Source organism: Taibaiella chishuiensis (assembly GCF_003014535.1).
GTDB classification, from domain to species: domain Bacteria; phylum Bacteroidota; class Bacteroidia; order Chitinophagales; family Chitinophagaceae; genus Taibaiella; species Taibaiella chishuiensis.
This window is the reverse complement of record NZ_PYGD01000010.1, coordinates 57,672-113,626: the sequence shown is the minus strand read 5'-3', so window position 1 is coordinate 113,626 and position 55,955 is coordinate 57,672. Positions and strand designations below refer to the sequence as shown.

The following is a 55,955-nucleotide window of genomic DNA, read 5'->3' as shown; positions in this document are numbered from 1 at the left end:
TAAAAGTGCATTGCGGCACTTTGTCTACTATTATACCAACGGTACGCTACCCTATGTTATCGGCGACGATAACCTGCTGAAAGGTATCGATTACCGGGAAATGCTGAAAGATGAAGCCAGTCTGGTAGAAATGGCCTACACCATTTTTATAAACAACATAACAATGGATGCAACCGGTAAAGTATTGAACCATACGCATGCGATGAAACGGGCGGCCCAGTTGATCAGGGCGGTATGCTGCGAAGAAGGGGAAGAGTATACCGTCGTTCCAGGGTTTGAAGAATGGGAGACCCGCCTCTACTAATGCATTATAAATGCCACAACCCCACCTCTGTTTCGACAAAATGCATGTTGCATTTTTGGGGAACCAGGTCCGGCTTTTACAATAAAGCCTACATTTGACAAAAATTACAATCATGCGCCATGCGACCAGGACCTTGCTCCTCTTCGTGCTCCTGTTACCGATCTTTCATCCCGTATGGGCGCAACCGGCCAGGGCCGGGCAGGTTGTGGAGGCCTGTGCGAAAAACGACAACTTCAACGGTGTTGTACTTATAGCCCGCAAAGGCAAGATCGACTACCTGAAATATATCGGTATCGCCAATCGTCATTATGATATCCCCTACTCCGAACAGACGGTTTTTCATATCTTCTCCCTGACCAAGACATTTACAACCGTATTGATCTTGCAGTTGTACGAACAGGGCAAAATCAGCCTGGATTCGGTTATCGCCGCTTATTACCCCGAATACAAAGGGGAAGCCGCCCGCAAGGTAACCATCCGGAACCTGCTGACCTATAGCAGCGGCCGTGCCAATAAGGATATCAGTTCGCCCGAATTGATCCACCAGGCCTATGATAATACGATATGGGATCTCGACAGTTTTATCACCACCTTTTTATCCGAACCTCTTATCGATACGCCGGGAACAAAGTTCAATTACAACAACGGCGACTTTATATTGCTGGGTAAGATCATCGAAAAAATTTACGGTAAACCTTATGAAAAAGTACTGGACGAGCAGATCCTAAAGCCCTTGCAATTGCAGCATACCGGCTTCCTGCACCACGAGGATATTATAAAAAATATCGACGAAGGGTATAGTGAAAGGGACCCGCCAGGAAAGGGAGTATACATGCCCACCAATGTCTATATCGATAACCTGTACGCCGCAGGGGCCATGTATGCCACGCCCCGCGACCTGTTACGCTTCGACCAGGCCCTGTTCGGACATAAAATATTAAAGCAGGCCACGGTAGACACGATGCTGACTGCCTACCCGCAATTGGGCGATGTCGCCCTGGGCTTCTGGGTATATCCTAAAACATTTGGCAAGATCAATACACGTTTTGCCGAACGCCAGGGCGATGGTTACGGCCATAGCGCCAACTGGGTACACCTCGTCGATAAGGATATCGCCTTGTTTATTTTATCCAATACCAAAAGCCTTGAATACCTGAACACCATGCGGGAAAAGGTGCTCAGCGCCTACCTGGGACAATAATCCCGGGTTATATCATGAACTGAAAAATACTTTACTATGCTGCAAACCGTACATCCCAAATTGCCTATGCGCGACAAGGCGGCAACCCTGGCCTTCTACCGCGACCGCCTCGGGTTCAACGAAGTGGGGCCCAACAGTTACGAAGGCTATTTAATGTTGGAAAGAGAAGGCGTACAGTTACACTTTTTCGGGTTCAAAGCCCTGGATCCGGCCGAAAACTATGGCCAGGTCTATATCCGGACAGATGATATCGAAAAAATATACCGCGAGCTGTCGGAGCAAAACATCGTACATCCTGCCGGGCACCTGCATACCAAACCCTGGGGACAAAGGGAATGCGCTGCACTGGACCCGGATAATAACCTGCTGACCTTTGGCCAAAGTATGTGATTACCGGTTGAGACCGAATGAGAACCGTTTATAGATGTCGTATTGTTTACGGTCGGGATTAAACCGGCGCAGCACCAGGTCTTCGCAGGTAAAACGGATATCGGCGGCCGGGATCAGCGTCTTCGCTATAGCCAGTTGCCCGGCATCAAGCCCCCTGCCGATAGTCATGTGCGGTGTCGTTATGGTAACCGATGCCCGCTCCGGGGCCCGGGCATGAAAATCCTTCATCATCGCGATCAATACCGATTCCGAAGCTGCATCGGGCGCCAGGTAAAAGGCGCCGTTGGCAAACGAGCCCGTACTACCGAAGCGTAAGTACAGGGTATGTTGCATAGCTGTAAATGCTGCCAGGTAAGCCTTCCATACGGCCAGCCGTTCTTCCCCGGCTTTGAATTCATTAAAGGTGATATGCGCCAGGGCATTCACACTTTTGTACCAGCAGCCTATAGCGGCACGCAAACTTCGCTTCCATTGTTTGACCTGCTCCAATACCGGTTCCGGTGGTGACAGAACTATAGAATATTGCTGCATCATGGTATTTTCCGTTTAGAGGCCCTGCACAAAGGTTTAACGGCAATTATAACTTTAAATCCCGAAATTTGTTGAGGTCATCCAGTACCATAAATGATCCCGGCATGCAACAGGAATTCGATTATCCCAGGGTATACCTCTACCGGCGTGTCGTACAGGCCAAACTCTTTATCGACAATCATTACGCCGATAAGATCGACCTGGACAATATTGCCGACGAGGCCTATTTTTCGAAATTCCATTTTATACGGCTCTTCAAATCAGTTTATGGCAAAACACCGCATCAATACCTTAAAGCAGTGCGTATTGAGAAGGCCAAACAATTGCTGAAAGCCGGTAAGACCGTATCCGATGCCTGTTTCTTGGTGGGTTTCGATAGCCTGAGTTCGTTCAGTGGCTTATTCCGGCGTATGGTGGGCCAACCGGCATCTGCTTATGCCGAAGCGCACCAGGAGCAGCAGCAACAGATAGCACATAAACCGCTGGCATTTGTACCGGGTTGTTATGCCTACCAGCATGGCTGGCTGGAAAATAGCAATTTTGAAGAAACAGACCGGTAAAGCATTTGGTAATTTTACTTCCGTAACCAAAAAACGAAAGATCATGATTACCCGAATGACCGTTACCAATATCCATGTGATCGACCAGGACAGCGCCTACGATTTCTACATCAACAAACTTGGCTTTACCCTGGTAGACGATATTCCTATGGGTCCCGAAACCCGCTGGCTTACCGTTTCCCCACCCGAACAACCTGATCTGCAGCTGGTGCTTTTCCCGGTAAAAGTGAGCAAAATGTTTCCTAAAGAAACGGCTGAGGCCTTGATCGCGCTGATCCGCCAGGGTGTATTCGGTTGCGGCGTGCTTACCTGCAACGATATATTCGCCACCTACGAGGAGCTGAAGGCCAAAGGCGTCGAGTTTATCAAACCGCCTACCAAAGAGTTTTATGGCACCGAAGCCTTATTCAAGGATGATTCCGGTAATTATTTCTCCCTCCAACCCTTAAATAATTTCAGCCATGAAAACGGTGTTTGATCCCGGTCCCCGGCAGGAGCTCGCAGCCAGGGTCGCTTTGCTGTCGGCAGATAGCAAAGCGCGTTGGGGCAAGATGAACGCCTACCGCATGCTGCGCCATTGCAATACCTGGAGCGAGTGGGTACTGGGCATCGGCGCTCCAACTTATAGGCAAACCTTGCTGGGTAAAATTTTTGGTAAAATGGCCCTGCGCAGCAATACCAAAGACGACCGGCCTATCGGCCGCAATATGCCCGCGGGTAAGGCTTTCCTGGCAACAGAACGGGAAGGCGATGTGGCAGCAGAACAAACAAAGTGGCTGCAGCATATCGACGGCTTCAGGCATTTTGCCAACGAGCGTTTTATACATGACTTTTTTGGCAAAATGTCGAAAGAGCAGATCGGGATTTTTGTTTATAAACACTTCGATCATCATTTAAGGCAATTCGGGGTATAGCGGGAGATGTGGGTGGTAGCACGCTAATAAAGCCGGCTAACTAGTGAGCTCCTTCGCTTCGCTCAGGATGACGACGGTCCTCTAATACGATCACTCCAATAAAGCCAGCTATGGGATGAGATCCTTCGCTATGCTCAGGATGACATCTAACATCTAACATCTAACATCTAACACCTCCCCCTCAAATATTCATTTCCCCGGTTCAGATTTAATACCAATAGCCGCGGATATCAATTATCCGGCGCAGCTCCCGTCTGTATAACGTTCTTTTGTATGGATCTATCTTCGGCCCATGAAACTGTTGTACCGGGTATGCGCTGCATAAGGACGATGATGAAGACGAAGACAGGATCATCCTTGCAAGGCACCTTTAACCCAGTATAAACCACAAACCACTATGCCTCCTGTACCTGTTCTCGTTATCATTGCCGTACTCTTCGGCGGCTCCTTCGTTTACATCTATTTCATGAACAGAAAGCGGAAAGAATCGATGGGCAAATACAACGATCCGCACATATATAACCAGGCGCCCCAATTCATGACCGAATTACTTTCGGGCAGGTTTGCCGCCATCGACAAACAAATGCAGGGCGCGCCCGTACACGCTATTACACAATGTGCGTATATCACTTCGTTGTCCGACAAAGCCAAAGCCGCAGCGGGTACAGCCGTTAAGACGCTGGCCTGGGCAGCTGTAGGGGTTAAGGCCAGGTACAGCGAGGCCGATCATGCCGCCTACCTCGTATTGAGTGGCGAAGACCTGCATTATATCTTTTTCGAGGAAGGTCAGGTCAAAGAGCACCTGGTATTCGACCGTGGCCGCCTGATGACCGCAGCAGTCGGAAGCCTGAGCCATACAGAAAAAGTAGCCCGTATGGGTTCTGTAGCCGGCCGTAATACCCATAAGCTAAACCTCGACATCGAGGGTAAAAAGGTTGATCTGATCTATTTCGACACCCTGGAACGTTATCCCGATTCCGTACTGGCCTATGAAAAAAATGCCATGGATACCATGGGTAAATTCAAACTGATGGGCAGTTATTTTAAGGACAAGTTGTACGCGGCCTACCCGCACCTGAGCAATTAACCGGGAACAGCAACACCGGATGGAAGTATAACCGGCAGATCGCCTTATTGATCTGCCGGTATTTTTTTATAGCAGGCTCCAGATAACGGTTTGAAAGGTTTTGCCACTTCAGGAAGGCCTTATTACATTTGCATGATGGAAATCAATATAAGGCAGGAAACTGCGGCCAATTACCAGGCCGTTTCTGAGCTTATCCGCCAGGCCTTTGCGGAAGAAGTAATGAGCGATCATCGCGAACAATTCCTGGTAGAACGTTTGCGGCAGACGGAAGCTTTTGTGCCGGAACTGTCGCTCGTTGCAGCAACCGGTCAACAAATAACCGGTTATATTCTCCTGACGCCGATCCACATCAGCAACGGCGATACCCTTACCGGCTCGTTAGCCTTGGCGCCCGTAGCGGTTTTGCCGGCCTTCCAGGGTAAAGGCATCGGCGCTGCGCTGATACAGGAAGCACACCGTATTGCCCGGGAGCTGGGATATAGCTCCATCGTTTTATTGGGGCATGAAACCTATTATCCCCGTTTCGGTTATGAAAGAGCCAGCACGTATAACATCAGGTTACCCTTCGAGGCGCCGGATGAAAACTGCATGATACTTGCCCTGCAACCCGGAGTCCTGGACGGGGTAAGTGGTATGGTAGTATACCCCGAAGCCTTTTTTCAGTAGGATTTGAAAGCCATGAGGGCGTTTGGGGGGAAGAAAACACACCCGCTTTACTTACATCATTTCGGAACCCTTGGCCCTGCCCTCTACCGACCTGGTCGCATGTTCGAGATGAATGGGGTCGAGTATGTGCACCACCGCCTCTTTATCTGCATCTTGTACCCCTTCTAGTAGTACCCGGCGCACCGAAGCATTTTTCTTAAAGGCCTCCTGCAGGGCCTTTTCGCCTTTGGGCGTAATCCGTAACAGGCGGCTGCGCTTATCGCCAGGATCGATACGTTCGTGTACAAAACGCTGTGCTACCAGGCGGTTCAGGATCACGATGCCGGTCGAAAATTCCATCATGGCATAATGAATAATAGCGCTCTTCCGGCTTTCCCCCTGTACACGCAAGGCCGCCAGCAGGGTAAAATGCTCGAGACTCTTTATGGTGGTATCTTTTAAGGCGGTACGCATATAGGTCCAGGCGCTCATAGCCGTGCGCGTTACGGCCCGCATAAAACGGCTATCGAGATCGGGAGGACCGGCTTGATCCCCGCCGGACGATACGGGTACCGGTTTGGCCTTTGTATGATGCGCCAGGTAATCCCGGCAAAAATCATCGGCTTTGGCATCGGGATGCGATGCCGCATACTCCGTCCAGTGACTTACCAATTTTACAAGTTCATGCATATACCGCGGTCTTTACCGTAAAGATAACCACGTTTACCGAATTTACTATATTTATATAGTTTATTGGATGAATAATACTATAATTTTACAATATTGTATAACAGGCTCAGGCCATAAAAAATCATACCATGCAAAAATCAATCCTCTGGTATTGCAGCCTGGTGCTGGTTATGCTGGTTACCGGCGTATTCTGGGGCACCTGGTTTACCCTTACCCGTAGTCTCGACACTTTCCCTGCCGATCATTTTATCCGTATCGGGCAAACCATTATCCACAACGTAGCTGGCCCCATGCGCGTCCTGATGCCCCTTACCTTAGTCATGCAGCTTTTACTTTGTATTGCCTACCGCAAACAAGGGCGGGTCTTTTATGCACTGCTGGCCGCTTTCGGCCTTATGATCGTTACCCTGCTGATTACTTTACTGGTCGAGGTGCCCATCGATAACCAGATCCGTACCTGGACGAGCGACCGTATCCCGGCAGACTGGCGGGAGTTGCGGGCCACCTGGAAACAGTTCCATGCTTACCGTACCCTGACCAGTATCCTGAGTTTCGCCTTATTAAGTGTCCCGGCTTTGTTGATACACCGGAAGCGATAAGTTTCACCCGGCCCCTCCTCCTCTATCCGTTAAAAAGGTTATAAAAAATGTATCCGCGGCTGCAGCCTTTACAGCGCTATCCGTACCGGAATCGCGTATAACCGCGATAGGCGGGCCTCCCGGGGCCGGGTATACCGCTGTACTGCTTCGGTATCAACAAGAAGTACGGGTACATATACCTTATATTTGCGGCTTAAATCCCAATACGATGAATACTCTGAAAATGCGATCGATCCTTCCTCTTTTTGCACTGACCTGCATGACTTCTGTTGCTATGGCCCAACAGGACGACAGTAAAAATATCATTACGGTGTCGGGAGAAATGTCGAACGAAGAAATGGTGGCCTGGAAAAAGACCTTGCCTACAGATGGCTGGATACTGGTCCGTTTCAATAAAGAACATGCTGACCACCTGCTCAATCTTTCGCATAAAGACTATATGATGCACCTGTGGCTCAATTGCGAAGGCAAAGGCGCGCCCGGGTTCCTGGTCGAATACAGCGATAACTACAGGGACGGTGATTTCGGCGGTATCGACTTCGTGGGTTCCAGGAACGACGATGGCCGTATCCTGCAATTCCTGCTCGACGGAAAAGACTATGGCAACCCTTTTGAAAAAGGCAATAAGCAACCGCTTCCTGAATTCAGTGCCGCGCTGAAAAAAGCATCCAAGCTTACCCTTTCGGTATATGATATGGAGATGAATCCCGAAACCGGTAAGGACGAGAAAAAGCTGAACCGCAGTATCGATTTCAAACTGGCGCACAGCGCCCTGCTGGACCGCCCGGTAACCTGCGGCCTCTAAATATAAAAGCGCATGCACAACCTGGTTGAAGCCATTATTGCCAAACACCGCGATTATGGTATCGAAGTATTCGCCGCGGTCACACCCGCGGCGATACAGGCATTTGAAGCACGCATCGGTTTTGTCTTGCCGGAGGATTTTCGGACGTTTTACCGTTATTGCAATGGCTTTGGCTGTACCGAAGATATTTTCAATATGTCTGCACTTGAAGAGATTGCCCAATATCCCGATAATTACGGAGACCGGTGGTGCATCTTCGCGGAATATATGATCTACAGCGAAGGCTGGGCGCTACGGCTGTCCGATACCGGGCAATACGAGATCTTTAATACCCATTATCCCGATATTGTCCTGACCAATTCCTTATCTGTTTTCTTGGAACATTTCCTTTCCGGTGGTGTATTTCAACCCGGCGGATTATATACTTTACAGGAAGAACGGGGTCTTGTCTGAATGTACCGCGATATCCGGACCTGAAAACCTCCGGTTACTACCATCATTACTATTTGCCTAATTAAATTATGCATAGCGAAAACATAGCAATGATAAAAAACTGGTCGATGCTATAACGGATAAACATTGTGCGGAAGGAATAACCGTATACCCGGCGGCCAAACCCACTGCGATACTGGCCTTTGAAGCACGTATCGGCTTCCCCTTACCGGATGATTTCAGGGCATTTTACGAATATTGCAATGGTTTTTGCTGCGAAGAAGATTGGTTTATCATGACCGAACTGGAGGAAATTACTCAGTTTAAGCACGGCATGGGCGATAACTGTTTTATCTTTTCGGAATACCTGACTTATTGTGACGGTTGGGGTTTGCGCCGTACGGATGCCGGGCAATACGAGATCTTCAACATGAGTTACCCGGAAATAACGATGACCCATTCCCTGGTTACCTTCCTCGAATACTTCCTTGCCGGTAACGTATTCGACCCGGGCGGGCTGTATGATTGGCAGGAAACACTGGGTATCCCCTAGCAATGCGGCCTATCCCATTTAAGATCCCGGGATCACGGCTGAGGTATACGGGCAATATACCCGCCAGTCCATGCTTTCGTACAGGAGACGGCCTTCGGCTGTCGCCACCAGGATATGCCTGCGGATACCCTGCTCCAGGGCTATTTGCTGTAAGGCCAGCATAAGCTGTGTAGCCAGTCCCTTACGGCGATGCCCGGCCGTGGTACTGATCCGGTCGAATATCGCCATATCTTCCACCTGCACTACCCTGCCGCTTGCGGCTACTTCAAGGGTATTACGACAAATAATATCGAGTTTGTGGGTGCCCGGATATACTTCCGTTTCCCAGGTATAACCCTCAGGCAGTTGTATGCAGGCCGCTTGCTGCTTACCCTCACACGACATCATATAAGCCTGGGGCTGAATGGTCCAGCGGGCGGGCAAAAGCGTCCCGAGGTCGGTGGGTGCATTACAGATTTTAAGAAAGATGTGCGGGTCGGAAATGTCCGTGGCCAATGCCCGGACATCGGCATTAAAAGCAGGAAATACATAACGTTCCTGCTGATCGGCATAACCTACCGTCACTTTGAAGCCCGACTTGTAAGGAACCGGTAAGGGCAGGCGCCTGGACAAAGACCAGCCCCGCAACCATTTTTCGACCAGTTGTTGTTCGACATGCTGTCGCATAAGCCCTGAACAGATGGTGATGTACAAAGTTACGGAATGTAACATAAGCTGTGCAGCCGGGCAAAAGGCGATATTTTCGTAACACTTGTCACGTTTTTGCCCGTAAGTTTGTCTTCAGCAAAAAACAGCAATGGAGCAGACGTATAAAAAATTGTTGACCTATGCCTATAACATTACCGGCTGTTACGAGGATGCGAAAGATATGGTGCAGGATACCATGGAAAAGTTTATAACCCTGGATAAAAGCCATATCGGCAATGAAAGCAGTTACCTGCTGAAATCGGTGATCAATACGGCCATCAACTTCAGGAAGCGGCAGCAACGCCAGCAACCCTATGGTGTATGGTTACCCGATCCGATAGCGACCGACAACCCGGAATGCAAACTGATCCGGGAGCAGACGGCCGGTTATACACTACTGGTACTGATGGAGCAATTAAATCCGCGGGAGCGGGCCGTCTTTATCCTGAAAGAAGGATTCGATTACCTGCATGAAGAGATTGCAGCACTGCTGGATATCAGTACGGAGCATTCCCGCCAATTGCTTACCCGTGCCCGGAAAGCCTTAAAGAACAGGCCATTCAACACTTCTGTTCCTGCACCGCAGCCGGTACTCGACCGTTATATCCATACGCTTACCGAAGCCGATATCGACGGGTTGCAACAACTATTGCTCGACGATATTCAACTGATGGCCGATGGCGGTCGGAAGGTAAAGGTGATCAAAGACATAATGATCGGGAGGCAAGCTACAGCCAGCCTGTTGCAATATGTGTTTGCCCTGTTTTTGCATACTACACGATGGGCATACACTACGGTTAATCATCAACCTGCGCTTTGCTTTTATAAACAGGACCGGTTGTATGCCTGCCAGATCATGGACCTCGATGCCGAAGGCCGGATCTGTAATATCTATTCCATGATCGACCCGGAAAAATTGCGTGGCCTGGAATTACCGGCCTGATCCTGTCACGTTTACCCGGCCTTGTTTGTCTTCCTGGCAAAACATTTTTGTTATGGAGCAGACATTATTGCGTATCGATGCCAGTATTAGATACCAGGGATCGTATACCCGGGAACTTGGCGATTATTTTGAACAACGCTGGCTGGAAGCCAACCCGGGAGCGCATATTATCCGGCGGGACCTCAATGCCGATCCCCTGCCACATTTAAACGGGCCATTGGCACAGGCCTACTTCGCGGGTAACCGTGAAGCGGAGATACTGGAAACATCAAACCTGCTTTGCGAAGAATTGCAGCATTGCACGCACCTGTTGCTTACCTGTCCCATGTATAATTTCGGTATTCCATCTACCCTGAAAACCTACCTGGACCATATCGTAAGGGTACAGGAGACCTTTAAACCCCTTGCCGGCGGCGGTTATACCGGCCTGCTGCAGGACAAGCAGTGCTGGCTGATCACGGCCAGGGGCGGTAGTAAGGCCTATGTGCCTTTCGATGCCTTCGGGAGTTATCTCTCCGGTATACTGGCCTTTATGGGTATTACAGAACCCGGTATTATCGCTATGGAAAATACCCAACAGGAGCACTTTGCCGGCGACTGGCCTTTTACTTACCGGCAACAGGTAGACCAGATGCTGGCCGCGGCGTTACGGACAACGCATTAAGCCCGTTCTGCATTAAAGAAAAGATACCCTGCCCCGACGACTGCACTTTCCATGTGTACCGGTCCGGCAGGGTATCTCTTTATGATACATAGCCCGTACAAATTGGCTACCTTTACGCGAAGCAATATGATACGGAGTATTCCCATAGAAGACTGGATACAGCAACCTGATGCGCCTTTGCTGGTCGATGTGCGCACCCCTGCCGAGTTTGCGCAGGGCCACGTGCCCGGTGCAGTAAATGTGCCCATTTTCAGTAACGAGGAACGCGTACAGGTTGGCACCACGTATAAACAAGCTGGCCGCGAACCCGCTATCCTATTGGGTTTCGACCTGGTAGGTCCTAAATGGTCGGGTTTTATACGGCAATGCCTGGCGTTGGCGCCCGATAAACGCATTGCCGTGCATTGCTGGCGGGGCGGTATGCGCAGCGGCGCTATGGCCTGGGCCCTGAATATGTACGGCTTCGAGGTTTGCCAGGTACGCGGTGGTTATAAAGCCTTTCGCGGCTGGTGCCGGTACCAGTTCGAACGCGTTTACAACCTGGTGGTACTGGGCGGCATGACGGGGTCGGGCAAAACCCGCCTGTTGCGCCATATGGCCCGGGAGGGCGACCAGGTGATCGACCTTGAGGCCCTGGCCCGGCACCAGGGATCGGCCTATGGGTCTATGAACAGGATGGTACAACCCAGCCAGGAGCAATTCGAAAATAACCTGGCCTGGCAACTGAAAGATATCAACCCGGACCAGCGGTTGTGGCTCGAAGACGAGTCGCAAAAGATAGGCCGTTGTATTATTCCACTGCCTTTATGGGGCCGCATGCGGACCGCAACGTTGGTAGATTTGCAGGTGCCGCCGGAACAAAGAGTGGCGGCGCTGGCGGCGGAATATGGGGTGCTGGATGCCGGTTTCCTGGCGGAACGGACCCAGCAGATCCATAAACGCCTGGGACCCGAGCAAACCAAACACGCCATTGCCGCAATACAGGAAGGCCGTATCGCCGACTTTATCCGTATTGTGCTGGTGTACTACGATAAAACCTATCACAGGGGACTGGGTACCCGCGACAAGGCAGCCGTATTCCCGCTTGCCATTACGGGTAGTGATACGGAGGCCGATAGCATAACACTGCACGATTTTATACAAAGCTGGCCCGCCCGGACAAAGAAGCAAGGACTAAAACAGCAGAGCAAGGCATCCACTGATTACCAGGATCACTGATTTCAAACAATAAGCCCATGCCCTACGATACCCATCTGGCCGACCGTGTGCGGCACTACCTGCAGCAACAACCGGATCTGCAGATCGAAGAAAAGGCCATGTTCAGCGGACTGGCTTTCCTGGTCCGGGGAAAGATGTGCGTCAATATCAGCGGCGACAACCTGATGTGCCGTTTCGATCCGTCCCTGGAAGAAATGCTCGCAGAGCAGCCCGGGTATATGCCCATGATCATGAAAGGCAAGGTATTGAAGGGCTATTGTTATGTAACACCCGAGGTGCTGGGTACCGCCAAAGCCCTGGCCTGGTGGATCGGGCATTGCCTGGCTTTTAATACCGAAGCCAAAGTAGCAAAGAAGAAAAAGAAAAAATAATCCGTGTAACCGGTAAAGCGCCCGCTTTACTTGTTTTGAAAATAGTATTACCGATCGCCGTATGAGTAACCTGGAACAATTATACCGGACCCTGGATGAACGCAAAAGACCGGAAGATGTCGCAGAAATGATCGTCGTGTTACTGGGAGATGGCTTAACCGTTAACGAAAAGAAAAACCTGGAACGGGTAGCCCAGGGATCTTTGAGCAAAAAGATCGGTGGTTATACCTCCATGCTTCAGACCTTTGCCAGCGCAAAGGGTGCGGGGCAGCAGATCGAAAAAGCCATTGAGCTCTTTCAACTCGATACGCATGTACAAAGCGATTATAACCGGGCAGACGACATCGAAGCCTTTATCGGGCTGGCCTCATCCATCATTCACAAACCCGTAGGACAAAATGACTTTACAGCCGACCGGCTCAATAAAGTGCAGCGTGCAGCAAACAACCTGGACCTTTCCAAACGCAATTACAATAAAAAGTGGCGGCTGCTGAAACGCATCGAAAAGAAACTGCAGACCTTTATAAGGGAAAGCAGGAAAATCAGTTTTCAGAAGGCCGGTAAACATGGTCTCGCCGGTATGATAAGCCTGGAGGACTTTTCGGCAGATCCTGATACCGCTTGTTTTATTGCCTATTATAACGCGCGCTGTAATTTAAGAAGCGTTTTTACCAACCAGAGCCAGGACCGGCCCTACGACGAAATATGCGACCTGCTGCTGAACCGTTGCCGCAGGCAACCGGATCGTACCAATTGGTGGGCAATAGCCCACCTGTACACCAGTGCCGAAGTATTGTCGCGATTATCAGAGGGGCAAAAGGGCCAGTTGCTGGGTAAGTGGACCTCCTTATTAGAGGACATAGCCGCCCTACTTGACGAAGTATGGCAAAGCAGCCGGATCAACCTGCAGACGATGGTGGTAAAAAGAGGCGATGATTCTACCACCTGGAATAATACCGCCGCCGCATGGAACAAAGCCAGGGACCATTGGATGCACCTGGTATATGCATCGGGCATGGAAGCGCTCCTGGATGACATCTGTTTTGGAAAGGTGCTGCGCCTGATGGCTGCCGATGTAGTGGCCTGGCATGCGGCCGGTGGTGGCAAACTGGATCCCAACACTGCAGTCTGGAATAAGCTACCTTTGCCCTGGGAAGTATTCCGGGGTAAAGAAAGTTGTACCAAAGAGCAGGTGACCCGGTATTGCAGGGAGGCAGGCCTGGACCCTGAAAAATCGGGATGGATAGCTCCCCGCATACATGGCGTAACAGCGTTCAGGCCTACGCCTGAATTGGTTCATGGCGTTGCCATAGCCAATCCCTTCCTGGCGACGGTGCTGAAACAGCAAAAGTTTTTTTCGGGTAAAGGGCTAAAACGCCCCGATCCCGGAACAAACCCGGTAGGTTAGTTCAGTGGCAGAACGTCCGGCTCTTTTCCCGGATGGACGCAGGTTCGAGCCCTGCACCTATCGCCACTCTGGTATAGCTCAGTGGCAGAGCGCCCGGCTCTTGGACCGGGTGGACACAGGTTCGAGCCCTGTTACCAGAGCCATGAATCCGTATAGGACGGGTCCGGTCCTTTAATACGGCCGGCTAATCGATGAGATCCTTCGCTGCGCCCAGAATGACAGCGGAACGTCTGGTGCTTGATGCTTTACACGCTGCTAAAGCCAGCTACCGGAGAGCTCCTTCGCTGCGCTCAGGAGGGCCGTAACCCTCCTGGTGTACGGCCCTTTAATACGGCCAGCTAACGGATGAGACCCTTCGCCAGGATCAGGATGACATCTAATATCTAATATCTAATATCTAATATCTAATATCTAATATCTAATATCTAATATCTAATATCTAACACCATGCAACTAGGAGCCTTCTCTGTAAGCCTGAGCGTAAAAGACCTCGACCAATCAAAAACATTTTACGAACACCTGGGCTTCAGCGTGTTTGCCGGCGGACCGGAACAACATTACCTGATCATGAAAAACGGCGAAGCCCTTATCGGTTTGTTCCAGGGCATGTTTGAAGGCAATATTCTTACCTTCAACCCGGGCTGGGATCATAATGCCCAAAACCTGGAATCCTTCGATGATGTACGGGACATACAACGCCAACTGAAGAGCAAAGGCCTTGCCGTTCATCCGCAGGCGGACGAAAATACCACCGGCCCCGCCAGCTTTATGGTTACCGATCCTGATGGCAATATCATTCTCGTAGACCAGCACCGGTAGGCCGGCAAAATTTACCCCGATGTCATTACCACTGCATATCAAAGTATATTTTTTCAGGATGCTGGAAGGCGGGATCGAAATGCCCGAATTTGAACAATGGGTGTATGCCAGCAAAGAGTTGGAAACCGCGTTGCAGCCTGATGACTACCTGGAGCTGATTGCCTTTCCCTATAAGCAGGCCGGCGCGGGTTATGAACTCCGTAAACTGCTGAACGGGCATATCCACCAGGGTGAGTTTGAAACGTATAAGCTGCGTGCCCTGCTGCAGGAAGCGTTAGGGAACAATGAGCGTACGCTTGAATTGGTTGCTACATGTTATGATATATATTGTCATGGGTATCATTTTTTATACGAATTGGGTATGCAATATGGCCTTGCCGTTGAAGTCGACGAATCGTTCGCTATGTCCCGGCCGGAACAGCGGGCTTTGCTCGACCAATGGTGGCCCGGGCTGGAAACCGAACTCCGTCGGGCATTACACTGGCTGGATACCGGGCTTATCGTTTTAACCGGCGAACAAAGCAGCCCCGGGCAATACGCATACGAAGATTATAGAACCGAAGCAGAGAAAAATAACGGGGACCGTTTATAAGTCCTAGTTAGGATAAACAACACAAGGGATAGCTGCTTTATGACACCAACATTTTTTAAGAATCCCGCGGCCTTTCGCCGCTGGCTGCAACAGCACCACCAAAACGCAACGGAATTGGTGGTCGGCTTTTATAAAACCGGTAGTGGCAAAGCTTCCATTACCTGGTCCGAAGCCGTGGACCAGGCGCTTTGTTTTGGCTGGATCGACGGTGTACGTACCTCGATCGATGTGCTGAGTTATAAGATCCGGTTTACGCCCCGAAAGCCCAACAGCATCTGGAGCACAGTCAACATCAGGAAGATAGCTGCGCTTACGAAGGCCGGGTTGATGCAGCCCGCAGGACTGGAAGCCTTTAACAACCGCAACGATCAGAAAACAAAACTATACACGCACGAACAGGACGAGATAAAGCTGGCGCCGGAACTGGAACAACAGTTAAAAGCCGATAAAGCAGCCTGGACCTATTTCCAAGCCCTGGCGCCGGGGTACCGTAAATCGTCGGTAAACTGGATTATGGGCGCGAAGCAGGAAGCCACGCGGCTGAAACGGTTGCAACAACTGATCAGCGACAGCGCGAACGGTATCAATGCATTTAAAGATAATAAGTATAAAAAATAAAAATCAACCGCCATGCATCCCGATATTACAACCTATAACCAGGCACAAAGCCCCGAAGATCAGCCGATTTGCAACCTGCTTGCCGTAAAGATCGACCAATATCTGCCCGGGGCAGAAAGTAAAGTCTGGCATGCACACCCGGTATGGTTCCTGGATGGCAATCCCATAGCGGGTTATAGCCGTCGGAAGAGCGGCATGAACCTTATGTTCTGGAGCGGGCAATCGTTCGATGAACCCGGTCTTACTCCCGAAGGCAAGTTTAAAGCAGCGGAGATCCGTTACGGGTCTGTAGAAGATATCGATATCCCGGCCCTCAAACGCTGGCTGGAAAAGGCGATACAAATCCAATGGGATTATAAAAACCTGGTCAAACGCAAAGGGCTGCTGGAACGGCTCAAATAAATAAACGGAACGGCCTCATTTCCCCGTTCCTCGATCACCTCCCGTCAAGCAAAACCGGGACACAGCCTTGCAGGAATACTGTCTCCGCGACTACAATCGTGTCCCATACCGTAACGGCCCGGTGTGGAAAAATATTTTTACCATCTGGATTATGGCCTTGCTTTTTATTACCGTTCTTCGTAGCTCCCCTCACCTGAAAATACGATTGACGTGCCGTTACCGACTCATCCCGGCGTTTCGCAAAAGCTTCATGGCCTCGACCACCTGAGAACGCTTGCCATTACTTATGTTTTCCTGTTTCACTATTTTATATTGAGTAAGGGGGAACCGGCATGGTTGCCGCCTGTTGCGGCTTTCGGCTGGACGGGTGTTGATCTTTTCTTTGTACTGAGCGGTTTCCTGATCGCCGCACAGCTGTTTGCCGAAAGCAAAAGCGGACAGGGCTTTTCGCTCAAAACCTTTTTCATCAGGCGTTCCCTGCGTATCTTACCGGCATTCGGAGTTACCCTGGCACTCTATTTTTGTTTCCCTTTTTTCAGGGAAAAAGAAAGCCTTCCGCCGTTGTGGAAGTTCCTGACCTTTATCCAGAACATCGGGTTGAACCTGAAAGACCAGGGCACTTTTTCGCATTGCTGGTCGCTTTGTGTAGAAGAACATTTTTACCTGTTCTTTCCGCTCGTATTGGTCCTGTTGTACCGGCTACGGCTGTTCAGGCGATCCTGGTGGCTGTTGCTGGCCCTCTTTCTTGCGGGTTTTATCATCAGGGTTTATAGTTACCGGGAGTACTACCTGCCGCAAAGCAGTACGGAGATCAGCTGGATGTACTGGTACCAATACATTTATTATCCCAGTTGGAACCGCCTGGACGGCCTGTTGGCCGGTGTGGGCCTGGCTGCGCTCTATCACTTTGCTCCCGGCGCCTGGAGCCGCATAAGCCGGTATGGCAACCTGATGCTTGTTGCCGGCCCTGCAATCCTGGTTGCCGCCTGGTTTTTATGCGAAGACCAGATGACTTTCAGCGCTTCGGTATACGGGTATCCTTTAATCGCACTGGGTTACGGATTATTGGTTGCCGGCGCCGTAAGTCCCGGCAGCCTGTTGTACCGGCTGAAATCCGGGCTGAGCAGCCGGATCGCAACCTTGTCTTATGCCGTATACCTTACGCACAAAGGTCTTATCCATATGACGCACGACCTGCTTGCCGGACAGCAAATCAACAGCAACCTGTTATTAGTGATCAGTATCCTTGCCTGTTTGTGTTTTGCCGGGCTGATGCACCGCCTTGTAGAACAGCCTTTCCTGCGCCTGCGTAAGCGATTGCTACCCTCGCGGGAAAAATTGCAAACGGGAAGCGCTGTTATTCCCCCGGCTTAAGTAAGGCTGCTTGCATTCGGGCTAAAGCTTTATTTTTACACCTGCACAAGCCAGGATTCAAAACCTGCATTTTACAATTATGGAAACCACAATAGCCAACGAATACAAACTTACCCAATACTCCCACGGCGCCGGTTGCGGCTGTAAGATCAGTCCTGCCCTGCTGGACAGGATCCTGCACAGTACCGCTACGGTAACACCACCCGATCCGAGGCTGCTGGTGGGTAACGATAAACGCGATGATGCGGCCGTGCTCGACCTGGGTAATGGCACCGCCCTCATCTCCACTACCGATTTCTTTATGCCCATCGTGGATGATGCCTTCGATTTTGGCCGTATCGCTTCCGCCAATGCCATCAGCGATGTATACGCCATGGGCGGCAAACCTGTACTGGCTATTGCCATACTGGGCTGGCCCATCGATAAGCTGCCGCCCGAGGTGGCGGGCCGGGTGCTCGAAGGCGCCAGGGCAATCTGTGCCGAGGCCGGTATTACGCTGGCCGGTGGTCACAGCATCGACTGTCCTGAGCCGGTATTTGGCCTGGCCGTGAACGGGATCGTAAGCCTGCCCAACCTGAAACAAAATGCTACCGCCACCGAAGGCTGCCGCCTCTACCTGACCAAAGCCCTGGGTGTAGGCGTGCTCTCTACCGCACAGAAGCGCGGCTTGCTGCAGCCGGAAGACGCCGCGATAGCGCTGCGCAGTATGACCAGTCTCAACAAAACCGGTGCATTGCTGGGCGGCCTGGAGTGTGTCAAAGCCCTGACTGATGTAACGGGCTTCGGCCTGTTGGGGCACCTGAGTGAAATGTGCGCCGGTAGCGGCCTTGCGGCAGTAATAGAATATGACAAAGTACCCGTGATCGGTTCGGTATCCCGATACCTGGACCAGGGCTGTATTCCCGGTGGCACCAACCGCAACTGGGCCAGCTACGGCATGAAGATAGGCCCGGTTACCGAACGGCAGAAACAGATACTGGCTGATCCGCAAACCAGCGGTGGCTTGCTGGTTGCGGTAAGCCCGGAAGGCGCTGCCGCATTTGAACAACTGATGCGTGAACAAGGTTATGATTTGCAGGCTATAGGGCACCTGGAAGCGCAACAGGATGATGCGCCGCTGATCCGCGTGGTATAACACCGGCTGCAGCCCTGGCGAACCTTATCGGGGGACAACTGTTACATACAGTCTCATACGGACTCATGCCCGCTAAAGCCCAACAAACATGACTGCTCCCCATACAACACCCGATAATACTGCCGTAAGAACCGCCCTGTGGCGGGCATTACATATGCAGGTCGATGCGCCGCCTTATATCCTTAACGACGAAACCGGGCTGCAATTGATCAGCCCCCCGGCGGGCTGGCAGCAACGCCCCGATATGCATCCTGATTTTACACGACGGCTTCGCGCTACCATGGTAGCACGAAGCCGTTTTATCGAGGACCTGGTTATCAGCCAGAGTCAGCAGGGCACACGTCAATATGTTTTGTTGGGTGCAGGTCTTGATACCTTTGCCCAACGCCGGCCGGATATAACATCCCGGCTGGCTGTTTACGAAGTAGACCAGCCGGATACCCAGGCCTGGAAACAGCAACGTTTAAAAGAAGAAGGGTATCCGCTGCCGGATGGATTGCATTTCGTAGCTGTTGACTTCGAGCAAGACTCCTGGTGGGAAGCCTTGCTGCAAGCGGGATTCGATACTACGTTGCCTGCCGTGGTGGCATGCACGGGCGTTACCCTGTACCTGACCCGCGAGGCTATAAGCGCTACCTTGCGCCAGGTGGCAACCCTTGCGCCAGGCTCTACGCTGGCCATGACCTTTTACCTGCCTATGGAACTGATGGACGAAGAAGACCGTCCGCTGCAGGCGATTGCGGAAAAAGGCGCACGCGAATCCGGTACGCCTTTTGTCAGTTTTTTTGCCCCGCACGAAGTGATACACCTCGCACAACAGGCCGGGTTTAAAGATGCAAAGCTGATCACCGATAAAGACCTGGGCCGCCAGTACTTTAACGGGCGTAGCGATGGTTTGCTGCCCTCGAGTGGCGAATTGTTTCTCGTGGCCACTACCTGAGCGCGGCCCCTTATTGCCGCAGTATTTTTTCTATAATGGTTCGCTGTACTTCCGGGGCTTCAGTCACCAACAGCGAATGTCCTGCATCTTTATACCAGAATAGCGCCTTGGCCGGGGCTTTGAGCGATTCATAATAGGATTTGGCAATGGTACAGTTCGTTTGCAGGTCCTTGCCACCGATAAAAAAGTATACCGGGCATTTTATTTCAGGAAGCGTTTTCAGCAGGTTGCGCTGCAGTGCTGCATTCCAGACCGGCAACCAGGTAGCCGACCAGGTTTCAAGATAGCTTTTCATAACCGCAGTATCTTTATCTGCGATAGGCTCGTCATTATATGTAAACAACCATTTACGGGAGTAGTAAAGATCCCGGGCTTCCCGGAAAGGGATCTTTACGCTCAGTAACTCACGTTGTGCTTCTTTATTATGCGCCATAAGGGCATAGTCCTGCAGGAGTACGATCAGCATCCGCTCACTTTTAAGCTGGTCGATAACGGGGCTGAAAGCCAGGTAGGCATGCAGCTTGTCCGGATGCCGGCCGGCCATATAAAAGCCGGGGACGGTGCCCCAGGATTCGCCGGCCAGGTAAAGTTTCTCTTGTGCAAAACGGTGCAGTAAGGTATCGACAAGCGCTTCCGTATCCTGCTCCATCATGGCTAAAGTGATGGGGCCCTTGGTCGTATTGCATTGCAGGGTCCTGCCGGTTTCCCGCTGGTCCCATTGTACTACGGTAAAATGTTCCTGCAGTTGCTTACTGAACTTGTCGGCCTGGGCCATGCGCGAGCTGCCCGGCCCGCCGTGCAGGAAGAGCAGTAAAGGTGCACCGGCCTTGCCTTGTACCCGGATTACCTGCCGGATACCGCCTATCTGCAGGGTATCATAATAGTCTTGCGGCGTCTGTCCCGCTACCGGTATTGCAAAAAGACAGAGTAATAGCAGGGTGGAAACAATGCTCCCGGTGGTACGGGCTGCTTTATATATCCTGCCTTGCTTATGCCCGCCCGGCCGGGCCTTAAGTGTAGCTGCGGCCTGTATCCAGCGTGTTTTAATCTTTTTCATAACTGAGGCCATAAAGATAACAAGTACCTGCTTTAAATAGCAGTTTTTGGAAGCAATACCACCATATAAAAATGATAGAAAGCAGGTATTTTTTTATATAATAAAGACACATAGGTTTGTATCATTATAACACCTAACACTTTTTTTATGCAAAAGAAACCCAAGAAAAAAAGCCTCAGCCTGGCGAAGAAAACCATTGTCTCGTTCTCTGAACAAGTTAAAGTCGAGCGGCAAACGGAACAGGTAAAAGGCGGGAATATCACCATTACATTTATTCCCTATTGCAGCCTGTCCTTTATGGTGTCCTGTATAGATGCCTGGTAGGTAACACGTAACTTCAGCACTTGCCCCCAAAACGATCAGCGGCGTTTTGGGGGCTTTTTCTTCGCGCTTGCTTTGGGCAAAAAGAGCATGTGCTATAAGTGCTGTAGCTGTAAGGGACGCTGCACAGAGCCTTTGTGCGCAGTTTCCGGCGAGGTACCAGGACCGGTAGCCCAATCATCGTTGCAATAAACAGGAACAGCGATCCGCCCGTGGAAATGAAGCGGGCACGCCCTGCCCTTTCCCGGGAATTGCGCCTGATCTACATTACCCTCTTTTTCCTAAATATTTTTATTTGGCGGTATGAAATTTATTGTAACTTTGAAAAACAAAGCACTTTTAAAAACTAAAATCATTTGTCTATGATACCTTCCGGAAATAATGTACAGCGCCTCAGCAAGACTGCCCTCGGCAAGCACTTGGCCTGGGGCGCACTGATCGCGCTGATCCTTGTTTCGGTTTTCCTGGCCGGTGTACGTAACCCTGCGCCGGAATGGCCGCGGTTCTGGATGTTACGTCCGCTTATCGTAGTGCCTGTTGCAGGCGCTCTTGGCGGTTTCTTTTATTTTATAACGGGTAGCTGGCGGCGTGCAGGCGGCTGGAAATCAATTGTGGGTTATATGGCAGGTATATTGCTGTACATGGTCGTACTTTGGCTGGGCAGTGTGCTGGGGCTCGCCGGTACTTTATGGCATTAAGCGGGAATTTAATCCTGCCTTGTTTTCCCTACTTTTGAGTTTTAAAGCCCATCATCATCCATGAGCAAATCTCATCAGCTGGCCAAAAGATTACGCGAAGTCATCCTAGACGGTACCTGGGTGGCCAATACTAATTATAAAGACCAGCTTACCGGGCTGGATTGGAAAACGGCGATTACGCACTTCGACCGGCTCAACAGCATTGCCGTACTGGCACAGCATATTCACTATTACCTGAAAGGAGTAAGCCAGGTACTGGCAGGTGGTACCCTGGATATCAGGGACCAGTACAGTTTTGACTTCCCGCTGATTGCCGCACAAGCTGAGTGGGATGCTTTCCTGGAGCAGTTCTGGGCCGATGCGGAAGTCTTTGCCGCCCAGGTAGAGGCATTACCGGAAGAACAACTGGACCAGCCTTTTGTTGCGGAAAAGTACGGGACCTACCTGCGTAATATCGACTGTATGATGGAGCACGGTTATTATCACCTGGGTCAGATCGTACTTATCAAAAAGCTATTGCAAGGTAAACGGTAAGGTTATAACGGGCAGGTTGTTAGCGGCCTCCGAACTGGCGGCCTTTTAATAAAGACTGCAAAAACTCGCGGTAGCTGTCGCCTACGGGGATAACATGTTCGCGTATAAAGATGCGGTTGCGCTCGATGGTATCGATATGCCCGGCCGAGATCACGAACGAACGATGTACCCGTATAAAGCGGTCGCCTGGCAGCCCGGCATGGATGTCTTTGAGATTGTCCAGCACGATCAGTTTTTCCTGCAGGGTATGGATGGCAATATAGTCCTTCAGCGCCTCGATAAAGAGGATATCTTTCAGGAATACTTTAATGATCTTACTATCTGTTTTTACGAAAATATAGTCCAGTTCCGCTGCCGGTGCAACGGCTACCACCTCCGGAGCTTTGGCGGGCTCAATCAGCGTGCGTGCCTTTAAAGCGCTTGCATAAAAGCGCTCAAAGGTTACGGGTTTCAGCAAATAGTCTATCGCGTTAAATTCATAACCATCTAAAGCGTATTCGGAATAAGCGGTAGTAAAGATTACCCGGCTACGCCCCGCAACGATCTTCATAAACTGCAGGCCCGTAATATCGGGCATCTGGATATCGAGAAAGATCAGGTCGGCGGGCTGCCGGCTCAGGATATCCAGGGCAGTAACCGGTTCAGAACCGGCATATACCAGTTCTAAAAAAGGGATCTTCTCCACGTAATCCTTCAGCAGTTCTACCGCCAGGGGTTCATCGTCTATAACCATGCAGGATATCATACTTACCATTTCAGTTTAAGGGTGCAAATATATACATCCTGCTCCTGTGCGCAGTGCAGGGTATGTGCATCGGGGTATAAAAGCGCCAACCGGTTGCGCAGGTTGTCGAGGCCTACCCCGCTTGTGGTGTCTTTATTGCCTTTGGCGATCTTATTGCGCGTATGCAATTCCAATCCCCCGTCGGTAATATCAATGCTGATGATAAACGGTTGCTGGGCATCGGTAACATCACCGTGTTTAAAGCCGTTTTCTACGAAGGGGATCAGGAGCAAGGGAGCGAGGCTCTTGCCTTCGGGTTGTCCTTTTACTTCATATTGCACATAAGTTTTACCCGATACCCGCAGCAGTTGCAGATCGATCAGGTCTTGCAGGTAGGCCAGTTCGCGGCTCAGCGCAATCTTTTCCTGTGCAGCATCTTTGACCATATACCGCATCATATCGCTTAGTTTACCGATGGCCGGCAAGGCATTGTCCGACTTCTGGTACACGAGTGCATAAATATTATTGAGGTTATTAAACAGGAAATGCGGGTTGACCTGTGATTTCAGGAAGTTCAGTTCCGCTTTGTTCTTTTCCAGCTTCAACACCGAATTTTCGTTAGTGCTTTTAATAAAGCTGACCAGGAACCATAACAGGCCGCTGAAAATAATGATGGGAAAACCATACCAGATATTATCATAGATATAATAAGGCAGCGCAGTTCCCGCTGCATAATTACGATAACCGAGGAAAGCCGGGAAGGCCACCTCTTCGATCCCGTAGCGCAGGCATACAAAGAGCATAAACAGGCCCAGCCAGCCCAGGGCAGCCTTGCCATATTGCTTGCGGCCTACGAACCGTGGCATCACAAACAGGTAGTTGGCATAAAAAACGACCAGGGCGATCAGATTAAAAGACAGGACAAAGGGACCGGAGTCGAAGCCCGAGGTCAGCAGCGGGCTCAGGCGTACCAGCCAGTAACCGAGATGGATAATTACTATATTTCTTGTTTTCATTGTTTGTAATTGTATGGACGCGTTGTATTGCTATAGAATTATACTGCAAAATAGAACGCAAAAACTGCGGTACCGCTAAATATCTGCCAATCGGCTTCCCTGCTCTACGAACCGCTTATTATGATCTACGAATGGCCCGGGGATACCCGGAGCCGGTTGATCGGACAAAAAGAGCCACTGGTATAATAATTTCATAAGCCCCGGAACAGCGCTGCATTTTTGCTGCAAAAGTATCCTAATTATGAAATCTGCTATCATTGCTATCCTGCTCGGCCTCTTCTTTTTCTTACCTGCTACAGCGCAGACCAACCCATACATCCTCCAGGGGACCATCCGTAACCCCGAAGGTATGCCGCTGGATATAGCCACCGTGCAACTGCTGAATGCCGACGGCGCCAGCCAATCCTTTACCCAAAGCGACAGCCTGGGTCAATACCGTTTCGAAATTGCCAGGAAAGGCACTTATCATGTAAAAGTATCTTACCTCGGTTATACCCCCGGCGAATCGGCCGGTATGATCCTGGAACAGGACAGCACCTATACCCTGCCCGACCTGGTATTGCAGCCCTCGGCCAGCAACGACCTGAAACAGGTAACCATTACCGCTACTAAAAATCTCTACGAACAACGGCCCGATAAGCTGATTATGAATGTAGAGAACAACCCGATCGCTGCCGGCAACTCGGTATTCCAGTTACTGCGCCAGGCCCCGGCCGTGGGCGTGGATAAGGATGAAAACCTGCAGCTGAAAGGGGCTACGGTACAAATTTATATCGATGGTAAGCCGGCATTTCTGAGCGGTACACAGTTAACCGAATACCTGAAGAACCTGCCTGCCGACCTGGTGGCTACCGTGGAAATCATTGCGCAGCCATCGGGCCGCTTCGAAGCCGCAGGCAGCGCGGGTATCATCAATATCCGGCTTAAAAAAAATAAAGTATACGGACTGAACGGAAGTGCCAACCTGGGTGCGGGCGTAGGCCGCTATCCCAAAGCCAACAGCGGGTTGAACATCAACTACCGAAAAGGAAAATGGAACCTGTTTGGCAATGCCTATGCGGGTTATGGCGAAAGTTATAACTGGCTTACCCTGAACAGTAAGATCAATGGTACGCAGCCTATTTACCAGGAGCGGGACAATTACTGGCGTCCCCGTACCCATTGGCTGTCCTACTCCGGCGGTGTGGATTACTACCTGACTGAGAAAAGCGTACTGGGCCTGCTGATCAACGGCGAAAGCACGAAAGAGAAAGCGATCACGACCAATAGCACGATCTTCAAAGACGCCGCGATGCAGCCCTATCAATACATCAACAGCACCAAGGATGATAACCAGCGCTCCGGCAATAACGCCTATAACCTCAACTATAAAACCACCCTCGACAGTGCCGGCAGCGAGCTGAGCGCAAACCTGGACTATGCCCGTTATGATCGTAAAGCCACCGACATCAACACCAACCTGTTCCGCTCCGGCAGCCAGGAGGAAAGCCGCTCGCCTTATATATTCCGCAATACCCAGCCGGCAACCGTGAACTTCGCCGCTGCCAAGGTCGATTACAACCTTAACCTGCGCAATAAGATGCGTATAGAGACCGGCGCCCGGTACAGTTATGTCAATTCGGATAACAACCTGAAGGCCGACTCGCTGCGCAATGGCGATTGGACGCCTGATGGAGGCCGCTCCAATCACTTTATCTACCGCGAGCAGATCGCTGCCGCCTATGCTACCTGGACCGCAGAGCGCAAATCCTCTTCGCTGCAACTCGGGCTGCGCGCCGAACATACCCAGGGATCCGGTGAAGCGATCACGCTGGGCCAGGTAAACAAACGCAGCTACCTGAGCCTGTTCCCGACCCTGTTCTTCAGCCAGAAGCTCGATACCAACAACAGCCTGAATTTCAGCTACGGCAGGCGCATACAACGCCCCGATTACCAGAGCCTGAATCCCTTCGTGATGTTTGTAGATCCCTATACTGTGTTTGAAGGCAATCCTAACCTGCAGCCCAGCTTCTCGCATGCCTTCGAACTGAAGCATACCTACAAGCAACTGTTATTTACCTCGCTCTCCTATCGTTATACCAAAGATGCCGCGATTATGGTGATACAGCAGGATGCCGCTACCGGCGCTACCCGCAATATCAGCAGCAATGGCGAGACTGCTCATCAACTGATCCTCAATGTATTTATACAATTGAACCCTACCTCCTGGTGGTCTACCCAGAACTATGCCAACCTGATCGCCACCCAGGCCGTATCCCATATCCCGGGTTATAGCTATGATACCCGCGCGCTTGCAGGCTATTTCAACAGCAATCATACCTTTAGCGTGAAACATGGCATAAAGATCCAGACCGACTTCTACTATGGTATTCCCCGCAAAGACGGTCTGGCCAAAATACAGAGCGAATACGCCTGGAACCTCGGGGTACAGAAGCAGTTCCTCGGCGACCGCTTAACCGTAAAGTGCAACGCGACCAATATTATCGGTACTTATGCTTACCGCGCACACTACCTGGGCCAAGGACTGGATATCCGCTGGCGCAACGAATGGGAAGGACGCCGCGTGAATATCAGCTTCAGTTATAAATTCGGTAGCCAGAAAATTAAAGCCGCCCGCGACAGGGACATCTCCTCCGATGAAAAGAGCAGGATCAGGCTTTAAGCTTCGCTAACGCTTACAGGTGTCGTGCTATATCAGCCGCATCGATAGCGTGATGGGAAGAGGTATAGGTAGCCTGCCCGTTCTTAACCACGATAATCTGGGGAGACTGGTGGGTTACCTGCAATTCCTGCGCGATAAGATTAGATACCGGTCTTAACGCCAGCAGGTCGAGGTAATAAAAGTCGGCTTTGCCTGCTATATGTGCAAAACCGTTTTCCAGGCGCGATTTGGCATGCGCACTGATACCGCAGGTCGTACTGTCTTTAAAAATGATCTGCGGTTTCCCAGCCGATTTTTCGATAATCGTACGAATATCATCGGCCGATGTAATAGTTATCCAGGTATTCATACTGCAAAAATAAAACATCCCGGCTAACCGCAATTTATAGCCCTATAGATTACCCCCGGGTGTAGTTCCCTGCTGGTATACCGGCATCACGGATTATAACCAGCGCTTTACTTTAAGCGCCAACGGAATACTTATCTTTACGGCCGGCCTTTGCCGGCCGTAATTATGTAAACCCTATGAACAAACTGATTACCCTGATGCTCGCATTTGGTTTGAACCAGGCTGTAGCGCAATCCCAAACCGTTATCCGGGCCAATAGCCCCAATGCAATGATCCTCGAAGGCCAGGATGAAGTCCATGCCTGGCGATTAACTCCCGAAGCCCGGCCGGATGTTTTTACCATCAACAAAAGCCCGAAAGGCAAGCTGGTACGCTTCTGTACCGATACCGACACGCTGGGTATTGTGCTGAAACCCGGCCAAAAGCACGACTTCGTAGTGCTTTACCAGGGCAAAGACAGCTGTTATACCCGGCTACAAAGCCCGTCGACACCGGATTACAGCAAACTACGCCCCGAGCAGCATGATACTATACCCTTTGTACTGACCGAATTCAACAACATTAAAATACAGGCCATATTGGATGGTACCGATACCCTGGACCTGAAGTTCGACTCCGGCACTACCGGCGTGTTACTAACCGAAGAGGCCATCAAGACCAAAACAAAACTCGGGAAAAACACGATGGAGCCGGTGCACAGCCTGCAGATCGGCAACCTGCATTGGGATAAACAAGGTGTTTACCCGGTAAAGCTGTCCGGGCAGGGCACCGACGGCCGGTTCGGCTGGGACCTGTTCGATGGCAAAATACTGGAGATCGACTACGACAATAGCCGCATGGTACTGCATAGCCGTTTACCCCGCAAGCCCAAAGGGTACGCCTCCTTCCCGATAGAATATATCCATACGCTTTTCTGTATACAGGGCGAACTGCAATTGAAAGACCAAAAGTATGGCAGCCGCTTCCTGTTCGATAACGGTTACCAGCGTACGATTATGCTGGATACGCTTATCCTGCAGGCGCAGGGCTACCCCCGCGACCTGCCCCTGATCAAAAAAACGATCATGAAAACCGGCCAGGGTAAAGAGATACCGGTACTGACCGTTAATAATGAGAAACTGAACTTCGGGCCCTTTACCTTGCCGGATGTACCGGCACAGGTGCTGGCTACGGCCAACCCGGCCGGCTTCCGGACCCATATCCTGGGTGGCGAGGTGCTGAAGCGTTTTAATACCTTTATCGATTTCCGGGATAACATCGTTTACCTGAAGCCCAGCCGCTTGTATGCGGATCCCTACACCGATGCCCGCTAAGGCAAAATGGCACGCTGCCGGTATAACATTATTTCCTTAATTTGTGGCACTTTAAAAACACCCTGCCTATGCAATTCGGAAAAGTAGCCGATCCGGGCCAGATCGACTTTACCCTGCCCAAAGATGCGCCGGAAACCGCCAAGGTGCTGGCTGCCCATAAAACGGAAGATCCATTTGAAGTATATGTAGGTTGCGCCAAATGGAACCGGAGCGACCTCAAAGGCTTTTATCCTAGAGGTACCAAGGACGAGCTGACTTATTATGCGCAGCAGTTCAACTCGATCGAGCTTAATGCCACCTTTTATAAAATGCCCGATTGGCAGCAGGTGGAAACCTGGAAAAATAAAACACCGGAAGGCTTTAAGTTTTTTCCTAAACTGACCGATATTATCAGCCATTACAAAAGGCTGATCGATGTAAAAGAGCCGGTAGAGCAGTTCTGTAATGCCGTAAGCGCCTTCGAGGAGAAACTCGGTATGGCGTTCCTGCAACTACACGACAATTTTAAACCGAAAGATTTCGAACGATTGAAGGGAGTGCTGCAGGATTTCCCCAAGGGTATACCCCTGGGTATAGAAGTACGCAACGAAGAGTGGTTTGCCCAGAAAGAAGTAAGCAAAGCCTTTACGGGCCTGCTCGAATCCCTGCAGATGGCCAATATCATCGTAGATACGGCCGGCCGCCGCGATATGCTGCACATGCGGCTTACCAGTCCTGTTGCCTTTGTGCGTTATGTAGGCGCCAACCATCCGACCGATATCGACCGGCTCAACGATTGGGTGACGCGTATTAAAAAATGGCGGAAAGAAGGCCTGCAGAAACTCTACTTCTTTGTACACCAGAATGTAGAAAAAGAATCGCCGCTGCTGGCTTCCCACTTTATAGCAGAACTCAACAAAGCCTTCAAACTATCGCTGGCCTTGCCTGCCAAACAGGCCACACAGAAGTCGATGTTCGACGAATAAAACATAGACCAACAGGAGGCGATACCCTTGCCGCCTGTTGGTGCTTTATACCCCCTATCGTTGATTCCGATCCAACTGAAACCATACCCCATGATCCTGCGAAATGCCCGCCGGGCGGTCTGTATAAGGGCCCGGCATAAGCTTTACCTCCTCTTCCCGCTCCTGTTATGCGCTATGCCGCGCCTGCATGCCCGCGATCGTAACTACCGCCTGGTGACCACCGCCGTAGACAGCGTAGCCGCCGAAGCAAAAAAGAAAACGATCCTGGCGCTCAGCAACGACCTGTTTGACGCCGGTACCTTCCGGGGCAACCTGGAAACAAATATCAATTACCGCCTGTTGCCGCCACCGGGAGGCAAACCCGGCAAATACCCGCTGATCGTCATTTTTCATAACTCGGGCCGTATCGGTACCGATAACACGGCGCAGCTCGATGTACTGGTAAAATACTGGGCGCAGCCTGCCATCCGGAGCCGCTACCCGGCCTATGTGCTTGCGGTGCAATTCCCCCTGCGGTCTTCCAATTATACTACCCTTTCCGGCGACCTGATGACTTCGGTAGCTGCTTCCTGCCTGCAGGGCGCATTACAGCTTACCGATTCGCTGGTCAAAGTACTGCCGGTCGATAACCGCCGCATTTATGCCTTGGGCTTCTCTATGGGCGCCTCTACCGCCAATAACGCCATGATGGCCCGCCCCGGCTTGTTTGCCGCAGGGGTTTGTATATCGGGCATACCGGCGCAGGAAAGTGTAGCGCCACTGCAACAAACGCCGGTATGGCTGGTACATGGTAATAAGGATACCGAAAACCCGATACCGGCCGACAAAGCCTGGTACCGCAACAGGCAGGCGCAACATTCGGCCCCTACGCTGTTCTGGGAGATCGAAGGCCTGGGTCATAAGATCTATGCCCCTTTGTATACCACCGAGGCGATACCCGAATGGCTTTGGCAACAACATCGGTAACACACCAGAATTTAAAACAGGAACGCCGGGCATGCATTGCATACCCGGCGTTTTATATTATACGACACGGTCAGGATATATGGCCTGCCGCATTAAGGGCGGTCTTCAGGTTGCGCAACTCCTGCAGCAAAGCGTCAAATTCGGCTTTGGTAGGTGTAGTGCCCGCGGCCTGCGCCGCGCTATTAGCCACGGCAGCAGCCTTACGAACCAACCCTTTGACACTGGCGCCGGCATCGGGAGCGGCCGCAACCCAGGTACTTCCATTCCACCACACCGGCATGCCCAGTGTGGTATCGAAATAGGCATCGCCGGCAACATTGCCTGTAGGCCTTCCGGTTGTGGTACCGGATTGATTTATCGCCAACTCCTTCCAGGCCGTCCAATGTGCACCGTTACCAAAATAAGTCCGGCTGAAGGTCCTGGTACGCTCGGTAGCATCAGTTGGGATCACTGTGTAAGTCTGGACGAGATCTTCCGTTACCGCACTTTCAACATAATATACACGCAGCGTTCCTCTTTTCTGTACCGGGAAATTACTGCCGGTATTCAACCATGCGCCCGGTAGTACCGGGAAGTAATAACCGCTTTCGTGTACCTGGTTCAGGTTTTCGCTGCCATCCAGCGATACGCCTTTGTTTTCGATCAGGGGGCGTGTTGTACCAAACGGTTTCCACTGTGCCGTACTGTAGGTGCCCGGAGCTGTACAGATCCAGCCTGCATGGGCATTTTGTGTATTGATATCCGTGTTATAGATCACAGAACCTACAGGTATTTTATCCCGGTAGTCGACCACGCCGCCGTTTACGGAAGGTAAAACATTGCCGAAATGTATTTTATCCGTACCGAAACGGGTAGCGCTGTTATCCTGGTCAAAGGTAGCAGCATTGGCATGAAACACGTCCGAGACGCTTGTCGTAAACGCATTCAGGTTGGTATTGGTATTGTTCGACAGGGAAACGCCACCGAGGGTTGCACCCCAGGTAACCGGGTAGTGGTTGTTATTGCCAACGAAATGATGAAAGTTCCCGATAAAACTTACGCCGCGATTAGGTTGGGCCAGTACGGTATTGCCATCGCCCAGGATATCGCCGCCCAGGTTTTGCTCGAAATAGTTGAAAGAGGCTGATAAAGAAGATGTGTTTTTGTATTTAATACCGAAACCTTTCAGGCCTTCGATAACACAGTTGGAAATACTCACATTGGAAACCAGGTGCACTTCATCCGGATCATCGGCATTGCCAATCGCAGAGAGGTCGGCAAAGGATTCGCCGGCTTCAAACAAACTATGCGTTATTTTAATATCATAGCAACCGTTTACCGTACTCAGGAACACGCCTTTCCAATTACGCGCCTCACAGTTAATCAGGTAAATCGATTGCAGGTAGTAGAGACTGGTCAACAACCGGATGCCGACAAAACTGCAACCATCGAAGCTTACCCGTATATATTTGTTGCGATCGAGTACATAGGTAGTCACATCGGGAATGCCACTGAAAACCACTTCGCGGAACCGGATCAGTTGGGAGACCGGTACATGTTCTGTAGTATGAACCGTGAAAAGCGGGATTTCTTTATCGCTATATAATCCGCCACCGGAAATGGTCATATAGTCGTGGTAACAGCGTTCCTTCCGCTTAATCACTAAGGAGTCCTTGATGGTAAAGTTGCCGTCCAGGTGCAGGTTTACATTATGGGCAATGCAGTAATCGATCGCCTTCTGAAGGTGGGCGCTGTCGTCCTCACCGTCGCCCTGGGCACCAAACCAACTGGCATTGATCACGCCGGTATACAGGCGTTTAAAATAACCTCCGGTTTTTACAAAATGAATACCCTCATCTTCCGGTACCGGCGAGGCGCCAGGTATATAGATAAAAGTGCCGCCTCCCGGCCCTCCTTCGGTGCTGTAGCCGCCAACGATAAGTTCTTCACCGACCGGCACAGAAGATGCGGAGGTCATGTCTGAAATTTTTGGATAATACATGGTGTGTTTTTTTAAGATAAATAGTAAACAGGCCCGAAGCGCTTCTTTTCCTGTATTTTTACAAAGATAACCTGGCGCTAGGCCAGTCCAGGTCGTATATACAGCCTGTTTTCAGGTTATTTTGATTTTATATAAAAACACATCCGCCAGGTTCCCATATGCACGATATCCTGCCCCCTTATATCAATATCCATAGCCATCACGAAGCAGCAGATCCGGAGGTATTGACGCTGGTAAGCAGGTATGCGCATTTTGATCAGAGAGATGCGAAGCAACGTTACAGCCTGGGCATACATCCCTGGTATATCAGCGATGCGCCTGTCCAACTGGAGCAACTGGCAGCCCACCTCGGCGACCCGGATGTGCTGGCGCTGGGCGAATGCGGGCTGGACCGCCTGTGTACCACAGACTGGGACCTGCAACGTAAGACCTTTGCCCGGCAGATCGCCCTGGCCAATCGATACCGGAAACCCCTTGTGATCCATTGTGTAAAGGCATTTCCGGAGGTATTGTCCCTATTGCAGGATGCCAGGGTGCCCGTCGTTTTTCATGGGTTCAACAACCGGCCTTCCCTGGCAGCGGAGGTATTGAGCCGGGGGCATTACCTCTCCTTTGGCGCTGCCCTGCTCCGCGAAGATGCTGTGGCCGCCGGGGTTCTGGCCACCGTACCGGCCGACCGTTTTCTACTGGAAACCGACGACCGGCAAGACCTGGATATCCGGGAAATATACCGTAGAGCAAGCATTATTCGGAAAACCGGAGAAGATGTGATTATTTTGCAGCTTCAAAAAAATTTTCAAAAAGTAGTACAGACATGATGAAGGATACATCCTGGCTCTCCCGTACAGAGTTGCTGATTGGTAAAGACAAGTTGCAGAAGCTGGTCAACAGCCATGTATTGGTAGTAGGTATGGGCGGCGTAGGATCGTTTGCCGCCGAGTTTATATGCCGCAGCGGCGTGGGCGCCATGACGATCGTAGACGGTGATGTGGTAGACCCCAGCAACCGTAACCGCCAGTTGCCGGCCCTGGCCACTACGCACGGGCAGAGCAAGGCCGACCTGATGGCCGAGCGCCTGCTGGCCATCAACCCAGAGTTGCAGCTGAAAGTGATCAAAGCATTTATACGCCCAGAGGCCGTGGCGGAGATGATGGCGCCCGATTATGATTACGTGGTGGATGCAATAGATAGCGTGTCGCCCAAACTGACGCTGATCCGTGCCGCCTATGCCCGCAACCTGCGTTTGGTAAGCTCGATGGGCGCTGGTGCAAAGCTCGACCCCACAAGGTTGCAGGTTACCGATATTTCCAAAACCTACAACTGTCCTTTTGCCCAGCATATCCGCAAACAACTGAAAAAGTACGATATCCGTAATGGGATTAAAGTGGTTTTTTCGCCTGAAGAGCCGATTAAAGAATCGTTGATGTATACCGACGGCTCCAATTTTAAGAAATCGGCCTATGGTACCATCTCTTACCTGCCGGCCACCTTTGGCGCTACCGCCGCTTCGGTGGTGATCCGCGACCTGATGGAACAGGATTAAGACAGGCAATAACTATTAAACAAATTAAACCCGGATCGGCTGATCCGGGTTTAATTTGTGCCGGTCAGGCAGGTATGCCGGGTCGTAGGGTCGCTATAGCGCCATCGCCCTGGTCAAAAGTAATTTCCAATGGAAAAGCCGCAGCGGCAATAGTTGTAGGGAACCAATGCCGTCCTTCACTTACCAATACAAACAGGCCTTCTTCATCGCCCAATACGGTAAAATTATCGGCCGGCGGTTGTTTGGCATACACCGGCAAGTCATATTGCTGTTGCAGGACCTGCACATATTGCGGTACATCGCTGCAAACAATCCCTACTTCGCTTACATGCAATAAAGCCCCGGCGTCGAAAGATGCGTCGGCAGCATTGTCCAGGTCCAGGCGGCAGATCAGCTCCAGTATATTTCCATTATTATCGTAGCAATAGATGGAACGGGCATTCCAGCGCTCAAATTCGGAAAACACTGTTCCGGGCGCTACCGGTAATACTTCCGTCTTTTGCCGCAGCCATTCGTAAGCGGCTTCGAGTTGGTTATGCGGTATATCAAAAGCGAGGTGGTATACCGGCCGGCCGGTTGCCGCTGCGTTGAACTGTACCAGCGTACTGCCTATCTGCAGGCTCAGCCTGTCGTTTTCGTATTCCTGTACGGGTATACCCAGCACGTCCTGGTAAAAGACAACAGTGGCGGCTATATCGGCACTTTGTAAGGTTATGGTTTTAATCTGCATCGGTTCTGTATTTATAAATTATGCCCGGTAGCCGTTTAAAGGCACAGGGCTAAAAAGACTATTGGTTCTTTTGAAAGCACCATACTTACGGGTACGTAACAGTTACGCGGCTTTTAATACAACAGGGCCGGCGCCATTTAAAGCCGCTGTAACACCCGGGCTATTTTGCCGATACCTTCGGCAAGCCGGGCTTCGGTAAGCGAAGCGTATCCGAGGCGTAATGCATGCAATGGGCTGCCGTCGAAGGCACAGCGACCGGGCGGGCTTACCTGCACGCCCTGGGCTTCCAGGCGTTGCGCCAGCAATACTGTATCTACCGGCTTCCTGAAGTTTACCCAATAGGCCAGGCCGCCTTCGGGCATCTGGTAGTGCACCTGCTTTCCTAAATGCTGTTGTAGCTGCGCGTCCATGTGTAAACGCCGTTGCCGGTATATGGTCAAGGCCTTGCGGGCATGCCTGCGTACCACGCCTTCTTCCATCAGTTCGGCCACTGCATGTTCCATTACCGGGTCGCCCTGCCGGTCTATGATATAACGCAATGCCGCCAGCGATTCGATGAAGGGCGCCGGGGCGGCCACGTAACCCACCCGTACGGCCGGTGCGATCAACTTGCTCAGCGAACCGATATAAATAATATTGCCGCCGTTGTCCATACTGGCCAGGGGCAACAGGCTGCGTATGCCAAAATGGTAATCGTGGTCGTAATCATCTTCAACAATAGCAAAGCCGTATTGGTTGGAGAGGGCGATCAGCTGCAGCCTGCGGTCTGCCTTCATACTGACCGTGGTCGGGAACTGGTGATGGGGCGTTACATAAACCGCTTTAATGCGGCGTTGCCGGCACAGCGCTTCCAATACCGTGGCGCAGATGCCCTGTTCATCGGTGCTGACGGGATACATTTCGGCGCCGGCCGTTTGAAAGGCCTGGAAGGCGGGCGGGTAGCCGGGTGTCTCGATCGCAACCACATCGCCCGGTTGTACCAGGGTACGGGCGGTAAGATAAAGCGCCATCTGGCTGCCCCGGGTGATACAGACCTGGTCTGCACCGGCATTCAGCCCGCGATCGTGGTGCAGCATAGCGCTTAAGGCATGCCGTAAACGCTCTTCGCCCCGGGCATCGCTATATCCCATCATACGCCATCGGGTTTTCTGCTGGAATATCCTTTTATAGGCCCGGGCCAGGTCGTCGAGCGGCGCCAGGTGTACATCCGGCCAGCCATCGTCGAATACGATCGCCGTCTTCTTTGTGCCCGGTGTTATCGCTATCGATTGATGTTGTATGAAGTCAAAGCCTGCAGGGGGCGTTTGCGCCGGCCGTTTCTTCCGCGAACGGTCCGCTTCGGGCAGGGTTTCGGCCACGAAGGTCCCTTTTTTGTAAGCCGTGCTGAGCCAGCCTTCATCGATGAGTTCGGTATAGGCCGTAACGATCGTCTTCCGGTTTACCCCGATGTCATCGGCAAGCACCCGGGTGCCGGGTAAGGGCATACCGGGCCGTAACCTCCCTTTACGGATCTCGTCGACAATACCATCCGCGATCTGCTGGTACACGGCTTTTTCGCAATCCAGGTTGATCGATAATATGGTTTTCCAGGGACGTAACATCGGGTCTGTATTTTGGGTAAAGCGTATAAATGAGCGACAAATATAGCCCGCTCCGGGCTAGGGACCGGCTAAGCAATTTTTATAGGCTTATTGGCAAAATGCGTATACAGCCTGTATTCCAGGCTGCACGAGCGATCCTCGCGCCTTAAAGCCGGTGTTTTTATCTGGACCCTGTAAAGTATTAAAAACTGGATGATCTGCATCATCCAGATTCTTTTCAATTTTACCGCATCAAAACGTTTTGAAATTTCTTTTAACCGTAAAAAATCTGATATATGTCTGTAACAACCGAAAACACCAAAGCCTTTACCTCCGGTGATTTCCATCGCACCTATGCCAGGCCGGTATATGTAAAACCCGCCAAGCTGGTTCATAAACAAGTAGAACAGGCCGGCGAGCACAGCCAGTTTTCCGGCGAGCGCAAGCATCCCGTATTCTTTGTTGACCTGCCTACCCAAAACGTAAGCATGACCATAGGCGGCCTGCTGCCCGGCCAGCTGACCAACAGGCACCGCCATACGTATGAAACTGTTTTGTATGTGCTCGAAGGCCGCGGTTATACCGAAGTAGAAGACGAAAAAGTAATGTGGGAAGCCGGCGATGCGGTTTATATCCCGTCCTGGGCCTGGCACCGCCACCAGAACCTGAGCCAGGAAGAGCCCGCCCGGTATATTGCCTGTGAAAATGCGCCGCAATTACAGAACCTGGGTGTAGCCCTGCGCGAAGAAGAAGGCCGCGACCTCTGATGCCTGTTACTTATTGCAGGAACTACCCGGATGATGGCCTGGCGAGGGTTACAGGCCCCTATCGACAACTGGTCCCGGGTGATATGCTCAACCGGCCGGCATCGGGGTAGTTCCTTTATTTTAAATCAAAATTACATGAACCGTATACCTTTTGAAGGCGTTATCGCCTACCCCATTACCCCCTTCGACGACCAGGACCGGGTAGACCTGCCCCTGTTCCGCAGCCTGCTGGAACGGCTGGTCATATCCGGCGCCAACGGTATCGCACCGCTGGGCAGCACGGGCGTACTGCCCTACCTGCGCCGCGAAGAGGAAGAAGCCCTTACCGAAGCCACATTGCAACAGGTCGATGGCCGGTTGCCGGTCCTGGTTGGGGTATCGCACCTCACCACGGCAGATACTATTTATCATGCCCGCTTTGCCGAAAAAGCCGGCGCTGCAGCGGTAATGATCCTGCCGATGAGTTATTGGAAACTGAGCGACGAAGAAATATTCCGTCATTATGAAAGCGTGGCCCAGGCGATCAATATCCCGATTATGGCGTATAACAACCCGGCTACGAGTGGCCTGGATATGTCGCCTGCCTTGCTGAGAAGGTTGCTGGGCATCGATAACGTAACCATGATCAAGGAGAGCTCGGGCGATATACACCGCATGCACCTGTTACAACAGATGCTGGGCGATGACGCCGCGCTTTACAATGGCTCCAACCCTATGGCCCTGGCCGCTTTTGCAGCAGGCGCCAGGGGCTGGTGCACCGCAGCGCCCAACCTGGTACCGGAACAGAACAATGCCTTATACCAGGCAATACGGCAAAACGACCTGGCCAGAGCCCAGGCCAGCTTTACACAACAGGCCGGCCTGCTGCGGTTTATGGTCGCCAAAGGCCTGCCCCGCGTGGTACAGGCGGGCCTGGAACTCCGGGGCATACCCTCCGGAGGCTTGCGGAAACCGCTGCTGCCTTTATCGGCCGATGAAAAAAATACCTTACAGGAGCTGCTTAAGGCCTGCTCCTGATTAACCGGTACGTCCTGCAGGATTGCAGGGCGTACCTTTAACCTGGTTTATATGGATACGACAAGAGGTATTGTACACGCATTGGCCGCCGTACAACAACGGATTGCACAGGCCTGCAGGACCGCCGGCCGCGATCCGCGCGGGGTAAGGCTTTTACTGGCTACCAAAACGGTTTCCCCGGATAAGATACGCATTGCCATACAGGCCGGCGCCAACCTGATCGCGGAGAACAAAGTGCAGGAATACAAAGAAAAAGCCGCCGCACTGGCCGATCTGCCGGTGGAACGGCATTTTATAGGCCACCTGCAAACCAATAAAATCAAAGAGGTGATCCGTTATGTATCCTGCATCCAATCGGTAGACCGGATGAGCCTTGTGGAAGAGCTGGACAAGAGGCTGCGCGCCACGGAGCGGCATATGGATATCCTGCTACAGGTCAATACTTCGCGCGAATGCAGTAAATTCGGGCTCGATCCGGAAGCTGTCCCTGATTTTTTTAAACAGGTGGCGCAATACGATACTTTAAGGATAAAAGGCCTGATGACCATTGGCCTGTTCGATACCGACCCGGAACGCGTACGGCCTTGCTTCCGCCAGCTGAAATCCCTGCGGGACGAGCTACACAGGGAATTACCGGCAACGGCTCCGCCCCTGGAATTGTCTATGGGCATGTCGGGCGACCTGGAAACCGCTATTGCCGAAGGGGCGACGATCGTAAGAGTAGGTACCGCTATCTTTGGGGCGCGGTTTTATCCCGATCAATATTATTGGAACGAAAACGAAAACAAAAAAACAACCTGATGCGTGTACACTTTTTCCAGCATGTGGCTTTCGAAGGCCCCGGTTATATTGCTACCTGGATGCAGGAGCAGGGGCATGTATTAAGCGCCACGCACTTTTTCGAACCGGGTTACCAATTGCCCGATCCGGCTACCCTGGACGCCCTCGTGGTTATGGGCGGCCCTATGAGTGTTTACGACGATGCCGTTTATCCCTGGCTGCAGGAAGAAAAGGCATTTATCAAAACGATGATACAGGCGGGTAAAAAAGTACTGGGCATCTGCCTGGGGTCACAGCTTGCAGCGCTTTGCCTGGGCGCAACCGTATCGCGGGCGCCGCATCAAGAGATCGGCTGGTATCCCGTTTTCGCCGCTACGACGGCGGAGGAACCGGCGCCCGGTATCTACGAGCTGCTGCGGCAGGGGCCCCATGTATTTCATTGGCATGGCGACCAGTTCGCTATTCCGCAAGACGCATACGAGCTCGCTTTTTCAGCGGCCAACCGCAACCAGGGCTTTATGTACCGGGACCAGGTCATGGGGCTGCAATTTCATGCAGAGCCGTTTGCTGCAGACCTGGCGCTTATGCTGGCCCATGGAGGCGCTGAATTGAAAGTGGATACTTATGTACAGGATGAACAGGCCATAACAGCAGAAGTGTTCCGTACGGGAGATAACCACCAGCTGATGGCCGGACTGCTGCAGCATTTTTTCTATGGTCCCTTGTAATTCCGGGGTACTTCCGGCTTAATTAACAGGGCGGTATTTTTCTGTCATCGCGTTGTTTGCGGGTGTTTAAGGGTTTTAACTTTATGCATTGTTAATGGTTTGCCGGTTAGGAATTGGTACGTTTGATTTTTATAATTTTACGTAATGAGCCAAACCGAGAGCCTCCAGGAGTTCTACGACCGTGTGCCGCATGCCAACCCGGCGCATCTGCCGTTTAATAATGCGGGTGCGGGCCACTTCAATGTTTTTGCCCGCGAAGCCTGTGCCATCATAACGCCTTACAGCCGCCGCGACTATTATAAAGTGTCGCTCATTATCGGTACCGGCAAGTTGCATTATGCCGACAAATGGATCGATATAGACCGGCCTGCCCTGCTCTTTTCCAACCCTGTGGTGCCTTATTCCTGGGAGGCGGAGTCGGAGGTACAAAGCGGCTGGTTCTGTCTCTTTACCGAAGCCTTCCTGACCGGCGAGCGCCAGGGCGCCCTGCAGGATTCGCCTTTGTTCCGGATCGGGAGTAACCCCGTGTTCTTTATCGATGAAATACAACAGGCCGAGTTGTCTGCTATTTTCTGTAAGATGATCCGGGAGATCAATTCGGGCTACACCCATAAGTATAATGTGCTGCGCAACTACCTGCACCTGGTCATCCACGAGGCGATGCGTATGGATCCGGCGGCTACCTTCAAACGCCAGCCCCAGGCTGCTGCACGCATCACCAACCTCTTCCTGGAGCTGCTCGAACGCCAGTTCCCGATCGACACTCCCGAGGCGGCGTTAAAGCTGAAAACGGCTACCGACTTTGCCCGCAGCCTTTCGGTACACGTCAATCACCTGAACCGCTCGGTAAAAGAAGTTACCGGCCGGACCACCACCGAACATATTGCCAAAAGGATAAGCCAGGAAGCACAAGCCCTGTTGCAGCATACCGATTGGAATGTATCCGAGATCGCCTATAGCCTCGGCTTCGAATATCCCGCCTATTTCACCAATTTCTTCCGTAAAAATACCGGCAATACTCCCATGGAGGTGCGCAGTATTCCTGTTTGATTTTTATAACGATCTGTTTGATTCCTGTAAACAGGCAGCCGCATTTACCCTTTAATTTTGTATCCTAAAATCTAATGAATATGAAATACAGAAATCTTGGCACGACCGGCGAACAGCTATCAGCCATAGGCCTTGGCTGCATGGGCATGAGCTTTGCCTACGGTCCTACCGACGATACCGAAAGCATTGCTACCCTGCATAAGGCCCTGGACCTGGGCATCAACTTCTGGGATACGGCCGATATGTATGCCAACGGGCTTAACGAAGAACTTGTTTCAAAAGTATTAGTACCCAACCGGGATAAAGTATTTATTGCCACCAAATTCGGCTTCCGGTTCAAAGACGGTGTTGCCGGGCATAGCGGTGCAGCGGGCACTTATTTCGACGGGTCGCCCGAATGGATGCGTACCGCTGTGGAACAAAGCCTGAAGCGCCTGAAGATAGAGACGATCGATCTTTATTACGCCCACCGCGTAGACCCCAATATTCCTATCGAAGAAACCGTAGGCGCTATGGCCGAACTGGTACAACAGGGTAAAGTGCGCTACCTGGGCCTGAGCGAAGCCTCGCCCGCTTCGATCCGTAAGGCACATGCCGTACATCCCATCACGGCTTTGCAAAGCGAGTATTCCCTGATGACCCGTGACGTGGAAGGGGAAATACTGGACACTACCCGGGAACTGGGTATTACCCTGGTGCCCTACTCGCCCCTGGCCCGCGGACTGGTAACCAATACCCTGAATACCGGGACACTTGATGCCAGCGACTTCAGGCGCAGCCTGCCCCGCTACCAGGAAGAATTTGCGGATAACAATAACAAACTGGTAGAAGGCTTTGCAGACCTCGCTAAAGCTAAAGGCTGCACGCCTGCCCAGCTGGCGCTGGCCTGGGTGCTGGCACAAGGCGAAGACATTATACCCATACCCGGTACTAAAAAAAGAAAGTACCTGGAGGATAATGCCGGCGCAGCTGACCTGGACCTTTCTGCCTCCGACCTGGGCGCCATCAATGAGCTGATAGCCCGTTATCCCCATACCGGCGCCCGTTACAGCGAAGGTTCGATGAAACTGGTCAACAACTAAAACATACCTGAAGCTCCTTATTGCAAAAGCCGCTGCCCCTGTGCAGCGGCTTTGCTGTTGTTGGCCCGCGAAAAGAATTTTGCCTTACTTTTACGTCCTTACCATGTACGAACCCTTACTCCGACATATCCGCAACTATATACGGCTCGATGCCAGTGAGGAAGCTGTATTGCAGGGTTACCTGCAAACGGCGGTGATCGGTAAAAAAGAACACCTCCTCAAAGAAGGCCAGGTTTGTAATGCCAGTTACTTCGTGGCAGAAGGATGCCTGCGGCAGTATTACAGGAAGGATAACGGTACGGAGCAGACCATACAGTTTGCCATCGAAAACTGGTGGATGAGCGATTATATCAGCCTCGAACAACAGAAACCCTCCGCCTTTTGTATGCAGGCGGTAGAACAAAGTACCCTGGTCTATATTCCCTACAGTGCCCAGGCCGCCCTGTTCGAAGCGTTACCCGCCATGGAACGCTATTTCCGCCTGGTATTACAACGTGCGTATATGGCAGCCTTGACGCGCATCCAGTATATCTTTACCTTTACCGGCGAAGAACGTTACCATCATTTCCAGCAGTCTTTTCCTGGTTTTGTACAGCGCATCCCGCAATATATGCTGGCCTCCTACCTGGGGTTTACGCCCGAGTTCCTGAGTAAGATCAGGGCTAAAAGATAAACGGACAACGGCTGTCTATAACCCTATAATTGCCTGCCGGTATTTTCTTAAACAAGTTTAAGAAAATTGGACGGCGGAAAGCGGAGCTTTGTCCTGTCAAATCAAAACAAGCCCAATGGACAAAAGAATGAATATGGCCCAGAGCCTGCCCGCCGCTTATAAAGCGATGATTGCCTTCGATAGTTATATGGAAAGTACGTCGATCACACCGGCGCATAAGGAGCTGATCAAGATCAGGGCCTCACAGATCAATGGCTGCGCTTATTGTATCGATAAACACAGCCGCGATGCCCGTAAACTGGGCGAGACCGAGCAACGCATTTTTGCCCTGGTGGCCTGGCGGGATACGCCCTTCTTCAGTGAAGAAGAACGCGCTATACTGGCCCTTACCGAAGAAGTAACCCTCATCAGCCATGGCGGTGTATCGGAAGCTACCTATGCCCGCGCGGAAGCGGTGCTGGGCAAAACGTATATGGCTGAAGTGATCATGGCGGCTATCATCATCAATGCCTGGAACAGGATTGGTGTCAGCACCCATTTACAGCCTGCTTTGGCGCAATAGGTGACCGCTCCTGCCGGCTTTAACCACAGGAACATAAACCCTACATCAGATCGGGGCGCGGCAGGTATTTCAGATCAGACGCGCCTTCGATCATGTCGGAAAGACTCCGCAGCAGGTGTACCACCTGATGTTGCAGATCGCTGTCGGTAATATGATGATCGGCGCTCACCTTTGTTTTAACCGCAGGCACCAACAGCGCCGTATCTTCGGTAATACGGCTTTCGATAATCAACAGCGTGCCCAGCAACGAACGGTGCGCCACGGCGCCCGAGGTGGAGGCGGTGATGAGGGCTACGGGCTTTTGCGAAAAACTCATTGCCGATACCGTCCAGTCGATGGCATTCTTAAGCGAACCTGGTACGCCGATAGCATATTCAGGCGTACAGATCAGTACCCCATCTGCATGTTGTAGCTGTTCGTAAAAGTCTGTAACTACCTGCGGGACTGCAGCCAGCAGGTCGGGATTGAAATGGGGCAACTGATCGATGCCGTTGAAGAGCTGCCAGTCGAATACTCCCGTGGAAAGATCCATGGCGGCGTGGATCAGGTTGAGGTTGGAAGAGGCTTTGCGGGTGCTGCCGCAGATGGCGAGTATTCTTTTCTTATTCATGTTTCCGTTTATTCGTTAAGGCCAAGGGTAAGCGCTTTACCAACCAGTTCGCTGATGGAGCTGACCTCCAGTTTGTCAAAGATACGCGCTCTGTAGTTGCGCACCGTGTGATAACCGATAAACAAGGTATCGGCGATCTCCTGGTTGGATTTACCGGCCACCAACAAGCGGAGTATTTCTTTTTCCCTTATGGTCAGGCTCAGCTGGGCATAGATGATCTTACTGTTTTTACGCGAATCCTGCGCTACCTTATCGCGTAAAGAGGGCTCCACAAAGGTTTCGCCGCGATAAACGGTTTCTATCGCGTCGATCAGGGTATCCTGGCGGGTGGTTTTGAGCAGGTAACCTTTGGCGCCCTGTCGCAGCATGGTAGTCATATAAAGGGCGCTGCTGAAATTGGTAAGTGCCATGATCCGCAGGGCCGGGTATTTTTTCAGGATCAGGGGCGTAAGTTCGTCGCCGGGTTGCCCGGGCAGTTGTATATCCAGCAGCAATACGTCCGGTTGTTGTTGTTCGAGGCCTGCCATCAGCTCAGCGCCATCGTTGTAGGCTGCGGTAACCACGATATGGCTGTATCCCTCCAGCATATTCTTCAACCCATTAATGATCATCGGGTGATCATCGACTATCGCCACCTTTATTTCCATGCACTAAAAGTAATGAAATATCAGTTGAGTGTCGTCATATCCAGGTTAACGGTGATACTGGTGCCGGCTTCGGCTTCGGACCGTATATCGACGCTGCCGCCCAGGCCTTTAACACGGTAGCTCAGGTTCTCGAGGCCAAATCCCATGGCCTTTTCCCGCAGGTCGAAGCCCAGGCCGTTGTCTTCCACGATCAGGTTCAGCGTATCGCGCGTTTGCTCGAGCGATACCACGGCATAGGTAGCGGAGGCATGTTTCAGGATATTCTGAATCAGCTCCTGTACAATACGGAATACGACGGTTTTGTAAGGCGTTCTTATCTTATCGGGATCGCAATGTATATCGAGGTCGATAAAAAGCGCGCCGCTCCGGTTAATGTTGTCGCAATAATATTGTAGCGCTTCTTTCAGGTTGTTGCGTAACAAGGCTGAAGGCATGAGGTTGTGCGAGGTTTTGCGTACTTCGTCTGCGGTCTGCTCGATCATCTGCATGATTACCCGCAACCCTGCCTTGTCTTCAAAATCTTTCTTTTCGGCAACATTCATATTCATATTGACGGCGGCGAGCATGCCGCCGATACCGTCGTGCAGGTCCTGGGCCAGGCGAATGCGTTCCTGCTCCTCGCCTTGCATGAGGGCCTGCATTTCACGGATCTGTTCTTCCCTCAGCAGTATTTTCTGCTTTTGCCGGAACCGCGAATACAGGGCAAGGGTAACCAGCACCAATACCAATACCAGGGCTATGGAGAGCAGGATAATGGTGTTCTTGTTATGCAGGGACTTGGCCTGTTGTTCGATATGGAGTTTACTAAGCAGCAGCTCCTTGTCTTTTTCAGCGCTGCGGTATTTTATTTCGAGGCGTTGTACATTATCCATTACTTCGCGGTTGCGTAAACTGTCGCTTATATTGCTATAAGCCAGCTGGTAGCCGTAAGCCTGTGCGTAGTCCTTACCAGCTGCGTATAATTCGGCCAGCTTCCTGCTGCCTTCCATCAGGTCGCGCCCGATGCCATACCTGCGGGCTGCGGCCAGCGACTCCAGGAAATACTGTTCCGCCTTTTTATAATGACCCAGTTTTAAATGCACTTCACCCAGGGTAAAAATAGCCATGTTGCGGTAATAGGGATCTACAGGCTGGTTGGGGTTGGCGATGGCTTCTTCGAGATAAGGAATAGCTTTTTCGTATTGGCCGGTAAGGTGGTACAGGTCACCGATATTGTTGAGCAATACGTATTCCCATTGGGCAAAATGATGTTGCCGGGCCAGTTGCAGTCCTGCCTGGGCAAGCCGCATACTTTCGGCATACCGTCCCTGGTTCCTGTAAATCTTGGCTTTGTTGCACAAGACACAGGTAATGATCTTTTGGTCGTTGTATTTCCGGGCTACCTCGTCGGCCTTATCCAGGTAATAAAGGCTTTTTTTGTTGTGGTCCAGGCTATCCTGCGGCATATTAAGCAGGAGCGCGGCATAGTTGTTGTAAATGGTAGCCAGGTAATCGGGCATGTATTGCCGGGCCAGGGGTATGGCCTGCATATAGTAATTACCGGCAAGTTCATACTGTTCCTTAAGCTGGCTTATTTTGGCCCTTGCGTTATAAATCACAGCCAGTGCGGGTTGCAGCGCCTGCAATTGCGTGCAGGAACTTTCGAGCCGGTCGAGCAATTGATTTTTATCGGCATCCTGGAGCAGCGGTAACAGGACATTGAGCCCGCGCCGTATACCGGTAACATATGCGCTGGCTTCGCTGCGGGTCAGCGCTTGCCGCAACAGGCCTATGGCGCTGTCCCGGTTGCTGGCGGACAGGCTATTGGCCTGTTCTATAACCCGGAGCAAAGCGGTGGTATCGCCCATGGTTGTGTATTGGAGCGGTTTACGCTCGCCAACAGGCTGTGCATAGGGCTGCTGCGCTGCACATAACAGCAGGAGACCCAATAAGGCCACAGCGCGCAGCACCTGGCATACAGGTCTATTCAAAAGGGTAACAGGTAATAACATGCAAAAAAAGAAAACCGCCTCGCGGGTATTGGTAAAAGTAACAAGAATAGCGACGGCGATATATGGAAATTATTTTTATGATACGTTTGTATCCAACGGATAAAAAAGGGTCGGGGTATTTTTGAGTTTCTGAAAAAATCAATACTATGAAAAAAACATGTACCCTGCTTACCTGCCTGTTACTGGGCGCCGGGGCGATGGCCCAATCCCAGTTGCCTAATGCCAATTTTGAAAACTGGTCTGTTGATGCCGATGGGCACGACTCGCTCAATAACTGGAGTTCGAGCAATAAGGTGGTGATGTACCCCGTGGTTTCGTTGCGTAAAACAACCGATCACTACCAGGGCGCCTATGCGGCAAAAGTAAGTACCGTACCCTTCGGCTTTGTACAATATTCGACCCTGGGTATCCTGGTTAACGGCGACGCCGAATTTACCTATGGCGGCGGCGGTGGTGGCAGCAATGTCGAATATGCATCCGGCGGCGGTACCCCGATCAATATCAAACCTTCCGAATTGAAAGGTTATTATAAGTATGTTACCGGGGCTGCTTCAGACAAGGGCCTGGCTAAGGTGCTGGCCACGCGGTACAATACGGCTACCGGCAAAAGGGATACCGTAAGTTATGCCACTTACCAATTTATGCCACAGCCCAATTATACGGCATTCAGCATCACCCTGCCCGACCTGAAACCAGGCATTACGCCGGATACCATCACGACTATATTCTACTCCTCTGATGTAAGTACCCTGCCTAACACCGGTGTGTTCAGCGACCTGTTCCTGGATAGTATGACACTGGTAAAGCAACCGGCGCCACCGGTAGCCGACTTTACGGCCGATGTCACTACGGGTACTACAAGCACCGTAGTGAGCTTTACCGATAACAGCACCAATACACCCACCACCCGCACCTGGACCTTTACGCCCAATACGGTGGCTTACCAGGGCAGCAGTACCGCCACTTCGGCCAACCCGGTCGTAAAATTTACCGCGCCCGGAAATTATACGGTTAAACTGGATGTATCCAATGCCGACGGCAGCGATTCAAAAACGAAGACTAATTATATCCAGATTCAGAACGGAACCGGTATTGAAGATATCCTGGCCGGTACGGAGCCCTTCTTCTCGCCCAACCCGGCCATCGATCATATCCGGCTGACGCCGGCCTGCATGGGCGCTGCATTGCAACTGCACGATGTTTATGGCAAGACGGTGCTCCGGGTTGAAAAGGTAAGCCAGATCAACCTGGATCTCTCCGGTCTGCCCACCGGCATGTATTTCCTGACACTGACCAGCAAAGAAAAACACCATACCGCCAAACTGCTCATCAGGCAGTAATATTCAAGAACCTCCCCTGTAACCCACGCCGGCAGATCCTGATCTGCCGGCTTTTTTAATACGCTGATAAAGCCAGCTAGGGGATGAGATCCTTCGCTGCGCTCAGGATGACAGGCTTCCTTTTGGGAGTTGATGCTTTACACGCTGATACGGCCAGCTAACCGGTGAGATCCTTCGCGGTGCTCAGGATGACAGGCTTCCTTTGGGTACTTGATGCTTGACACGCTGATACGGCCAGCTAACCGGTGAGATCCTTCGCGGTGCTCAGGATGACAGGCTTCCTTTGGGTACTTGATGCTTGACACGCTGATACGGCCAGCTAACCGGTGAGATCCTTCGCTGCGCTCAGGATGACAATCGAACTTTTGGTGCTTGATGCTTGATACGCTGATACGGCCAGCTAACTGGTGAGCTCCTTCGCGGTGCTCAGGATGACAGCATTCCTTTTGGGGTTGATGCTTTATACGCTGATAAAGCCAGCTAGGGAATGAGTTCCTTCGCGATGCTCAGGATGACAGGCGAACTTTTGGGGGATGATGCTTGACACGCTGATACGGCCAGTCTACTGATGAGATCCTTCGCGATGCTCAGGATGACAATCGAACTTTTGATGCTTGATGCTTGACACGCTAATACGGCCAGCTAACTGGTGAGCTCCTTCGCTGCGCTCAGGATGACAACATTCCTCCTGGGAGTTGATGCTTGACACGCTGATACGGCCAGCTAACTGGTGAGCTCCTTCGCTGCGCTCAGGATGACAATCGTCCTCTTGATACTTGTTACTTGATACCTGATACTAATAAAAAATGAGATCCTTCGCTGCGCTCAGGATGACAATCGTCCTCTTGCTACTTGCTACTTGATACCTGATACTAATAAAAAATGAGATCCTTCGCTGTGCTCAGGATGACATCTCATATCTAACATCTAACATCTAACATCTCATATCTCATACCCAATCAGAACGTAAACTTGATCCGTCCGCGGATACCCCATGAGGAAACATGCGGATGATCGAGATAGTTAAACCGTTTTACGACATCGATACGCAGCAGTTTAAAGATATTGGCAATACCGATACTGCCTTCCATATAAGGGCCCTGGCTGAGCGTATGGCTAAAGGACCGGGGTTGCATTACATCTCTCGGGAATTCTATGTCGTTGTAATTACGCGGCATATTTTCGTCCCGCACACCGCCAAAAAGCATTTTAAAGGACAAGGCTTCGCGCAGCTGCAATTTCTTAACCAGGGGGATCTTGTTGAACAGGAAACCGTTGAGCGAATGGTCCAGGTTGATACTGGCATAATGGTCGCTTATGAATTCCATAAAGTTCATCAGGTTATAGGACTCGAGCTGGTAAGCATAGGTCTGGTTGGCCCGGTGTATGGTAAGCAGCGGGAACGGCAGCTTGCCACGGGTATACCCGCCTTCGACCACCACATCGGTAAAGCCCAGTTGCGAGAGGTAGAAACGTTTATAGGCATTCAGTGTAAACTGCTGGTAGTTGTATTCACCGCCCATCAGGCCTTTAATACCGATGGTGGTACGGAAGGTAAAGATCGGGTAAGCATTGGGTATGGGCCTGCGGTATTTTTTACCCTGGTAAAACTGTTCATGCGGCGCCCAGCGGAGTTCGGCCGTTAATTCGCTCGTGGTAATATTCCTGATCACACGTTCACCGTTGGCCGTCCGGCACAGGTAACGCAGCCCGCCACCCGGCTCCTGTTCCCAGCGGCGGAAACCGGTTTTTAAGGTCAGGTTGTTTTTCATTTCGTTCAGGAATTCGACCTGGAAAATTTTATTGTACAACCATTTGTTGTTGACGCCGCGCTTGAACGACAGCAGGAAGTTGTCCTCTTCGAGGAAGGCCAGTTGCTGGCCGGGAATCTGTGTTTCTTCGCTATAGCTGACCGACAGGGATTTTACGGGGAACTCATAAATCGAACGGTTGGTCAGGGAAACGGTAGCACCCAGTGCATATTTGAACCGTTTGTCCCTTAGCCCGTACGCAATATGGCCATCAAAAAAGATCCTTTTGCTGAATTCGTCCGTGGTACGGCCACCGATACGCGGCCGGAAGCCTTCTACCGGGTTAAAGCTGTAGAAGGTATTGAGTGGTCCAATCTCGATAGGGCCAAGGCTCTTATAACCGGAAAGCAGCATGGTAGCGATGTCTACGGTACGGCGGAAGGAGCGCATTTTCTGCAGGCTGTCGATATTACCATATACTTTGCGTTCGGCAACGGTAAGCGAATCCAGCCTGTTGGCCTCCCAATAGGCATCCTGGCGGTTATCGGCGCCGGTGGCTACCCTTTCTGCAGCGCCCTGGTAAAAGCTTTCGGGCTGTGGTTTGCCGCTTACAAAGTTGCTTACGATTACCGTACGTTCGCCGGTTACGCCGCCACTACCTTTAAAAATGCCCATGTCCATACGCACGGTGCTTTTGCTTTTATAAAAGCGGCCGTCGGCGCTGGGCTCAAATTGCTGCGATACCTGCAGGTCGCGTACCCAGTTCAGGTTAATGTCTTTCGACACCGAAAGTTCTACGGCGGTAATGGCGTAATGCCCGTCCAGCGTAATATCCATCGATCCTTTAAACAACATGTCGGCCTTGTTGCGCGGGGCAAACATCATCCTTACGCGCCAGGGACTAACGTCTTTAAGCGTATCGGTAATAAAGTATTTGTAAAAGGTAGGTGCACCCTCGGCCACGGGGCTGAGGAACTGCTGGCGAACAAAGGCAATATTGTTTTTATAGATGTCGACGTCCTGGTAAACGTTATCCAGGTAGTCGGCAAGCCCGTCGTTATCTACAAACTTATCGATCTTGGTTTTTTTGTCGGCCTGTACTACCGTTATGCTTTTTTCGGGACTGCGCCGGAAATAATTATCGGTCAGTTTTTCTTCAAGGAACACGGGGAACAGCGCTTTACCGGCTATCTTGGTACTGTCCGACTGGTTGAGCATAAACTGGTATTTGCGGAGCAGCTTGGTATTTTTCATTTTTTCGACGCTGTTGCTCAGCGCGATCTGCAGTTTTTCATACTGCCGGTATTCCATATAATCGTAGTGCCCGGGTTTATTCTCGTCCTTATGATCGATCACCTGGCGGATCAATTCTACCGCGGGGTTATTCTTATTGCGGTACCGGGGTTCCTTACCCGATTTTACTTCCACCTCCTGCAGGGTGCTGTTTTCGGCTTCCAGCTTTACATCTACGGTATGCTGTCCACGGCCGCTTACGGTTTTTATGGCTGTCTTGTAGCCAAGCAGCGTAATATGCAGTTTTACCTGGTTGGCATCGGTACTCAGTTCAAAATACCCGTTATCGTTGGTGGTACCGCCTTTGTCGGTGCCCTGGAAACTAATACTGGCATAGGAAAGCGCTTCGCCCGTTTGTGCATCGGTTACGCGTCCTTTTACGATCAAAAGGCCGGCAAACAATACGCCCGGGGCACTGAGTAAAATCAATAAAAGGAAAATGCGGGAAAGTAAACGGATCATAAAGGGCAAGGCCGGGCTTCGCCGGGTATTTTTCATGGCAGGGAATGGGTTAACTATACTGTTTTATTTCGGGGTCCTCTATATATACAGACAACTGCAACTGTATTTAACCCCATGCCGGGAAAAAATAAAATTGAATTTCGGTATAAAACACCCCGGACCGTTGTGCCGGACAACCGCAATTTGCTGTTAGGCATGCATTAAAACGGTACACGGGTTGTAATATATAGACCGGGGTATTACAAATTGATAGACGAAGTATTAAGGTGGTTCGTTTGGGGCATTTGCTTATTTTATGGTTAACGGAACAGGTCGAAACCATATTGTGCATCGGACCAGAATTGGTCGAGGGCGATGATCCTGGGTTTGAGAAAGGAAATGAGCTCAGGCCAGTCTTCCCGGCGGAAAACATTGAGGCCCTCCCTGGATATGCCGATACGGCTGATACGGCGCCCCTGGTTTTCTGTATCGGGCTCCCAGAGCCATGTTTCGCCGGTGCTGGCTTCGAGCAGGCGTTGCAGCGCTTCGAATTGCAGGTACATGAGTTCGCGGATACCCGCATCCGGGTCGCTCATTTCTATGGCGATCGAAACGCTGCGTGCATCGGCGTCCATTTTGAAGGCCAGGTGCCGGATACCGGTTTTATAATTTATCCAATTGATGCGTTGCCCTTCTGCCGAGGTATGCAGCGCCATATATTGCCCGAAAGCCTTCCAGAATGCCTGCCTGATGGCCGAAGCCTCTTCCCTGGTAAACAATACGTATCTGCTTTAAAAATGATAAAAGCTGCAAAAATAAACAATCGGCGCCGAATGAACCGGGTACTAAACAAAACAGCAATGCGGGCTAACGCATTTAAAATATGTGCATGTTTATATTATCATGATCAGCTGGTCTGAATATGACCATTAATAGATAACTTTGAGGTACTAAAACGAAAACCAACTCAATACCAACTCAATACCAACTTCATGAATAAAATACTGGTAACAGGCGGCTGCGGTTATATTGGCAGCCATACCATCATTGATCTTATTGACAACGGCTACGATGTTATTTCGATCGACAACCTTTCCCGTGGTTTCCAGCAGACTATTTCGGGTGTAGGCGCCATCCTGGGCCGCCCGGTTAAGAACTATCGTGTAGATCTCTGCAACCTGGAAGATACCCGTGCGGTATTCGAGGAAAACCCCGATATCGTAGGTGTGATCCATTTCGCCGCCTATAAATCCGTACCGGAGTCGGTAAGCAAGCCACTGGAATACTACCGCAACAACCTGAGCTCCCTGATCAATGTGCTGCAATGCAGCAAGGAATTCGGCGTCAAACATTTCGTGTTTTCCTCTTCCTGCTCCGTATATGGTAATGCCGACGTATTGCCCGTAACCGAAGATGCACCGCTGAAGCCCTGCGAATCGCCTTATGCCAGCACCAAGCAAATGGGCGAACAGATCTGTATGGACTTTACCAAAGCCAACCCCGGCTTCCGCACGATACTGCTGCGTTATTTTAACCCGGTAGGCGCACATCCTACCGCCCTGATCGGCGAACTGAACGAAAAACCCGAGAACCTGGTACCTGTAATTACCCAGACCGCCATCGGCAAACGCGAATCCATGTCGGTATTCGGCAGCGATTACGATACCCGCGACGGATCCTGTGTACGGGACTATATCCACGTTATGGACATTGCCCATGCCCATACCCTGGCGGTAACCAAGTCGCTGGACGAAGCCATACCCGGCGAATGCGAAATCTTCAACCTGGGCACCGGCGAAGGTGTAACCGTGCTGGAGCTGATCAAAACCTTCGAAAAAGTATCGGGCCTGAAACTGAACTATTCGGTAGGCCCCAGGCGTGCCGGCGATGTGATCGCTGTGTATGCCAATAATGAAAAAGCCAGGACGATCCTGGGCTGGACGCCTGGCTACCAGATCGAGACGATGATGGAAACGGCCTGGAAGTGGGAGCAACGCACCGCTGAAACCGCCCACCAGTCTACTGCTAACTAGTAATACCCGGACACATATCCCATAGAGAAGGGCAATGCTTTACCAGCATTGCCCTTTTTACTTATTATAGGTTAAAGACCCGGAGTTATTTTTGCCATTCGAAATAAAAAGTGCTGCCCGCTCCCGGTTCCGACTCCACCCATATTTTACCGCCCTGTTCAGACACGATCATCTTCAGCAGGTTAAGCCCGATACCGGTGCTGGATTCGCCGCGCGATACGGCATTACCCGTTCGGAACAGCATAAACAATCCTTCTTTGTCCTTTTCCTGCAGCCCGGGACCGTTGTCTTTTACATAAAATACATAACGGTCGTGCTGATCGGTAGCACCGATCTCGATACTGCCCTGCTTTTTGTCGTTATACTTGATGGCATTGCCGATCAGGTTCTGGAATACCTGCTGCAGCTTTAGTTTGCGGGTAATGATCGTGGGTAAATGGCCTTCGATGCGGATATTGATATTATCCGGCGGGAACAGCAGGCGCGCCGTATCGCGGACCAGCTCTTCGATATCGACCAGTTCGCGGGTTTGCTGCTCATAACTTTTGCGCGAATAGTCCAGCATGGAATCCACCATCTGGGTGAGGTGCATCGAAGCCCGGCTCAACAATTGCATCCTGGATTCCAGCTCTTCGCGTTCTATCGTATCCAATTCTATTTCCAGCGCAGAAATGATCATAGCGATACCGGCCAGGGGCGATTTCAGGTCGTGCGATACCGTATACAGGAAGCGTTCCAGCTGCTGGTTTACTTTCCCGATGGTGACCAGCGATCCGGCCAGTTTATGCTGGTAGAAATAAAGATGTTCGAATACATTGACCTTGGCCCTTGTGATATGTACATCGAGCGGCTTCTGGAGGTAATCTACCGCGCCTTCCTCAAAGCCCTTCAACACATACTGCTCTTCTTTATTGATAGCGGTTACGAAAATGATCGAAATATGCTTCGTTTTGGGGTTGGACTTCAGGATGCGGGCTACTTCAAAACCATCCATACCGGGCATTTGCACGTCCAGCATGATCAGCCCGATATCGTTATTTTTCAATACGGCCTTCAGGGCCTCGTTGCCCGAAGCGGCTTTTAAAAAAGTACGCCCTTCCTTTTCCAGCATGTCCTCCAGCGCGATCAGGTTCTCTTCCCGGTCATCAACCAGCAGGATCGTAAATTCATTTTGCTCGTTGTTATTATCCATAATCTCCACTAAAGTACTATACTTTTAAATAACCGGTCTATTTCATCGACGGTGAGGGCCGTAACACCCGGGTTGACCACAGCCGCATATTCGGGCATAACAGGATACTCGCAATCGAGCGGGTCCTGGATCACGGCGCTGCCATTGTGTTCCAGCACGGCTTTCAGCCCGGCTGCGCCGTCGCTGTTCGAGCCGCTGAGCAACAGGGCCGTAACGCGGCTGCCATACATGGCGGCAAAAGAGGCGAAGGTAATATTAATGCTGGGACGGCTGTGCAGTTCGGGTTCCGAATAATCCAGGCTTATCGTATCCTCTTCGTCGGCGAGCAGGTGGTAGTTGGCCGGGGCCAGGTATACCCTGCCCCGCTCCATCCGGGTTTTATCGTCGGGCTCTTCGACCGGTATGCCGGCTATGCGGCTCAACAACTGGTCCATATCGCTTGCCGCATTCTTAAGCCGGTGCAGGATAATGATTACAGAGGCCGAAAAATCTGGTGGCATACCGGTAAGCAGCCGCATCACGATCGGGAGCGAGCCAGCCGAACCGCCGATCAGTATTACATCTTTCACTTTGCCGGCTCCGTCCATACCTTACATTTTCCTTTTAAATATTTTCGATTTTGCGCTAACTACTTCGAACTGGTTTTTGATATCCGAAGAGATCAGCGATTCTTTTAACCCCAGCGCCATAAAGCTTTTGGGGGCAAGGCTGTTGTAAAACAGGTGGAAGATCTTGCCCTGCAGCGCACGGTTAAAATAGATCAGCACATTGCGGCATACAATAAGCTGGAACTCGTTGAAGGATGACTCGCTGACGAGGTTATGCCGGCTGAAGATCACGTTCTTCAACAGGCTTTTATCGATAATGATATTGTTGTACCGGGCCGTGTAATAACCGGCAAACTCCTGGGTGCCGCCCGACAGGTGGTAATTCTGGGTATAGGCCTTCATCGAGGACAAGGGTATGATACCGCTCCTGGCGGCAGCGAGGTTAGCAGGGTTGATATCTGTGGCATAGATATAAGCCCGGTTCAACAAGCCGGCCTCCTTCAGCAGGATGCACATCGAATAGACCTCTTCGCCGGTAGAACAACCGGCATGCCAGATCTTGATAATGGGATAAGCGGCAAGGGTGGGCAATACTTTCTCGCGCAGATCCCGGTAAAATTCAGGGTCGCGGAACATCTCCGTAACATTAACCGTAACGGTTTGCAGGAAATAGGAAAAGTATTCCTTGAAATTGATCAGCTTATATTTAAGCTCAAAAATATCCCGCGTTTCCGTGAGCTCCATGAAACGGCCGATCCTCCTTTTCAGGGAGGCAACCGAATACTCTGTGAAATCATACCCGTAATACTGCAATATGATATAGAGTACCTCACCCAGCTCCGTATTGCTTATTTCTTGTAATTCACTCATGGGTTACTGCGAAAGCCAGACACGTAATAGGGAACGTAACTTTTGCGTATCTACAGGTTTGGAAATATAATCCGAAGCGCCCGCCGCCAGGCAAAGTTCCCGGTCGTCGGCCATGGCCTTGGCCGTAATGGCAATAATGGGCAGCGATTTCATCTGTAATTTGTTGCGGATATACCCCATCGCCTCGTAGCCATCCATCTCGGGCATCATAATATCCATCAGCACCAGGTCTGCGGCCATACCCGATTCCAGCATATCT

At 51.3% G+C, this 55,955-nt stretch carries 62 protein-coding genes and 2 tRNA genes (2 of these 64 cut by a window edge); 45 read left to right on the top strand and 19 right to left on the bottom strand.

From position 1 onward, the window contains the following. From B0I18_RS20440 to B0I18_RS20430, 3 genes are all read left to right on the top strand, one after another. Positions 1-304: the 3' portion of a DUF7677 family protein gene (locus B0I18_RS20440; protein ID WP_106524608.1), read on the top strand. It extends 20 nt beyond the left edge of the window; 304 of the gene's 324 nt are visible here — the last part of the coding sequence; its start codon lies beyond the left edge, outside the window; its stop codon occupies positions 302-304. A gap of 112 nt (positions 305-416) precedes the next feature. Further along, entirely contained in the window at positions 417-1,505 is a 1,089-nt protein-coding gene (locus tag B0I18_RS20435; RefSeq protein WP_106524607.1) for a serine hydrolase domain-containing protein, read from the top strand. A 36-nt stretch (positions 1,506-1,541) separates the two neighbouring features. Further along, entirely contained in the window at positions 1,542-1,895 is a 354-nt protein-coding gene (locus B0I18_RS20430) for a bleomycin resistance protein (protein ID WP_106524606.1), read from the top strand. Here B0I18_RS20430 and B0I18_RS20425 read toward each other — a convergent pair whose 3' ends face one another. Next, a complete protein-coding gene (locus B0I18_RS20425) occupies positions 1,896-2,429 on the bottom strand; it encodes a 2'-5' RNA ligase family protein (RefSeq protein WP_106524605.1) in 534 nt (177 codons plus the stop codon). 101 nt (positions 2,430-2,530) lie between these two features. Here B0I18_RS20425 and B0I18_RS20420 point away from each other — a divergent pair, with 101 nt between their 5' ends. The 5 genes from B0I18_RS20420 (at position 2,531) to B0I18_RS20400 (ending at position 5,653) form a co-directional block, all read left to right on the top strand. Beyond that, on the top strand, positions 2,531-2,986 hold the full coding sequence (locus B0I18_RS20420) for a helix-turn-helix domain-containing protein (RefSeq protein WP_106524604.1): 456 nt from the start codon (positions 2,531-2,533) through the stop codon (positions 2,984-2,986). 43 nt (positions 2,987-3,029) lie between these two features. Then, positions 3,030-3,464, top strand: coding sequence for a VOC family protein (locus tag B0I18_RS20415; protein WP_106524701.1), 435 nt, complete (start codon positions 3,030-3,032; stop codon positions 3,462-3,464). Further along, positions 3,448-3,900 carry a DUF1569 domain-containing protein gene (locus tag B0I18_RS20410; protein WP_106524603.1) on the top strand — a complete coding sequence of 151 codons (453 nt, stop codon included), beginning with the start codon at positions 3,448-3,450 and terminating at the stop codon, positions 3,898-3,900. Before B0I18_RS20415 ends, B0I18_RS20410 begins: the two co-directional genes overlap by 17 nt. Positions 3,901-4,297: 397 nt before the next feature. Continuing rightward, positions 4,298-4,987 (top strand): hypothetical protein, encoded by a 690-nt coding sequence (locus tag B0I18_RS20405; protein ID WP_106524602.1) that lies wholly within the window; start codon positions 4,298-4,300, stop codon positions 4,985-4,987. 132 nt (positions 4,988-5,119) lie between these two features. Beyond that, positions 5,120-5,653 carry a GNAT family N-acetyltransferase gene (locus B0I18_RS20400; protein ID WP_245882128.1) on the top strand — a complete coding sequence of 178 codons (534 nt, stop codon included), beginning with the start codon at positions 5,120-5,122 and terminating at the stop codon, positions 5,651-5,653. Between the two features lie 51 nt (positions 5,654-5,704). Here the strand turns inward: B0I18_RS20400 and B0I18_RS20395 are convergent, their stop codons facing one another. Next, positions 5,705-6,322, bottom strand: a complete 618-nt coding sequence (locus B0I18_RS20395) for a MarR family winged helix-turn-helix transcriptional regulator (RefSeq protein ID WP_106524600.1) — start codon at positions 6,320-6,322, stop codon at positions 5,705-5,707. 128 nt (positions 6,323-6,450) lie between these two features. Between B0I18_RS20395 and B0I18_RS20390 the strand changes: the two genes are divergently transcribed. The 4 genes from B0I18_RS20390 to B0I18_RS20375 all read left to right on the top strand — a co-directional run bounded on the left by B0I18_RS20390 (position 6,451) and on the right by B0I18_RS20375 (position 8,711). Beyond that, the gene (locus B0I18_RS20390; protein ID WP_106524599.1) at positions 6,451-6,921 is read left to right on the top strand and encodes an anthrone oxygenase family protein; all 471 of its coding nucleotides are present in this window, start codon (positions 6,451-6,453) and stop codon (positions 6,919-6,921) included. Between the two features lie 208 nt (positions 6,922-7,129). Beyond that, on the top strand, positions 7,130-7,726 hold the full coding sequence (locus tag B0I18_RS20385) for a hypothetical protein (protein WP_146146822.1): 597 nt from the start codon (positions 7,130-7,132) through the stop codon (positions 7,724-7,726). A gap of 12 nt (positions 7,727-7,738) precedes the next feature. Further along, complete coding sequence (locus B0I18_RS20380; protein ID WP_106524597.1) at positions 7,739-8,179, top strand: SMI1/KNR4 family protein; 441 nt, start codon at positions 7,739-7,741, stop codon at positions 8,177-8,179. 100 nt (positions 8,180-8,279) lie between these two features. Next, positions 8,280-8,711 (top strand): SMI1/KNR4 family protein, encoded by a 432-nt coding sequence (locus tag B0I18_RS20375; RefSeq protein WP_106524596.1) that lies wholly within the window; start codon positions 8,280-8,282, stop codon positions 8,709-8,711. A gap of 18 nt (positions 8,712-8,729) precedes the next feature. Here B0I18_RS20375 and B0I18_RS20370 read toward each other — a convergent pair whose 3' ends face one another. After that, positions 8,730-9,377 carry a GNAT family N-acetyltransferase gene (locus tag B0I18_RS20370; protein ID WP_106524700.1) on the bottom strand — a complete coding sequence of 216 codons (648 nt, stop codon included), beginning with the start codon at positions 9,375-9,377 and terminating at the stop codon, positions 8,730-8,732. Between the two features lie 130 nt (positions 9,378-9,507). Here B0I18_RS20370 and B0I18_RS20365 point away from each other — a divergent pair, with 130 nt between their 5' ends. The 14 genes from B0I18_RS20365 (at position 9,508) to B0I18_RS20300 (ending at position 19,882) form a co-directional block, all read left to right on the top strand. After that, positions 9,508-10,341, top strand: a complete 834-nt coding sequence (locus B0I18_RS20365) for a sigma-70 family RNA polymerase sigma factor (RefSeq protein ID WP_106524595.1) — start codon at positions 9,508-9,510, stop codon at positions 10,339-10,341. Positions 10,342-10,393: 52 nt separating this feature from the next. Beyond that, positions 10,394-11,005, top strand: coding sequence for an FMN-dependent NADH-azoreductase (locus B0I18_RS20360; RefSeq protein WP_106524594.1), 612 nt, complete (start codon positions 10,394-10,396; stop codon positions 11,003-11,005). Positions 11,006-11,131: 126 nt separating this feature from the next. Then, a complete protein-coding gene (gene mnmH / locus B0I18_RS20355) occupies positions 11,132-12,223 on the top strand; it encodes a tRNA 2-selenouridine(34) synthase MnmH (RefSeq protein ID WP_106524699.1) in 1,092 nt (363 codons plus the stop codon). Positions 12,224-12,240: 17 nt separating this feature from the next. After that, positions 12,241-12,594: a TfoX/Sxy family protein gene (locus tag B0I18_RS20350; protein ID WP_106524593.1), complete on the top strand. Its 354-nt coding sequence runs from the start codon at positions 12,241-12,243 to the stop codon at positions 12,592-12,594. A 61-nt stretch (positions 12,595-12,655) separates the two neighbouring features. After that, complete coding sequence (locus tag B0I18_RS20345) at positions 12,656-14,002, top strand: hypothetical protein (RefSeq protein WP_106524592.1); 1,347 nt, start codon at positions 12,656-12,658, stop codon at positions 14,000-14,002. Beyond that, positions 13,993-14,068: transfer RNA gene (locus tag B0I18_RS20340), tRNA-Lys, on the top strand. Before B0I18_RS20345 ends, B0I18_RS20340 begins: the two co-directional genes overlap by 10 nt. A gap of 1 nt (position 14,069) precedes the next feature. Beyond that, positions 14,070-14,145 (top strand) — tRNA-Lys (locus B0I18_RS20335). A 304-nt stretch (positions 14,146-14,449) separates the two neighbouring features. Beyond that, positions 14,450-14,821: a VOC family protein gene (locus B0I18_RS20330; protein WP_106524591.1), complete on the top strand. Its 372-nt coding sequence runs from the start codon at positions 14,450-14,452 to the stop codon at positions 14,819-14,821. 19 nt (positions 14,822-14,840) lie between these two features. Then, positions 14,841-15,413 (top strand): hypothetical protein, encoded by a 573-nt coding sequence (locus tag B0I18_RS20325; RefSeq protein WP_106524590.1) that lies wholly within the window; start codon positions 14,841-14,843, stop codon positions 15,411-15,413. A gap of 39 nt (positions 15,414-15,452) precedes the next feature. After that, the gene (locus B0I18_RS20320) at positions 15,453-16,031 is read left to right on the top strand and encodes a YdeI/OmpD-associated family protein (protein WP_106524589.1); all 579 of its coding nucleotides are present in this window, start codon (positions 15,453-15,455) and stop codon (positions 16,029-16,031) included. A gap of 12 nt (positions 16,032-16,043) precedes the next feature. Next, positions 16,044-16,433, top strand: coding sequence for a DUF1801 domain-containing protein (locus tag B0I18_RS20315; protein ID WP_106524588.1), 390 nt, complete (start codon positions 16,044-16,046; stop codon positions 16,431-16,433). 210 nt (positions 16,434-16,643) lie between these two features. After that, complete coding sequence (locus B0I18_RS20310) at positions 16,644-17,807, top strand: acyltransferase family protein (protein ID WP_106524587.1); 1,164 nt, start codon at positions 16,644-16,646, stop codon at positions 17,805-17,807. A gap of 91 nt (positions 17,808-17,898) precedes the next feature. Continuing rightward, positions 17,899-18,942, top strand: a complete 1,044-nt coding sequence (gene selD / locus B0I18_RS20305; RefSeq protein ID WP_281258003.1) for a selenide, water dikinase SelD — start codon at positions 17,899-17,901, stop codon at positions 18,940-18,942. Between the two features lie 88 nt (positions 18,943-19,030). Next, positions 19,031-19,882 (top strand): class I SAM-dependent methyltransferase, encoded by an 852-nt coding sequence (locus tag B0I18_RS20300; protein ID WP_106524585.1) that lies wholly within the window; start codon positions 19,031-19,033, stop codon positions 19,880-19,882. A gap of 10 nt (positions 19,883-19,892) precedes the next feature. Here the strand turns inward: B0I18_RS20300 and B0I18_RS20295 are convergent, their stop codons facing one another. Beyond that, positions 19,893-20,939, bottom strand: a complete 1,047-nt coding sequence (locus tag B0I18_RS20295) for an alpha/beta fold hydrolase (protein ID WP_181358553.1) — start codon at positions 20,937-20,939, stop codon at positions 19,893-19,895. Positions 20,940-21,086: 147 nt separating this feature from the next. On the opposite strand from B0I18_RS20295, the gene B0I18_RS25155 reads away from it, so the two are divergent. The 3 genes from B0I18_RS25155 (at position 21,087) to B0I18_RS20285 (ending at position 22,492) form a co-directional block, all read left to right on the top strand. Then, positions 21,087-21,263 (top strand): hypothetical protein, encoded by a 177-nt coding sequence (locus tag B0I18_RS25155; RefSeq protein WP_181358552.1) that lies wholly within the window; start codon positions 21,087-21,089, stop codon positions 21,261-21,263. 359 nt (positions 21,264-21,622) lie between these two features. Next, complete coding sequence (locus B0I18_RS20290) at positions 21,623-21,958, top strand: hypothetical protein (RefSeq protein ID WP_219906017.1); 336 nt, start codon at positions 21,623-21,625, stop codon at positions 21,956-21,958. A gap of 60 nt (positions 21,959-22,018) precedes the next feature. Further along, positions 22,019-22,492, top strand: coding sequence for a DUF1572 family protein (locus tag B0I18_RS20285; RefSeq protein ID WP_106524583.1), 474 nt, complete (start codon positions 22,019-22,021; stop codon positions 22,490-22,492). Between the two features lie 19 nt (positions 22,493-22,511). On the opposite strand, the gene B0I18_RS20280 is transcribed toward B0I18_RS20285, so the two are convergent. Beyond that, complete coding sequence (locus B0I18_RS20280; RefSeq protein WP_106524697.1) at positions 22,512-23,237, bottom strand: LytR/AlgR family response regulator transcription factor; 726 nt, start codon at positions 23,235-23,237, stop codon at positions 22,512-22,514. Positions 23,238-23,239: 2 nt separating this feature from the next. After that, positions 23,240-24,232, bottom strand: coding sequence for a sensor histidine kinase (locus B0I18_RS20275; RefSeq protein WP_106524582.1), 993 nt, complete (start codon positions 24,230-24,232; stop codon positions 23,240-23,242). A 241-nt stretch (positions 24,233-24,473) separates the two neighbouring features. On the opposite strand from B0I18_RS20275, the gene B0I18_RS20265 reads away from it, so the two are divergent. Further along, complete coding sequence (locus tag B0I18_RS20265; RefSeq protein WP_106524580.1) at positions 24,474-26,894, top strand: outer membrane beta-barrel family protein; 2,421 nt, start codon at positions 24,474-24,476, stop codon at positions 26,892-26,894. Between the two features lie 13 nt (positions 26,895-26,907). On the opposite strand, the gene ytxJ is transcribed toward B0I18_RS20265, so the two are convergent. Beyond that, entirely contained in the window at positions 26,908-27,243 is a 336-nt protein-coding gene (gene ytxJ / locus B0I18_RS20260; protein ID WP_106524696.1) for a bacillithiol system redox-active protein YtxJ, read from the bottom strand. Positions 27,244-27,419: 176 nt separating this feature from the next. Here ytxJ and B0I18_RS20255 point away from each other — a divergent pair, with 176 nt between their 5' ends. The 3 genes from B0I18_RS20255 to B0I18_RS20245 all read left to right on the top strand — a co-directional run bounded on the left by B0I18_RS20255 (position 27,420) and on the right by B0I18_RS20245 (position 30,487). Beyond that, positions 27,420-28,556: a hypothetical protein gene (locus tag B0I18_RS20255; protein WP_106524579.1), complete on the top strand. Its 1,137-nt coding sequence runs from the start codon at positions 27,420-27,422 to the stop codon at positions 28,554-28,556. Between the two features lie 68 nt (positions 28,557-28,624). After that, positions 28,625-29,521, top strand: a complete 897-nt coding sequence (locus B0I18_RS20250; RefSeq protein WP_106524578.1) for a DUF72 domain-containing protein — start codon at positions 28,625-28,627, stop codon at positions 29,519-29,521. Between the two features lie 90 nt (positions 29,522-29,611). After that, positions 29,612-30,487 (top strand): carboxylesterase family protein, encoded by an 876-nt coding sequence (locus B0I18_RS20245; protein WP_106524577.1) that lies wholly within the window; start codon positions 29,612-29,614, stop codon positions 30,485-30,487. Positions 30,488-30,557: 70 nt separating this feature from the next. On the opposite strand, the gene B0I18_RS25250 is transcribed toward B0I18_RS20245, so the two are convergent. Beyond that, entirely contained in the window at positions 30,558-32,444 is a 1,887-nt protein-coding gene (locus B0I18_RS25250) for a hypothetical protein (protein ID WP_219906016.1), read from the bottom strand. A 182-nt stretch (positions 32,445-32,626) separates the two neighbouring features. On the opposite strand from B0I18_RS25250, the gene B0I18_RS20235 reads away from it, so the two are divergent. Then, on the top strand, positions 32,627-33,286 hold the full coding sequence (locus B0I18_RS20235; RefSeq protein WP_106524576.1) for a TatD family hydrolase: 660 nt from the start codon (positions 32,627-32,629) through the stop codon (positions 33,284-33,286). Next, positions 33,283-34,011, top strand: a complete 729-nt coding sequence (locus B0I18_RS20230) for a tRNA threonylcarbamoyladenosine dehydratase (RefSeq protein ID WP_219906015.1) — start codon at positions 33,283-33,285, stop codon at positions 34,009-34,011. Before B0I18_RS20235 ends, B0I18_RS20230 begins: the two co-directional genes overlap by 4 nt. Before the next feature lie 64 nt (positions 34,012-34,075). On the opposite strand, the gene B0I18_RS20225 is transcribed toward B0I18_RS20230, so the two are convergent. Together B0I18_RS20225 and pdxR are read right to left on the bottom strand one after the other, a co-directional pair. Next, entirely contained in the window at positions 34,076-34,741 is a 666-nt protein-coding gene (locus B0I18_RS20225) for a VOC family protein (RefSeq protein ID WP_106524574.1), read from the bottom strand. A 137-nt stretch (positions 34,742-34,878) separates the two neighbouring features. Next, on the bottom strand, positions 34,879-36,342 hold the full coding sequence (gene pdxR / locus B0I18_RS20220; protein WP_106524573.1) for a MocR-like pyridoxine biosynthesis transcription factor PdxR: 1,464 nt from the start codon (positions 36,340-36,342) through the stop codon (positions 34,879-34,881). 275 nt (positions 36,343-36,617) lie between these two features. Between pdxR and B0I18_RS20215 the strand changes: the two genes are divergently transcribed. The 8 genes from B0I18_RS20215 (at position 36,618) to B0I18_RS20180 (ending at position 42,980) form a co-directional block, all read left to right on the top strand. Next, positions 36,618-37,088, top strand: a complete 471-nt coding sequence (locus B0I18_RS20215) for a cupin domain-containing protein (RefSeq protein WP_106524572.1) — start codon at positions 36,618-36,620, stop codon at positions 37,086-37,088. Between the two features lie 135 nt (positions 37,089-37,223). Then, a complete protein-coding gene (locus tag B0I18_RS20210; protein ID WP_106524571.1) occupies positions 37,224-38,105 on the top strand; it encodes a dihydrodipicolinate synthase family protein in 882 nt (293 codons plus the stop codon). 51 nt (positions 38,106-38,156) lie between these two features. Further along, positions 38,157-38,906, top strand: coding sequence for a YggS family pyridoxal phosphate-dependent enzyme (locus B0I18_RS20205; protein WP_106524570.1), 750 nt, complete (start codon positions 38,157-38,159; stop codon positions 38,904-38,906). Next, positions 38,906-39,613 (top strand): type 1 glutamine amidotransferase, encoded by a 708-nt coding sequence (locus B0I18_RS20200; protein WP_106524569.1) that lies wholly within the window; start codon positions 38,906-38,908, stop codon positions 39,611-39,613. The genes B0I18_RS20205 and B0I18_RS20200 overlap by 1 nt, the downstream gene beginning before the upstream one ends. 144 nt (positions 39,614-39,757) lie before the next feature. Beyond that, entirely contained in the window at positions 39,758-40,663 is a 906-nt protein-coding gene (locus B0I18_RS20195; protein WP_106524568.1) for a helix-turn-helix domain-containing protein, read from the top strand. A gap of 80 nt (positions 40,664-40,743) precedes the next feature. Then, on the top strand, positions 40,744-41,745 hold the full coding sequence (locus B0I18_RS20190; protein WP_106524567.1) for an aldo/keto reductase: 1,002 nt from the start codon (positions 40,744-40,746) through the stop codon (positions 41,743-41,745). A 103-nt stretch (positions 41,746-41,848) separates the two neighbouring features. Next, a complete protein-coding gene (locus B0I18_RS20185) occupies positions 41,849-42,418 on the top strand; it encodes a Crp/Fnr family transcriptional regulator (protein ID WP_106524566.1) in 570 nt (189 codons plus the stop codon). 115 nt (positions 42,419-42,533) lie between these two features. After that, on the top strand, positions 42,534-42,980 hold the full coding sequence (locus B0I18_RS20180) for a carboxymuconolactone decarboxylase family protein (protein WP_106524565.1): 447 nt from the start codon (positions 42,534-42,536) through the stop codon (positions 42,978-42,980). A gap of 40 nt (positions 42,981-43,020) precedes the next feature. On the opposite strand, the gene B0I18_RS20175 is transcribed toward B0I18_RS20180, so the two are convergent. From B0I18_RS20175 to B0I18_RS20165, 3 genes are read right to left on the bottom strand one after another with little or no spacing between them, the layout of a single operon-like run. Further along, positions 43,021-43,590 carry an NADPH-dependent FMN reductase gene (locus B0I18_RS20175; RefSeq protein ID WP_106524564.1) on the bottom strand — a complete coding sequence of 190 codons (570 nt, stop codon included), beginning with the start codon at positions 43,588-43,590 and terminating at the stop codon, positions 43,021-43,023. 8 nt (positions 43,591-43,598) lie between these two features. Continuing rightward, entirely contained in the window at positions 43,599-44,237 is a 639-nt protein-coding gene (locus tag B0I18_RS20170; protein WP_106524563.1) for a response regulator, read from the bottom strand. A 20-nt stretch (positions 44,238-44,257) separates the two neighbouring features. After that, positions 44,258-46,207 (bottom strand): tetratricopeptide repeat-containing sensor histidine kinase, encoded by a 1,950-nt coding sequence (locus B0I18_RS20165; protein WP_181358551.1) that lies wholly within the window; start codon positions 46,205-46,207, stop codon positions 44,258-44,260. A gap of 167 nt (positions 46,208-46,374) precedes the next feature. Between B0I18_RS20165 and B0I18_RS20160 the strand changes: the two genes are divergently transcribed. Then, complete coding sequence (locus tag B0I18_RS20160; RefSeq protein ID WP_106524561.1) at positions 46,375-47,568, top strand: T9SS type A sorting domain-containing protein; 1,194 nt, start codon at positions 46,375-46,377, stop codon at positions 47,566-47,568. A gap of 959 nt (positions 47,569-48,527) precedes the next feature. Here the strand turns inward: B0I18_RS20160 and B0I18_RS20155 are convergent. Both B0I18_RS20155 and B0I18_RS20150 read right to left on the bottom strand, forming a co-directional pair. Next, positions 48,528-51,110 (bottom strand): DUF5686 and carboxypeptidase-like regulatory domain-containing protein, encoded by a 2,583-nt coding sequence (locus tag B0I18_RS20155; protein ID WP_219906014.1) that lies wholly within the window; start codon positions 51,108-51,110, stop codon positions 48,528-48,530. A 263-nt stretch (positions 51,111-51,373) separates the two neighbouring features. Continuing rightward, entirely contained in the window at positions 51,374-51,832 is a 459-nt protein-coding gene (locus B0I18_RS20150; protein WP_181358550.1) for a DUF4268 domain-containing protein, read from the bottom strand. A gap of 213 nt (positions 51,833-52,045) precedes the next feature. Here B0I18_RS20150 and galE point away from each other — a divergent pair, with 213 nt between their 5' ends. Next, positions 52,046-53,086 carry a UDP-glucose 4-epimerase GalE gene (gene galE / locus B0I18_RS20145; RefSeq protein ID WP_106524560.1) on the top strand — a complete coding sequence of 347 codons (1,041 nt, stop codon included), beginning with the start codon at positions 52,046-52,048 and terminating at the stop codon, positions 53,084-53,086. A gap of 85 nt (positions 53,087-53,171) precedes the next feature. Here the strand turns inward: galE and B0I18_RS20140 are convergent, their stop codons facing one another. The 4 genes in view from B0I18_RS20140 to B0I18_RS20125 are tightly spaced (at most 8 nt apart) and all read right to left on the bottom strand, a layout consistent with a single transcriptional unit that may run on beyond the window. Further along, complete coding sequence (locus B0I18_RS20140) at positions 53,172-54,278, bottom strand: sensor histidine kinase (protein ID WP_106524559.1); 1,107 nt, start codon at positions 54,276-54,278, stop codon at positions 53,172-53,174. Between the two features lie 8 nt (positions 54,279-54,286). After that, the gene (locus B0I18_RS20135; RefSeq protein ID WP_106524558.1) at positions 54,287-54,865 is read right to left on the bottom strand and encodes a chemotaxis protein CheB; all 579 of its coding nucleotides are present in this window, start codon (positions 54,863-54,865) and stop codon (positions 54,287-54,289) included. 3 nt (positions 54,866-54,868) lie between these two features. Then, positions 54,869-55,696 carry a CheR family methyltransferase gene (locus B0I18_RS20130; protein ID WP_106524557.1) on the bottom strand — a complete coding sequence of 276 codons (828 nt, stop codon included), beginning with the start codon at positions 55,694-55,696 and terminating at the stop codon, positions 54,869-54,871. A 3-nt stretch (positions 55,697-55,699) separates the two neighbouring features. After that, positions 55,700-55,955, bottom strand: the final stretch of a protein-coding gene (locus B0I18_RS20125; RefSeq protein WP_106524556.1) for a response regulator. Its footprint extends 3,149 nt past the window's final position; the window shows 256 of its 3,405 coding nt (coding positions 3,150-3,405); the start codon falls outside the window, past its right edge; its stop codon occupies positions 55,700-55,702.

Bases quoted from the DNA above. Each gene is read 5' to 3' on its own strand.
- B0I18_RS20435 (WP_106524607.1), top strand. From the start codon at position 417: ATGCGCCATGCGACCAGGACCTTGCTCCTCTTCGTGCTCCTGTTACCG.
- B0I18_RS20430 (WP_106524606.1), top strand. From the start codon at position 1,542: ATGCTGCAAACCGTACATCCCAAATTGCCTATGCGCGACAAGGCGGCA.
- B0I18_RS20425 (WP_106524605.1), bottom strand. From the start codon at position 2,429: ATGATGCAGCAATATTCTATAGTTCTGTCACCACCGGAACCGGTATTG.
- B0I18_RS20420 (WP_106524604.1), top strand. From the start codon at position 2,531: ATGCAACAGGAATTCGATTATCCCAGGGTATACCTCTACCGGCGTGTC.
- B0I18_RS20415 (WP_106524701.1), top strand. From the start codon at position 3,030: ATGATTACCCGAATGACCGTTACCAATATCCATGTGATCGACCAGGAC.
- B0I18_RS20410 (WP_106524603.1), top strand. From the start codon at position 3,448: ATGAAAACGGTGTTTGATCCCGGTCCCCGGCAGGAGCTCGCAGCCAGG.
- B0I18_RS20405 (WP_106524602.1), top strand. From the start codon at position 4,298: ATGCCTCCTGTACCTGTTCTCGTTATCATTGCCGTACTCTTCGGCGGC.
- B0I18_RS20400 (WP_245882128.1), top strand. From the start codon at position 5,120: ATGATGGAAATCAATATAAGGCAGGAAACTGCGGCCAATTACCAGGCC.
- B0I18_RS20395 (WP_106524600.1), bottom strand. From the start codon at position 6,322: ATGCATGAACTTGTAAAATTGGTAAGTCACTGGACGGAGTATGCGGCA.
- B0I18_RS20390 (WP_106524599.1), top strand. From the start codon at position 6,451: ATGCAAAAATCAATCCTCTGGTATTGCAGCCTGGTGCTGGTTATGCTG.
- B0I18_RS20385 (WP_146146822.1), top strand. From the start codon at position 7,130: ATGAATACTCTGAAAATGCGATCGATCCTTCCTCTTTTTGCACTGACC.
- B0I18_RS20380 (WP_106524597.1), top strand. From the start codon at position 7,739: ATGCACAACCTGGTTGAAGCCATTATTGCCAAACACCGCGATTATGGT.
- B0I18_RS20370 (WP_106524700.1), bottom strand. From the start codon at position 9,377: ATGCGACAGCATGTCGAACAACAACTGGTCGAAAAATGGTTGCGGGGC.
- B0I18_RS20365 (WP_106524595.1), top strand. From the start codon at position 9,508: ATGGAGCAGACGTATAAAAAATTGTTGACCTATGCCTATAACATTACC.
- B0I18_RS20360 (WP_106524594.1), top strand. From the start codon at position 10,394: ATGGAGCAGACATTATTGCGTATCGATGCCAGTATTAGATACCAGGGA.
- mnmH (WP_106524699.1), top strand. From the start codon at position 11,132: ATGATACGGAGTATTCCCATAGAAGACTGGATACAGCAACCTGATGCG.
- B0I18_RS20350 (WP_106524593.1), top strand. From the start codon at position 12,241: ATGCCCTACGATACCCATCTGGCCGACCGTGTGCGGCACTACCTGCAG.
- B0I18_RS20345 (WP_106524592.1), top strand. From the start codon at position 12,656: ATGAGTAACCTGGAACAATTATACCGGACCCTGGATGAACGCAAAAGA.
- B0I18_RS20330 (WP_106524591.1), top strand. From the start codon at position 14,450: ATGCAACTAGGAGCCTTCTCTGTAAGCCTGAGCGTAAAAGACCTCGAC.
- B0I18_RS20325 (WP_106524590.1), top strand. From the start codon at position 14,841: ATGTCATTACCACTGCATATCAAAGTATATTTTTTCAGGATGCTGGAA.
- B0I18_RS20320 (WP_106524589.1), top strand. From the start codon at position 15,453: ATGACACCAACATTTTTTAAGAATCCCGCGGCCTTTCGCCGCTGGCTG.
- B0I18_RS20315 (WP_106524588.1), top strand. From the start codon at position 16,044: ATGCATCCCGATATTACAACCTATAACCAGGCACAAAGCCCCGAAGAT.
- B0I18_RS20300 (WP_106524585.1), top strand. From the start codon at position 19,031: ATGACTGCTCCCCATACAACACCCGATAATACTGCCGTAAGAACCGCC.
- B0I18_RS20295 (WP_181358553.1), bottom strand. From the start codon at position 20,939: ATGAAAAAGATTAAAACACGCTGGATACAGGCCGCAGCTACACTTAAG.
- B0I18_RS25155 (WP_181358552.1), top strand. From the start codon at position 21,087: ATGCAAAAGAAACCCAAGAAAAAAAGCCTCAGCCTGGCGAAGAAAACC.
- B0I18_RS20290 (WP_219906017.1), top strand. From the start codon at position 21,623: ATGATACCTTCCGGAAATAATGTACAGCGCCTCAGCAAGACTGCCCTC.
- B0I18_RS20285 (WP_106524583.1), top strand. From the start codon at position 22,019: ATGAGCAAATCTCATCAGCTGGCCAAAAGATTACGCGAAGTCATCCTA.
- B0I18_RS20280 (WP_106524697.1), bottom strand. From the start codon at position 23,237: ATGATATCCTGCATGGTTATAGACGATGAACCCCTGGCGGTAGAACTG.
- B0I18_RS20275 (WP_106524582.1), bottom strand. From the start codon at position 24,232: ATGAAAACAAGAAATATAGTAATTATCCATCTCGGTTACTGGCTGGTA.
- B0I18_RS20265 (WP_106524580.1), top strand. From the start codon at position 24,474: ATGAAATCTGCTATCATTGCTATCCTGCTCGGCCTCTTCTTTTTCTTA.
- ytxJ (WP_106524696.1), bottom strand. From the start codon at position 27,243: ATGAATACCTGGATAACTATTACATCGGCCGATGATATTCGTACGATT.
- B0I18_RS20255 (WP_106524579.1), top strand. From the start codon at position 27,420: ATGAACAAACTGATTACCCTGATGCTCGCATTTGGTTTGAACCAGGCT.
- B0I18_RS20250 (WP_106524578.1), top strand. From the start codon at position 28,625: ATGCAATTCGGAAAAGTAGCCGATCCGGGCCAGATCGACTTTACCCTG.
- B0I18_RS20245 (WP_106524577.1), top strand. From the start codon at position 29,612: ATGATCCTGCGAAATGCCCGCCGGGCGGTCTGTATAAGGGCCCGGCAT.
- B0I18_RS25250 (WP_219906016.1), bottom strand. From the start codon at position 32,444: ATGACCTCCGCATCTTCTGTGCCGGTCGGTGAAGAACTTATCGTTGGC.
- B0I18_RS20235 (WP_106524576.1), top strand. From the start codon at position 32,627: ATGCACGATATCCTGCCCCCTTATATCAATATCCATAGCCATCACGAA.
- B0I18_RS20230 (WP_219906015.1), top strand. From the start codon at position 33,283: ATGATGAAGGATACATCCTGGCTCTCCCGTACAGAGTTGCTGATTGGT.
- B0I18_RS20225 (WP_106524574.1), bottom strand. From the start codon at position 34,741: ATGCAGATTAAAACCATAACCTTACAAAGTGCCGATATAGCCGCCACT.
- pdxR (WP_106524573.1), bottom strand. From the start codon at position 36,342: ATGTTACGTCCCTGGAAAACCATATTATCGATCAACCTGGATTGCGAA.
- B0I18_RS20215 (WP_106524572.1), top strand. From the start codon at position 36,618: ATGTCTGTAACAACCGAAAACACCAAAGCCTTTACCTCCGGTGATTTC.
- B0I18_RS20210 (WP_106524571.1), top strand. From the start codon at position 37,224: ATGAACCGTATACCTTTTGAAGGCGTTATCGCCTACCCCATTACCCCC.
- B0I18_RS20205 (WP_106524570.1), top strand. From the start codon at position 38,157: ATGGATACGACAAGAGGTATTGTACACGCATTGGCCGCCGTACAACAA.
- B0I18_RS20200 (WP_106524569.1), top strand. From the start codon at position 38,906: ATGCGTGTACACTTTTTCCAGCATGTGGCTTTCGAAGGCCCCGGTTAT.
- B0I18_RS20195 (WP_106524568.1), top strand. From the start codon at position 39,758: ATGAGCCAAACCGAGAGCCTCCAGGAGTTCTACGACCGTGTGCCGCAT.
- B0I18_RS20190 (WP_106524567.1), top strand. From the start codon at position 40,744: ATGAAATACAGAAATCTTGGCACGACCGGCGAACAGCTATCAGCCATA.
- B0I18_RS20185 (WP_106524566.1), top strand. From the start codon at position 41,849: ATGTACGAACCCTTACTCCGACATATCCGCAACTATATACGGCTCGAT.
- B0I18_RS20180 (WP_106524565.1), top strand. From the start codon at position 42,534: ATGGACAAAAGAATGAATATGGCCCAGAGCCTGCCCGCCGCTTATAAA.
- B0I18_RS20175 (WP_106524564.1), bottom strand. From the start codon at position 43,590: ATGAATAAGAAAAGAATACTCGCCATCTGCGGCAGCACCCGCAAAGCC.
- B0I18_RS20170 (WP_106524563.1), bottom strand. From the start codon at position 44,237: ATGGAAATAAAGGTGGCGATAGTCGATGATCACCCGATGATCATTAAT.
- B0I18_RS20160 (WP_106524561.1), top strand. From the start codon at position 46,375: ATGAAAAAAACATGTACCCTGCTTACCTGCCTGTTACTGGGCGCCGGG.
- B0I18_RS20155 (WP_219906014.1), bottom strand. From the start codon at position 51,110: ATGAAAAATACCCGGCGAAGCCCGGCCTTGCCCTTTATGATCCGTTTA.
- galE (WP_106524560.1), top strand. From the start codon at position 52,046: ATGAATAAAATACTGGTAACAGGCGGCTGCGGTTATATTGGCAGCCAT.
- B0I18_RS20140 (WP_106524559.1), bottom strand. From the start codon at position 54,278: ATGGATAATAACAACGAGCAAAATGAATTTACGATCCTGCTGGTTGAT.
- B0I18_RS20135 (WP_106524558.1), bottom strand. From the start codon at position 54,865: ATGGACGGAGCCGGCAAAGTGAAAGATGTAATACTGATCGGCGGTTCG.
- B0I18_RS20130 (WP_106524557.1), bottom strand. From the start codon at position 55,696: ATGAGTGAATTACAAGAAATAAGCAATACGGAGCTGGGTGAGGTACTC.